62 protein-coding genes and 2 pseudogenes (1 of these 64 cut by a window edge) are annotated in these 55906 nt (G+C 65.5%); 42 read left to right on the top strand and 22 right to left on the bottom strand.

Going from position 1 to position 55906, the window contains the following annotated elements; genetic code table 11:
• On the top strand, positions 1-149 hold the end of the coding sequence (locus A5753_RS18225) for an arsinothricin resistance N-acetyltransferase ArsN1 family B (protein ID WP_067131150.1). Its footprint begins 415 nt before the window's first position; only the last 149 of its 564 coding nucleotides appear in the window; its start codon lies beyond the left edge, outside the window; the stop codon is at positions 147-149.
• Between the two features lie 53 nt (positions 150-202).
• Here the strand turns inward: A5753_RS18225 and A5753_RS18220 are convergent, their stop codons facing one another.
• Both A5753_RS18220 and A5753_RS18215 read right to left on the bottom strand, forming a co-directional pair.
• Positions 203-958: an Mce protein gene (locus tag A5753_RS18220; RefSeq protein WP_067131148.1), complete on the bottom strand. Its 756-nt coding sequence runs from the start codon at positions 956-958 to the stop codon at positions 203-205.
• Positions 949-1557, bottom strand: coding sequence for a hypothetical protein (locus A5753_RS18215; RefSeq protein ID WP_067131146.1), 609 nt, complete (start codon positions 1555-1557; stop codon positions 949-951). The genes A5753_RS18220 and A5753_RS18215 overlap by 10 nt, the downstream gene beginning before the upstream one ends.
• Before the next feature lie 305 nt (positions 1558-1862).
• Between A5753_RS18215 and A5753_RS18210 the strand changes: the two genes are divergently transcribed.
• The 13 genes from A5753_RS18210 (at position 1863) to A5753_RS18150 (ending at position 14576) form a co-directional block, all read left to right on the top strand.
• Positions 1863-2732 (top strand): ABC transporter permease, encoded by an 870-nt coding sequence (locus A5753_RS18210; protein ID WP_067131144.1) that lies wholly within the window; start codon positions 1863-1865, stop codon positions 2730-2732.
• A 1-nt stretch (position 2733) separates the two neighbouring features.
• Positions 2734-3591, top strand: a complete 858-nt coding sequence (locus A5753_RS18205) for an ABC transporter permease (RefSeq protein ID WP_067131142.1) — start codon at positions 2734-2736, stop codon at positions 3589-3591.
• Positions 3592-5157 carry an MlaD family protein gene (locus A5753_RS18200; RefSeq protein WP_067131140.1) on the top strand — a complete coding sequence of 522 codons (1566 nt, stop codon included), beginning with the start codon at positions 3592-3594 and terminating at the stop codon, positions 5155-5157.
• Positions 5154-6233, top strand: coding sequence for an MlaD family protein (locus A5753_RS18195; RefSeq protein ID WP_067131138.1), 1080 nt, complete (start codon positions 5154-5156; stop codon positions 6231-6233). Before A5753_RS18200 ends, A5753_RS18195 begins: the two co-directional genes overlap by 4 nt.
• Positions 6226-7272 carry an MCE family protein gene (locus tag A5753_RS18190; protein WP_067131135.1) on the top strand — a complete coding sequence of 349 codons (1047 nt, stop codon included), beginning with the start codon at positions 6226-6228 and terminating at the stop codon, positions 7270-7272. Before A5753_RS18195 ends, A5753_RS18190 begins: the two co-directional genes overlap by 8 nt.
• A complete protein-coding gene (locus A5753_RS18185) occupies positions 7269-8384 on the top strand; it encodes an MCE family protein (RefSeq protein WP_067131132.1) in 1116 nt (371 codons plus the stop codon). Before A5753_RS18190 ends, A5753_RS18185 begins: the two co-directional genes overlap by 4 nt.
• 2 nt (positions 8385-8386) lie before the next feature.
• Positions 8387-9619, top strand: coding sequence for an MlaD family protein (locus tag A5753_RS18180; protein WP_067131129.1), 1233 nt, complete (start codon positions 8387-8389; stop codon positions 9617-9619).
• Positions 9616-10866: an MlaD family protein gene (locus A5753_RS18175; protein ID WP_067131370.1), complete on the top strand. Its 1251-nt coding sequence runs from the start codon at positions 9616-9618 to the stop codon at positions 10864-10866. The genes A5753_RS18180 and A5753_RS18175 overlap by 4 nt, the downstream gene beginning before the upstream one ends.
• 35 nt (positions 10867-10901) lie before the next feature.
• Positions 10902-11489 (top strand): Mce protein, encoded by a 588-nt coding sequence (locus A5753_RS18170; protein ID WP_067131124.1) that lies wholly within the window; start codon positions 10902-10904, stop codon positions 11487-11489.
• 12 nt (positions 11490-11501) lie between these two features.
• A complete protein-coding gene (locus A5753_RS18165; RefSeq protein WP_067131121.1) occupies positions 11502-12287 on the top strand; it encodes a mannan-binding lectin in 786 nt (261 codons plus the stop codon).
• Positions 12288-12415: 128 nt separating this feature from the next.
• Positions 12416-13675: a TetR/AcrR family transcriptional regulator gene (locus A5753_RS18160; protein WP_067131118.1), complete on the top strand. Its 1260-nt coding sequence runs from the start codon at positions 12416-12418 to the stop codon at positions 13673-13675.
• Positions 13676-13958: 283 nt separating this feature from the next.
• A complete protein-coding gene (locus A5753_RS18155; protein ID WP_067097397.1) occupies positions 13959-14183 on the top strand; it encodes a hypothetical protein in 225 nt (74 codons plus the stop codon).
• A gap of 9 nt (positions 14184-14192) precedes the next feature.
• The gene (locus A5753_RS18150; protein ID WP_231990105.1) at positions 14193-14576 is read left to right on the top strand and encodes a hypothetical protein; all 384 of its coding nucleotides are present in this window, start codon (positions 14193-14195) and stop codon (positions 14574-14576) included.
• Positions 14577-14615: 39 nt separating this feature from the next.
• Here A5753_RS18150 and A5753_RS24615 read toward each other — a convergent pair whose 3' ends face one another.
• From A5753_RS24615 to A5753_RS18140, 3 genes are all read right to left on the bottom strand, one after another.
• Positions 14616-14783: a hypothetical protein gene (locus tag A5753_RS24615; RefSeq protein ID WP_197694738.1), complete on the bottom strand. Its 168-nt coding sequence runs from the start codon at positions 14781-14783 to the stop codon at positions 14616-14618.
• A gap of 113 nt (positions 14784-14896) precedes the next feature.
• Positions 14897-15685: a hypothetical protein gene (locus A5753_RS18145; RefSeq protein ID WP_067131116.1), complete on the bottom strand. Its 789-nt coding sequence runs from the start codon at positions 15683-15685 to the stop codon at positions 14897-14899.
• Positions 15682-16080, bottom strand: a complete 399-nt coding sequence (locus tag A5753_RS18140; protein WP_197694742.1) for a hypothetical protein — start codon at positions 16078-16080, stop codon at positions 15682-15684. Before A5753_RS18140 ends, A5753_RS18145 begins: the two co-directional genes overlap by 4 nt.
• 98 nt (positions 16081-16178) lie before the next feature.
• Here A5753_RS18140 and A5753_RS18135 point away from each other — a divergent pair, with 98 nt between their 5' ends.
• From A5753_RS18135 to A5753_RS18125, 3 genes are read left to right on the top strand one after another with little or no spacing between them, the layout of a single operon-like run.
• On the top strand, positions 16179-16760 hold the full coding sequence (locus A5753_RS18135; RefSeq protein ID WP_067131110.1) for a hypothetical protein: 582 nt from the start codon (positions 16179-16181) through the stop codon (positions 16758-16760).
• Positions 16757-17062 carry a PE domain-containing protein gene (locus A5753_RS18130; protein ID WP_067131107.1) on the top strand — a complete coding sequence of 102 codons (306 nt, stop codon included), beginning with the start codon at positions 16757-16759 and terminating at the stop codon, positions 17060-17062. Before A5753_RS18135 ends, A5753_RS18130 begins: the two co-directional genes overlap by 4 nt.
• Before the next feature lie 3 nt (positions 17063-17065).
• Positions 17066-18703, top strand: a complete 1638-nt coding sequence (locus tag A5753_RS18125; protein ID WP_197694737.1) for a PPE family protein — start codon at positions 17066-17068, stop codon at positions 18701-18703.
• A gap of 20 nt (positions 18704-18723) precedes the next feature.
• On the opposite strand, the gene A5753_RS18120 is transcribed toward A5753_RS18125, so the two are convergent.
• Complete coding sequence (locus tag A5753_RS18120; RefSeq protein ID WP_067131104.1) at positions 18724-19413, bottom strand: class I SAM-dependent methyltransferase; 690 nt, start codon at positions 19411-19413, stop codon at positions 18724-18726.
• Positions 19414-19461: 48 nt separating this feature from the next.
• Positions 19462-20364, bottom strand: coding sequence for a class I SAM-dependent methyltransferase (locus A5753_RS18115; protein ID WP_067131102.1), 903 nt, complete (start codon positions 20362-20364; stop codon positions 19462-19464).
• A gap of 157 nt (positions 20365-20521) precedes the next feature.
• Here A5753_RS18115 and A5753_RS18110 point away from each other — a divergent pair, with 157 nt between their 5' ends.
• Positions 20522-20944: a nitroreductase family deazaflavin-dependent oxidoreductase gene (locus A5753_RS18110; RefSeq protein ID WP_067131099.1), complete on the top strand. Its 423-nt coding sequence runs from the start codon at positions 20522-20524 to the stop codon at positions 20942-20944.
• 323 nt (positions 20945-21267) lie between these two features.
• On the top strand, positions 21268-22803 hold the full coding sequence (locus A5753_RS18105; protein ID WP_082971368.1) for a SulP family inorganic anion transporter: 1536 nt from the start codon (positions 21268-21270) through the stop codon (positions 22801-22803).
• A 9-nt stretch (positions 22804-22812) separates the two neighbouring features.
• Here A5753_RS18105 and A5753_RS18100 read toward each other — a convergent pair whose 3' ends face one another.
• The gene (locus A5753_RS18100; RefSeq protein ID WP_067131092.1) at positions 22813-23679 is read right to left on the bottom strand and encodes an LLM class F420-dependent oxidoreductase; all 867 of its coding nucleotides are present in this window, start codon (positions 23677-23679) and stop codon (positions 22813-22815) included.
• A 186-nt stretch (positions 23680-23865) separates the two neighbouring features.
• Between A5753_RS18100 and A5753_RS18095 the strand changes: the two genes are divergently transcribed.
• On the top strand, positions 23866-24789 hold the full coding sequence (locus A5753_RS18095) for a 2-hydroxyacid dehydrogenase (protein ID WP_369829337.1): 924 nt from the start codon (positions 23866-23868) through the stop codon (positions 24787-24789).
• Positions 24790-24940: 151 nt separating this feature from the next.
• Positions 24941-25366 (top strand): ATP-binding protein, encoded by a 426-nt coding sequence (locus A5753_RS18090; RefSeq protein WP_197694736.1) that lies wholly within the window; start codon positions 24941-24943, stop codon positions 25364-25366.
• 19 nt (positions 25367-25385) lie between these two features.
• Here the strand turns inward: A5753_RS18090 and A5753_RS18085 are convergent, their stop codons facing one another.
• The 5 genes from A5753_RS18085 to A5753_RS18065 form a co-directional block, all read right to left on the bottom strand.
• Complete coding sequence (locus tag A5753_RS18085; protein ID WP_067131087.1) at positions 25386-26603, bottom strand: cytochrome P450; 1218 nt, start codon at positions 26601-26603, stop codon at positions 25386-25388.
• A 153-nt stretch (positions 26604-26756) separates the two neighbouring features.
• A complete protein-coding gene (locus tag A5753_RS18080) occupies positions 26757-28115 on the bottom strand; it encodes a wax ester/triacylglycerol synthase family O-acyltransferase (RefSeq protein WP_067131085.1) in 1359 nt (452 codons plus the stop codon).
• Between the two features lie 183 nt (positions 28116-28298).
• Positions 28299-28934 carry a phosphate signaling complex protein PhoU gene (phoU, locus tag A5753_RS18075; protein ID WP_067131361.1) on the bottom strand — a complete coding sequence of 212 codons (636 nt, stop codon included), beginning with the start codon at positions 28932-28934 and terminating at the stop codon, positions 28299-28301.
• A 71-nt stretch (positions 28935-29005) separates the two neighbouring features.
• On the bottom strand, positions 29006-30337 hold the full coding sequence (locus A5753_RS18070) for an MFS transporter (protein WP_067131082.1): 1332 nt from the start codon (positions 30335-30337) through the stop codon (positions 29006-29008).
• A 301-nt stretch (positions 30338-30638) separates the two neighbouring features.
• Complete coding sequence (locus A5753_RS18065; RefSeq protein WP_067131079.1) at positions 30639-31214, bottom strand: hemerythrin domain-containing protein; 576 nt, start codon at positions 31212-31214, stop codon at positions 30639-30641.
• Positions 31215-31558: 344 nt separating this feature from the next.
• Between A5753_RS18065 and A5753_RS18060 the strand changes: the two genes are divergently transcribed.
• Positions 31559-32443, top strand: coding sequence for a cyclopropane mycolic acid synthase family methyltransferase (locus A5753_RS18060; RefSeq protein ID WP_067131076.1), 885 nt, complete (start codon positions 31559-31561; stop codon positions 32441-32443).
• Between the two features lie 140 nt (positions 32444-32583).
• Positions 32584-33099 (top strand): hypothetical protein, encoded by a 516-nt coding sequence (locus tag A5753_RS18055; RefSeq protein ID WP_067131359.1) that lies wholly within the window; start codon positions 32584-32586, stop codon positions 33097-33099.
• Between the two features lie 83 nt (positions 33100-33182).
• Here A5753_RS18055 and A5753_RS18050 read toward each other — a convergent pair whose 3' ends face one another.
• Together A5753_RS18050 and A5753_RS18045 are read right to left on the bottom strand one after the other, a co-directional pair.
• Complete coding sequence (locus A5753_RS18050) at positions 33183-33449, bottom strand: YdeI/OmpD-associated family protein (RefSeq protein ID WP_067131073.1); 267 nt, start codon at positions 33447-33449, stop codon at positions 33183-33185.
• Positions 33446-34342, bottom strand: a complete 897-nt coding sequence (locus tag A5753_RS18045) for a hypothetical protein (protein ID WP_067131070.1) — start codon at positions 34340-34342, stop codon at positions 33446-33448. The genes A5753_RS18050 and A5753_RS18045 overlap by 4 nt, the downstream gene beginning before the upstream one ends.
• An 80-nt stretch (positions 34343-34422) precedes the next feature.
• Here A5753_RS18045 and A5753_RS18040 point away from each other — a divergent pair, with 80 nt between their 5' ends.
• Positions 34423-35142: a CoA pyrophosphatase gene (locus A5753_RS18040; RefSeq protein ID WP_067131068.1), complete on the top strand. Its 720-nt coding sequence runs from the start codon at positions 34423-34425 to the stop codon at positions 35140-35142.
• Between the two features lie 52 nt (positions 35143-35194).
• Here the strand turns inward: A5753_RS18040 and A5753_RS18035 are convergent, their stop codons facing one another.
• The gene (locus A5753_RS18035; protein ID WP_067131065.1) at positions 35195-35950 is read right to left on the bottom strand and encodes a haloacid dehalogenase type II; all 756 of its coding nucleotides are present in this window, start codon (positions 35948-35950) and stop codon (positions 35195-35197) included.
• Between the two features lie 83 nt (positions 35951-36033).
• Positions 36034-36633 carry a PadR family transcriptional regulator gene (locus tag A5753_RS18030; protein ID WP_067131062.1) on the bottom strand — a complete coding sequence of 200 codons (600 nt, stop codon included), beginning with the start codon at positions 36631-36633 and terminating at the stop codon, positions 36034-36036.
• Positions 36634-36752: 119 nt separating this feature from the next.
• Here A5753_RS18030 and A5753_RS18025 point away from each other — a divergent pair, with 119 nt between their 5' ends.
• The gene (locus A5753_RS18025) at positions 36753-37175 is read left to right on the top strand and encodes a nuclear transport factor 2 family protein (protein WP_067131059.1); all 423 of its coding nucleotides are present in this window, start codon (positions 36753-36755) and stop codon (positions 37173-37175) included.
• An 11-nt stretch (positions 37176-37186) separates the two neighbouring features.
• Positions 37187-38224: an LLM class F420-dependent oxidoreductase gene (locus tag A5753_RS18020; protein ID WP_067131356.1), complete on the top strand. Its 1038-nt coding sequence runs from the start codon at positions 37187-37189 to the stop codon at positions 38222-38224.
• Between the two features lie 16 nt (positions 38225-38240).
• Here A5753_RS18020 and A5753_RS18015 read toward each other — a convergent pair whose 3' ends face one another.
• The gene (locus tag A5753_RS18015) at positions 38241-39467 is read right to left on the bottom strand and encodes an MFS transporter (protein ID WP_067131057.1); all 1227 of its coding nucleotides are present in this window, start codon (positions 39465-39467) and stop codon (positions 38241-38243) included.
• 232 nt (positions 39468-39699) lie between these two features.
• Here A5753_RS18015 and A5753_RS18010 point away from each other — a divergent pair, with 232 nt between their 5' ends.
• Entirely contained in the window at positions 39700-39981 is a 282-nt protein-coding gene (locus tag A5753_RS18010) for a hypothetical protein (RefSeq protein WP_067131054.1), read from the top strand.
• A 228-nt stretch (positions 39982-40209) separates the two neighbouring features.
• Positions 40210-40964, top strand: a pseudogene (locus A5753_RS18005) (ATP-binding cassette domain-containing protein).
• Here the strand turns inward: A5753_RS18005 and A5753_RS24605 are convergent.
• Positions 40909-41577, bottom strand: coding sequence for a DUF998 domain-containing protein (locus A5753_RS24605; RefSeq protein ID WP_067131052.1), 669 nt, complete (start codon positions 41575-41577; stop codon positions 40909-40911). The pseudogene A5753_RS18005 and the gene A5753_RS24605 overlap by 56 nt on opposite strands.
• Positions 41578-41679: 102 nt before the next feature.
• Here A5753_RS24605 and A5753_RS17995 point away from each other — a divergent pair, with 102 nt between their 5' ends.
• Positions 41680-42663 (top strand): alpha/beta fold hydrolase, encoded by a 984-nt coding sequence (locus A5753_RS17995; protein WP_082971366.1) that lies wholly within the window; start codon positions 41680-41682, stop codon positions 42661-42663.
• A 27-nt stretch (positions 42664-42690) separates the two neighbouring features.
• Here A5753_RS17995 and A5753_RS17990 read toward each other — a convergent pair whose 3' ends face one another.
• Genes A5753_RS17990 through A5753_RS17980 form a run of 3 tightly spaced genes read right to left on the bottom strand, consistent with a single transcriptional unit; the run spans position 42691 to position 45801 of the window.
• Positions 42691-43908, bottom strand: coding sequence for a GNAT family N-acetyltransferase (locus A5753_RS17990; protein WP_067131047.1), 1218 nt, complete (start codon positions 43906-43908; stop codon positions 42691-42693).
• A gap of 51 nt (positions 43909-43959) precedes the next feature.
• The gene (locus A5753_RS17985; protein WP_067131044.1) at positions 43960-45171 is read right to left on the bottom strand and encodes an acyl-CoA dehydrogenase family protein; all 1212 of its coding nucleotides are present in this window, start codon (positions 45169-45171) and stop codon (positions 43960-43962) included.
• 27 nt (positions 45172-45198) lie between these two features.
• Positions 45199-45801 (bottom strand): TetR/AcrR family transcriptional regulator, encoded by a 603-nt coding sequence (locus tag A5753_RS17980; RefSeq protein ID WP_067131041.1) that lies wholly within the window; start codon positions 45799-45801, stop codon positions 45199-45201.
• 224 nt (positions 45802-46025) lie between these two features.
• Here A5753_RS17980 and A5753_RS17975 point away from each other — a divergent pair, with 224 nt between their 5' ends.
• The 13 genes and pseudogenes from A5753_RS17975 to A5753_RS17915 form a co-directional block, all read left to right on the top strand.
• Complete coding sequence (locus tag A5753_RS17975; RefSeq protein ID WP_067131038.1) at positions 46026-47354, top strand: HAMP domain-containing sensor histidine kinase; 1329 nt, start codon at positions 46026-46028, stop codon at positions 47352-47354.
• Between the two features lie 96 nt (positions 47355-47450).
• The gene (locus tag A5753_RS17970) at positions 47451-47882 is read left to right on the top strand and encodes an enoyl-CoA hydratase/isomerase family protein (RefSeq protein ID WP_369829336.1); all 432 of its coding nucleotides are present in this window, start codon (positions 47451-47453) and stop codon (positions 47880-47882) included.
• The gene (locus tag A5753_RS17965) at positions 47879-48475 is read left to right on the top strand and encodes a TetR/AcrR family transcriptional regulator (protein ID WP_067131035.1); all 597 of its coding nucleotides are present in this window, start codon (positions 47879-47881) and stop codon (positions 48473-48475) included. Before A5753_RS17970 ends, A5753_RS17965 begins: the two co-directional genes overlap by 4 nt.
• The gene (locus tag A5753_RS17960; RefSeq protein WP_067131032.1) at positions 48472-48804 is read left to right on the top strand and encodes a hypothetical protein; all 333 of its coding nucleotides are present in this window, start codon (positions 48472-48474) and stop codon (positions 48802-48804) included. Before A5753_RS17965 ends, A5753_RS17960 begins: the two co-directional genes overlap by 4 nt.
• A 4-nt stretch (positions 48805-48808) precedes the next feature.
• Positions 48809-49207, top strand: coding sequence for a VOC family protein (locus A5753_RS17955; protein WP_067131029.1), 399 nt, complete (start codon positions 48809-48811; stop codon positions 49205-49207).
• Positions 49208-49456: 249 nt separating this feature from the next.
• Positions 49457-49768, top strand: coding sequence for a PE domain-containing protein (locus tag A5753_RS17950; protein ID WP_067131352.1), 312 nt, complete (start codon positions 49457-49459; stop codon positions 49766-49768).
• Positions 49769-49801: 33 nt separating this feature from the next.
• The gene (locus A5753_RS17945) at positions 49802-50983 is read left to right on the top strand and encodes a PPE family protein (protein WP_067131026.1); all 1182 of its coding nucleotides are present in this window, start codon (positions 49802-49804) and stop codon (positions 50981-50983) included.
• Positions 50984-51078: 95 nt separating this feature from the next.
• A complete protein-coding gene (locus A5753_RS17940; RefSeq protein WP_040630553.1) occupies positions 51079-51393 on the top strand; it encodes a WXG100 family type VII secretion target in 315 nt (104 codons plus the stop codon).
• 52 nt (positions 51394-51445) lie between these two features.
• Positions 51446-51733, top strand: coding sequence for a WXG100 family type VII secretion target (locus A5753_RS17935; RefSeq protein ID WP_007771836.1), 288 nt, complete (start codon positions 51446-51448; stop codon positions 51731-51733).
• Between the two features lie 106 nt (positions 51734-51839).
• The gene (locus A5753_RS17930; RefSeq protein WP_067131023.1) at positions 51840-52670 is read left to right on the top strand and encodes an ESX secretion-associated protein EspG; all 831 of its coding nucleotides are present in this window, start codon (positions 51840-51842) and stop codon (positions 52668-52670) included.
• A gap of 161 nt (positions 52671-52831) precedes the next feature.
• Positions 52832-53857, top strand: coding sequence for a MinD/ParA family protein (locus A5753_RS17925; RefSeq protein ID WP_156656155.1), 1026 nt, complete (start codon positions 52832-52834; stop codon positions 53855-53857).
• The gene (gene eccD / locus A5753_RS17920; RefSeq protein ID WP_082971365.1) at positions 53854-55383 is read left to right on the top strand and encodes a type VII secretion integral membrane protein EccD; all 1530 of its coding nucleotides are present in this window, start codon (positions 53854-53856) and stop codon (positions 55381-55383) included. The genes A5753_RS17925 and eccD overlap by 4 nt, the downstream gene beginning before the upstream one ends.
• A gap of 41 nt (positions 55384-55424) precedes the next feature.
• Positions 55425-55906 (top strand): annotated as a pseudogene (locus A5753_RS17915) (type VII secretion-associated serine protease); the annotation flags it as partial.

Genomic DNA, 55906 nt, shown 5'->3' with positions numbered 1-55906 from the left:
GCGTGGGCTTCAAGCACGACACATGGTGGGATGTCGGCTGGTGGCATCGCCGGCTGGTCGACCCACCCCCCGCCCCGCCCGAGCCGCTGCCGTGGTCCCAGCTGTCCGATCAGGCCCTCGACGCCGCACTCGCGGTATGCACCTTATAGCGGACCAGGGAAGGACCCAGCTCTCCTGATCGCACCGCCTGCGCAACAACGGTTTACGGTAGGTCAACCTTGCTGGCCAGCCAGCGGCCGTCCACCTTCTCCATGGTCATCTTGACTCGGCTGCGGTCCAGCTGCGGTGCCGGCACCGCCCCATTGCTCACCGACTGATCGACGAACAGCACGACGTCCACCTTGTCCTCGGAGGCGGACTGAACCGCGGCGTCGACGACATTCCCATGCGCCGCCGCCTTGTTGTCGATGAGCGTCTGTCGCAGCTGGGCGCTGGATTTGGTGTACATGTCTTTGAATTCACCGGTTGATCCGTCGAGAACATCGCTGAAGTTCTTGTCAATCGCATTGGTGTCCACACTGGTCAACGTCACGATATACCTCTTGGCCGCATCGAGTGCCGCTGCGGCGGCAACGTCTTTCTGGTGGTGCTGAAACACTAGCCAACCCTCGTAGCCCGCCCCCGCCAGGACGATGGCCAGCACGCCGGCAGCAGCCCGGCGAACGACGTTGACGAGGCGGTCTTTTCGGCGAGCCGGGTCCGCACCGTCAGCGGCATCCTCGTCGTGGCCGGGCGCATCGTCGGGCTCGGCGGTATCCGCGTCGCCGCTGTCGGTATCGGGCGAGGCGTCGGCCGGCGTCGTATCGTCGCCGGCCTCATCGGTTTCGGGCGCTGCGCTGGCGGCCGGATGCGTTTCTTCATTGCCGATCCCCTCCGCGGCGACGCGGAAGCGACTCACCAACCAGGTTCCCGGGTTGGCGATTGTTCGTAACGTTGGGCGATGGTTCATCAGTCGCATGCGCCAGAGTCGCGCAGCGCGTTCGCCCAGCCGGTGGCCGCGACGATGTTCGCGTGTGTGACTCCTGACGGATCCTTTCTCTTGATGCTGTCGCTGATCCGCGATAGTTGAAATGCCAAGTGGGTCATCGATTCGCCGCCATACACCGGCGAATACGGCCCGAAATTATCGGGCTGGTTGGTGATGATCAGCGGCTTGACGCGTGGTGCCAGAAAAGCCGTCGACTTGTCGATATTGGCGACCACGGTGTGAGCGTTCCCCTGCACACTACCGACCGAGTAGTCGTCATGCTGATCGCCGAGGTACCGGTTGAAGTCGTTGATCTGGCCCATCAGCGGATCGAATTGCGCCTTGAACCATTGGCACGAGTCTGACATTCCGCCGATCATCTCCGGTGTCACCCGCGCCGTGAACGTGTTGTACGGCCAGATGGTGAAGTTCGGTGACCAATCGCTGGGTGCCGGGGTGAACACCGGCAACGGCGGCGGAGGCTGGCCCGGATCGGCGGCGGCCTGGCCGCAGAGCGCGATGGCGGCCGCGAGTGCCGACCCGGCGCACGCTAGGTCGCTGCGTGCCAGTCGCAACCTCGTCAGATCCATCCGCTCTTCCCCAAGCAATACGATATCCCGCGGTCGCCGAATACCGAACTGCAATTTTTTAGGCCAAATGCCGATTAACTTCGGCCCGTTGGTAGGGAATCTTCGCGCGAAGTCGGCAAGGCGTCAAGGGGCTGCTATCAGGCCCACACCGCGAATGACCACAGGTCATTACGTGCATTCCGGCGTATTCTGAACCATAAGACCGGCCCAACGCTCAAAGTCAAACCTTCCGTATTAGCTGAGTAGCCGTTAACATAGCCGCCCGTGGGGGCACACCGCGCATACACCTCGGGGCACATCCGGCAATGACGGCCCAGGACGACCGCTCGCTCACCGTCGACCGAGCGCCCGACAGCGTGGCCACCATCCAAGAGTGGTCCGCGGGTTACGTGGTACGGCACCCCCTGGCCTCGCTCAACACCCTCGGCGAGCAGTACATCCTCGCGATACGCACCATCGAGTACTGCATCGTCGACCTGTTCACCGGTCGCTTCCAATGGGCCGAATTCATCCGCCAAGGCGCATTCATGGCTGCCACGGCGGTGCTGCCGACGGTGTTGGTCGCGTTGCCGATCGGGGTGACCCTTTCCATCCAGTTCGCCCTGCTGGCCAACCAAGTCGGCGCGACCTCGCTCGCCGGAGCGGCCAGCGGGCTTGCGGTGATCCGCCAGGCCGCGTCACTGGTGGCCGCGGTACTCATGGCATCCGCCGTCGGGTCCGCCATCACCGCCGATCTCGGCTCGCGCACTATGCGCGAGGAAACCGACGCCATGGAGGTCATGGGCGTCTCGGCAATTCGCCGCTTGGTCGTTCCCCGCTTCGCCGCGGCCATCATGGTCGGGGTCGCGCTGACTGGAATCACCTGCTTCGTAGGGTTTTTGGCCAGCTACCTGTTCAATGTCTATTTTCAGCACGGCGCGCCAGGAAGTTTCGTGGCGACATTTTCGTCCTTCGCCACCACGGAGGACATGGTCGTCGCGTTGCTCAAAGCCGTTATCTACGGCGCGATTGTGGCGGTAATCGCCTGTCAAAAAGGGTTATTCACCAAAGGCGGGCCGGCTGGCGTCGCGAACTCGGTGAACGCGGCGGTGGTGGAATCGATTCTGGTGCTGATGCTCGTCAACGTCGGGATCAGTGAGCTCTACAACGCGCTGTTCCCCAGGACGGGACTGTGACATGACGGCCTCCCCCTACGTCCCCACCCTGGCCCGGCCGATTGTGGGTGCCTATCGGGCGGCGGCAGCCCCCACCATGCGGTTGGGGCACATGCTGCTGTTCTTCGTAAGGGCTGTCCTTGCGGTGCCATCCGTATTGCGTCAATACCGCACGGAGTTCCTGCGACTGTTGTCGAATATCGCCTGGGGCAACGGCTCGATCGTCGTCGGAGGCGGCACCGCGGGCGTCGCGGTGGTACTCGGTTTCACCGCGGGCGCCCTGGTGGCCGTGGAGGGTTACAACTTCCTCAATCTTCTGGGCTTGGGCCCAGCGACAGGCATCATCTCATCGCTGGTCAACACCCGCGAATTGGCACCGATCATGGCCTCGCTGGCGTTCGCGATGCAGGCCGGCTGCCGGTTCACCGCCCAATTGGGCGCCATGCGCATCGCCGAAGAGATCGATGCCCTGGAATCGCTGGCCATCCGCCCCATTCCGTTCCTGGTCACGACGCGGCTGATGGCCTCCGTCATCGCGGTGATCCCGCTCTACATCGCCTGCCTGGCGGTGACCTACCTGACGTGCCAAGTGGTCGCCGAGGTGATCAGCGGTGGATCCGTCGGCCCGTACCTGCACTACTTCACGATGATGCTGAGCGCCAAGGATATCGCCTATTCGGTGCTCAAGTGTGTTGTCTTCGTCTGGCTTTCGTCCACTGTGCAGTGCTACTACGGATTCTATGCCGCCGGTGGCCCCGAGGGCGTGGGCGTAGCCGCCGGACATGCCATGCGGGCGAGCATCACCGTCGTGATCATGGTCAACATGCTGCTCACGATGGCGTTATGGAGCATCGACGCCGGCGCGAGATTCGGTGGCTGAATGCCCAATTCACTGGATTTTGACGGGCGGGGCCCTTCCGACCAACAACTGCTCGGCATGGGTGTCGCCGTGCTGCTGATAGCCGGACTGATCACGGGCAGCCTGCTGATGAAATCCACCGGGCGGCTCAACGACTACATCCGGGTGGTCGCCGAGCTGACGAACGTGGGCGACGGATTACCCGCCCGCTCGGATGTGAAGTATCACGGGCTGCTCGTCGGCGCCGTCGACAATGTCGTCCCGGCGACCTACGGCAAACCGAACTACGTGCACATCAACCTCAAACCCGAATACGGCAAGGACATCCCAGGCGCGGTGACCGCGCGGGTGGTGCCGAGCAATGTGTTCGCGGTGTCGTCGGTACAACTCGTCGACGGCGGTCCGAGCTCGAGCATCCGCAGCGGTGCACGCATCCCCGAAGACCTTCAGCTTTCGACCGTGATCTTCCAGACCACGATCAGCAAGCTGCGCGACATCCTCGCCGCGACCGGCAGGGGCCGCGAAGACCACAGTGTGGGCATTCTGGCCGCCGTCGCGGCCGCTACCAACAACCGGCGCGGCGCGCTGCTCACCGCGGGCGCGCAAATGACTCGCGTGCTCGATGAGCTCAACGGCATTGTCACCACCGACCCCGGACCATCCACAGTGTCCGCGCTGCTGGATGCCACTCGGGGCCTGCAGTCGACAGCGCCCGACCTCGTCGACGTCTTGCACGATGCGGTCAAACCGATGCAGACCTTGGCCGAAAAGCGTGAGCAGTTCCGGTCTTTGGTCACCGGTTCGCACCACACGTTCGGGGTCGGCCGACAAGCTTTCGACAACCACACCGATCAGCTCATCGACATGACCCAAAACCTCACACCCGCCCTGGGTGTGTTGGCACTGCACAGCGACAAGTTCGTGCCGATCTTCACCAGGTTGAACCGGTTGTCCGACAAGTTCTTTCAAGAGGTATGGGATCCTGAACTCGACACGGGAAACATGCGGGTCAATCTCGCGCTGACACCCAGCTACACCTACACCCGGGCCGATTGTCCGCGCTACGGCCAGCTACTCGGACCGAGCTGCTATACCGCCCCGACGATCGCGGTCCGCCCCGACCTGCCCGAGGTGCTGTTGCCGCAGAACTACCACCCGCCCGCGGATCTGGCGCCGCCCCCGGGCACCCAAATCGGGCCCGACGGCAACCTCGTCGCGGTCGGTCCACCGCTGTACAACCCCAATCCGAACCTGCAGGACCCCAATCCACCCTTGCCGTGGTGGCCCTGGCCTGTCGGCCCCGCTCCCCGCGTCCCGGGCACTGCCGACCCCGACGACGCCCCGCCGCCACCGCCGGCACCAAGCCCCGGTCCGTCCGGCGCGGTAGCACCATCGGGGTACGGCGGCAACGTCGGTCCCGTTGGCAGCCAACACGAGCGCGACCAGCTGGGGTTGATCACCGGCCAGGGAAGGCCGGCGTCGGTGGCGACCCAGTTGTTGCTCGGTCCGGTAGCCCGCGGTACGGCGGTCTCGCTCAAGCCCCGGCCGGAGCCGCAGCCACAGCGGCCGGCGGGTGGACCGAAATGAAAGTGCGTGGCCCGCTGATCGGTCTGTCGATGTTCATGGCGCTCGCGATCGCCGTGACGTGGATGGTGTACGCGACCCTTCGGCGCGACGTGGCCGGGCCGACCACCCCGTACGCGGCGATGTTCACCGACGTTTACGGGTTGCGGATCGGCGACGACGTCCGGATGGCCGGCGTGCGGGTCGGGCGCGTCGAAAACGTCGAACTCGCCGGCAAACTTGCGAAGGTCTCGTTCATCGTCGAAAACGATCAGCATTTGTATGGCAACACCGTCGCATCGGTGACCTATCAGAACATCATCGGTCAGCGATATCTGGGGTTGTCGCTGGGCGAAATCGGCAACCGCGGGCTACTGCCCGCTAAAAGCGTGATACCCGTGCAGCAGACGGACCCTTCCTTCGATGTCGGGAGGTTGCTCAACGGTTTCGAGCCGCTGTTCACCTTGCTCAATGCCAAGGACGCCGACGATCTGACCAAGGGGGTGTTGCAGTCGTTGCAGGGCGATCAGGCGTCCATCCCGTTACTGGTGGAGCAGACGTCGACGATCACCCGAACCTTGTCCGCACGCGATCAATCGCTGGGCGACCTCATCAGCAGCCTCACGAAGGTCACAGACACCGTTGCCCGGCAAGACGACGACCTCGATCACGCACTCGACCAAACGCGTGATGCCGTAGCCAATTTCGATGACCGCCGCGCATCGTTGCAGGACTCGGTGGGATCAATCGCCAAGGTAACCCGGCGGCTCTCGGCGATCGCCGACGACGTGGATCCATCGCTGAACGAGCTCATCACACGAGAGCCGGGATTCAGCAAGCACATGGCCGGCATCGAACCGCAACTGGCCTTCACCGGGGACAACCTGCCGCTGCTGCTCAAGGGTTTCGCACGAGCCGTCAGCGAGGGCTCCTACGGCAACGCCTACGCGTGCGACCTGAACGCCACCGGCTTCTTCCCCGGCCTCAACGACATCACCACCTTCATCGTCAACGCGGCCACACCGGGCAACGCCTATCCGATCACCACCAAGAACATGGGGTGGCACACCCCGCGATGCAGGAACATGGCCAATGGCTGAATCACTGAAGGCCCGATGGGCGCGGCGCCGCCCGCTCGAGTCGTACAACAGGACCTGGCTCGGGCTGGCCGGACTGGTAGTGGTCGCCGTTCTCGTCGCGGCGGCACTGGGTATCAAGCTGTTCGGTGTGGGTTACACCCACTACACCGCCGAATTCCTGCAAGCCGCCACGCTGCGACCCGGAAACCCCGTCACCATCGCCGGCATCGAAGTCGGACAAGTCACCAGCATGAAGCTCGACGGCGATCACGTCGAAGCCGGATTGAGCGTGCGTGACAACGTCGCGCTGGGCAAGGACACCCGCGCGGTGATCAAGGTGATGACGATCCTCGGTTCGCGCTATCTCGAGCTGGTGCCCGACGGCCCAGGATCGTTGCCGGGCAAGACGATCGGCCTCACCCACACGGAGGTGCCCTACGACCTGCAGTCGCTGCTCGAGGACGCGACCACCACCTTCGAGCAGGTCGATTCCGACCAGTTCGCCCAGTCGCTCGGGGTGCTCGGCAAGCAGCTCGGCGGCGTGCCGCCGTTGATTCCGCAGGCCGTCGCGAATCTACAGACGCTGTCGACGATCACCGCCGACCGGCGGGGCCAGCTCGGCACGCTGCTGAAAAGCACTGAGCGAGTGGTCAATACCCTACGGCGTCAGCAGACCAATATCGGACACCTGATGGATCAGGGACAGGACCTGCTCGGACACCTGGTCGCGCGCGAGGCCACCTTCCACGCCATGTTCGCGGGCCTGACGGACCTTGTCGACCAGCTCGACAAGATCGTGGTCAACAACCGGCCGATGCTCGACGAGCTGTTCGCCAACTTGCACCAGCTGACGAACATGGTTGGCCAGCACGTCGACTTGCTGCGCAATCTTTTGCAGGCCGCGCCGGTGGCGCTGCGCGGCCTGACCAACGCCACCGGCTACGGCCCGGTCGTCGAGTTCAACCTGCCCAACGGGCTCGCGATCGATTCATGGATGTGTGCCATCAGCGGTAGGGCCAAGGAATTCAAGATGATCCAGTACTTCAAGGACTGCAAATGATCTCCGGCAGGCGCAAACTCATCGCCGTGGGCGCCGCGGTTGCGGCGGTGGCCGTCGTCGCCATCGGGGTGGCCGGCCACTACGTCAAGTCACGGCTGAACACCATGACGGTGACCGCGCAATTCGACAGCGCCGCCGGCCTTTACGAAGGCAACGTCGTCGCGGTCCTCGGCATGCCGGTCGGCAAGGTCAGCAAGGTCACGTCCAAGGGCAGCTACGTCGAGGCCGAGCTGACCATGGACAAGAAGGTGAAGATCCCGGCCGCCGCCCGCGCGGTCACCATCACTACCTCCATCCTCACCGACCGGCAGGTCGAACTGACCCCGCCCTACCGGAGCGGCCCAGTGCTGAAGAACCATGACACGATCGGACTCACCCGAACCAAGACGCCCGTGGCCTTCGACCGCGTACTCGACATGCTCGACAAGGTGTCCAAATCGCTCAAGGGCGACGGAAAGGGCGGCGGACCCATCGCCGACCTGACCGACTCCGCGGTCGCCATCACCGACAGTAACGGAAAGAAGATCCTGTCCGCCCTCGACGAGCTCTCCAACGCCCTGCGGCTCAGCTCCGAGCGGGGCGGGACCACCCGCGAGCAGTTGACCACGATCATCACCGATCTCAGTTCGATAACCGAGGCCGCCGCCCGCAACGACACCAAGGTCCGTCAATTCGGTTCGACGACACGCCAACTCAGCCAGATGCTCGCCGACGAGAAGTTCGGCGCCGGTACCACGGGACGCACCATCAACAGAATCCTCGAAGAAGTCACCACTCTGCTCGAGCAAAACCGGGACAACCTCAAACAGGCGGTGCGCAACGGCGACACCGCCGCCAAGACGATCGTCGAGGATCAGCGGGGGGTATCCGAAATGCTCGACGTGCTCCCGATGACGTTGGAGAACCTGTACAACACCGTCGACCAGAACAACGGCGCGATACGGGTGCACGGACTGCTCGACAAGGCCCTGACCGACAGCCAGTCGGCCAAGGAGCTCTGCAATCTCATGCACCTGCGCCAACTCGGCTGCAGCACAGGCACTCTGCAGGACTATGGTCCCGATTTCGGCCTGACCTACATCCTCGACGGTCTCTCGGCGATGGGGCAGTGATGATGAATGCGGCTAAGCTCAAGGCGTTGGCGGTTGCGCTCAGCGCGGTCATGGTCAGCTCCGGTTGCGCCACCAACGGGCTGTCCAGCCTGCCGCTGCCGGCACCGGGCATCGGCAACGGCGGATACCTGCTCACCGCCGTCTTCTCCAACGCGCTGAACCTGCCGGCGCACGCGAAGGTCAAACTCGCCGGCGCCGATGTCGGACAGCTCGAATCGATGGTCGCGCGCAATTACACCGCGGTCACCACCCTGCGAATCATGGACGGTGTCCGCATCCCCGCCGGCAGCACCGCCGAGTTGCGGTCGGCGACACCGCTTGGCGACGTGTTCGTCGCGATCAAGCCCCCGGCCCCGATGGACCCTGTCGCGCCGCTGCTGAAGAGCGGCGACACCATAGGGCTGCCGGCCACCCGCGCCGCCGCGACGGTGGAGAGCGTGTTGAGCTCCGCGGCGCTGCTCGTCAACGGCGGGTCGGTCCGCAACTTCACCACTATCGTCAACGGTGCCGGCAAGGCGACCGGCGACCAGGGACGGGCGTTCGGCGACCTGATCAACCGCACCAATCTACTTCTGGGCAAACTCAATTCCCGCTCGGATCAGATCGACGCGGCGGTGACCGAAACGGCGGGGCTCGCCGACCGACTTGGCCAGAAGAACCAGGCGATCACTGAGGTTCTGCGGGCCATCGGTCCGGCGACGAAGGTGTTGTCCAGCAACGCCGACGAAATAGCCGACGTGGTCGGCGAGCTCGGCGCCACGACGCATCAGCTGTCCAGATTCCCGTCGATCGCCGGCACCGACAAGACGGGTCGCAGCGTCATCAAGGACGCCAACACCATCGCCGCCGCCTGGAACGACGTGGTGCTGAGTCCCGATACCAGCCTCGCCGGCCTCAATCGCCTGATCCCGCCGTTCGTGAAAGCCACTCCGAGCGACGCGATTTCGGTGCGCGGCAGCTTTGATCGGCTGGTCATGGGATCGCGGCCGGGTACCGGGGCCGAAACCGGGGGGTTCAAGGGGGATCCGGCGTTCCACGGGCCCATGCGCCGCGACTGGAACTACATGATCGGCTCGATCAAATACGTTCTGTGGCGTCTGCAAGAACGGGTCGTGGGCCGCGGTCCGCAAACGCCGATGGGCCAAAGCCCTTGGACGCCGGTCGGTCCGCCGCTTCCGCCCGCGCCCGCCGGGGAGGCGCCGCCGGATCCAATGATCCCGGAGCCGCCGCGATGATCGAGACCATCGGCGGATTCGTCGTCGGCATGGTCAGAGCCGGCCACCGTCGCCGCGCCTGGCTATCCGGCCTCGCGCTGGTACTCACCCTGGTGATCGGCGTGACCTACCTGGCGATCGGGGCGTTACGAATCAGTCCGCTGGACTCGACGTACCAGGTCACGATCCGGCTGCCCGAATCCGGTGGGCTGCTGGCCAACCAGGACGTATCAGTCCGCGGGATCCGGGTCGGGCGGATCAAGTCGTTGCGGCCCACACCCGCCGGTGTCGAGGTGATCGCGAAGATCAATGCCAATATTAAGATCCCCGCCGCCAGCCCGGTACGAGTGTCCGGGCTGTCTCCGGCCGGCGAGCAGTACATCGATTTCGAGCCCGCGTCCAACACCGGCCCGTTCCTGTCGAACGGCAGCGTGATCGGCCCACAGCACACCACCACACCCATCCCCCTGTCACAGGTGCTCGCCGACGCCGACGGGCTGCTGGCCCAAACCGACCCGAAGAAGCTCGAAATCGTCAAGCGCGAACTGAGTTTGAGCAAGGAGGGCCCGCAGAAGCTCACCGACATCATCGACGGCTCCACGTTCCTGCTGTCGACGATCGACCCGGTGCTGCCGCAGACGGCGAGCATGCTCAAGACCAGCCGGGTGGTGCTGACCACCCTGTCCGACAAGAACGCCGGACTCGGTGCGGCGTCTCGCAATGTCGGTGACTTCATGACCGGCGTGAACAAGATGGATCGCGGATACCGCAGATTCGTTGATCAGACGCCACACTCCCTGTCCTCGGTCGACAACCTGTTCCGCGACAATTCCGACACGATGGTGGGCCTGCTGGCCAACCTGGTGACCACCGCACGGATCATCTACCTCCGTGTGCCGGCGTTGAATGCGGTCTTCCCCGACTATCGCGGCTCCACACTCGAGGCCCTGATGACGACCATGCACGAGCATGGACTGTGGGCGACCGCCGACATCTACCCGCGCTACACCTGCGACTACGGCACCCCGCGGCGGCCGTCGTCGTCGGCGGACTACCCCGAACCCTTCCTGTACACCTACTGCCGAGACGATGACCCCCAGGTATTGATCCGCGGCGCCAAGAATGCGCCCCGACCGGGCGGCGACGACACGGCGGGGCCACCTCCGGGCGCCAACCTCGGGCAAACCACCGATCCAACGCCCAAGGGGCGCTTCACTATTCCCACGCCGTACGGCGGTCCGGTGCTGCCGATAGAGCCGCCCCACTGAGCCCACGGGCATTAAAACCGCAAGGAGGCACCACCGTGACGATCACCGCCGATCAGGATTGCAGCACAAGCGAAGACATCGAGAGGCCGCCTGACGACGAGGCGGCCGGCGCCGGCGAGCAGGACGCGCAACGCGGCGCCCGACCGTGGAAGCGCTACGCCCGCATCACGCTCGTCGCCACCGTCTACGCCGGCGCTTTCGGCCTCACCGGCGGGCTGGGCTGGAAGCTGTGGGACGAGCACGCGGTGGACCAGGCCGGGCAGGCAGCGCAGCGGACCGCGGTCGACTATGCCCAGGTGCTGACGAGCATCGATTCCAACCAGGTCGACCAGAATTTTTCTGCCGTACTTGGCGGCGCAACAGGGGAATTCAAGGACACCTACACCAAAGCCAGTGCGCAGCTTAGGCAATTGCTGATCGACAACAAGGCCGCGGCACATGGCACCGTGGTGGACTCCGCGATCCAATCACAAACGAAGAACAAGGTGGTCGTGTTGTTGATGGTCGACCAGACCGTCAGTAACGCGGTGCGTCCCGACGGGCGGGTTGACCGAAGCCGCATGAAGATCACGATGGAAAACGTGGGTGGCCGCTGGCTGGCCGGCAAAGTCGAATTACCTTAGGACGCTTCGATGATGCGGATGATCCGGCCCTCGGTCACTGTGACAGTGGTGACGGTCGCGGCGCTCAGCGCACCCGCGGCATCGGCGTCGGCGCAGTCGTTTTGCGGCGATCTCGGCGGCGATTGGGACGGGCAATATTGCCGTACCTCGGTGGTATCCGAGCGAAAGGCCGTCCGCGACATCAAGATGGCGCTACCCGGGGACCTTGTCGAGAACACCACCAGCGGGCCGCCCGTCCGCGAATACCTGCGCAACCTGATGAACAATTGGCGCACCAAAGGCGCCTCAATGGTCCAAGACAGCTGGGGCGAGGAGAACTTTCAGGTGTTCACCCATGGGCGCGCGCTCAGTGTGGCCTTCCACGAGGATTATCACGCCGACGGTCCGGCGTTCAACAACGCCTATCGCACGTTCACTTTCGATATGGCGGACGGCAAGCGGTTGCAGCTGGTCGACATCACCAAACCGGGTGTCGACCCGTTGACAGCCATCCCGCCGTTGGCCGAACCCTTCATCCAAGGTGCTCTCGACCGTGCCGCATGGCAGCACAATCCGGGGACGTATCCCTTCACCGTCGATCGGTGGACACCGGACAAGGTCTTCTCCGGCGGCTACAAGGCATGGGCGCTCACGGCCGATGAGCTGATCTTGTACATGCCGGACTATCCGGTCGGCCATGATTCTCCCGTCCAGTACGGGCAGGCGGAGCAATGGTCGATGGACGGAGGCGCCGTCGAGCCCCACATTCCGCTCAGCGCACTCAGCTCAGTCTTGCGTCCGGAATTCGGCGGAGCGTAACGGGGCACGGCGTCTGATGACCTCGGGTACAACCCTGGGCCCGACCGTGCTTGTCAGCTCGCCGGTTCGGCAATCACGGTGGTCTACTGATCGCCCGGACGGGCGCCGCTGCGGCTACGGTGATCTGTATGCCGTCGGCTAGCCGCTCGTCCGCAGATGAGGTGAAGCGGCGCCCGAAGGACCGCAAGATCCAGATCGCGCGCGCCGCTACCGATGCATTCAGCGAGTTGGGCTATCACGCGGTCAGCATGGAAAACATCGCGGCGCGGGTGGGCATCTCCGCTGCCGCGTTGTACCGCCACTCGCAGGGCAAATACGACCTGTTCCGTGAGGTCTTCCTGGCGCTGGGACAGCAACTGGTCGACGCCACGGCATTTGCGGATACTTTATCCGCCGACGGCGATCCCGAGGAGCAACTCAGCGCGCTCATCGATGCGCTGATCGACACCACGATCGTCAACAGGACCGCCGGCGGACTGTATCGGTGGGAGGGCCGCTACCTGCGTGGCGACGATCAGCGCGCTCTGGCCGAACAGATCAAACTGATCAACCGTCGCCTGCAGCGTCCGCTGATGAGGTTGCGGCCGAAACTGACATCGCGGCAACGCTGGATCCTGTCGGCGGCCACACTGAGCGTGATTGGCAGCATCACCGACCATCGGTCCCGGTTGGGCAATGCCGAGATCCGCACGGCGCTCACCGATATCGCGACCGCGGTGTTGCGGGCCGAGTTGCCGAGCTCGCGTGGTCGCGGATCCGACCAGCCGCGCCCCGCCACCCTGACCAGCGCCGCCGGAAGTTACGAACTTCTCTTGCACGAATCGATCCGGCTGTTCAACGAGCGCGGCTATCGCGAAACCGGGATGGAAGACATCGCCGCAGCGGTCGGCATACCGGTTGCCACTATCTACCAATACTTTCCGGGGAAGGCCGCCATCTTGGCGGTCTACTACCGGCGCGCCGCCGACCAACTTTCGGGTGACCTGTCCAGCATCCTGGCCACCAATGCCGACCCGGAACGGGCGCTCACGCAACTCATCGAGGCCTACGTCACCCGGTCGTTCGCCAACCCCGAACTGGCGTGCGTGTACTACACCGAGCGTCACAACCTGCCCGACACCGACGCGGTGCTGCTCTACAACATTCAGCGCTCCACCGTCGAATCCTGGGCCAGCCTCGCCGTCGCGGCCAGCCCGGAACTCACCCTGGGCCGCGCCCGATACGCCGTCCATGCCGCTTTCGCGCTTGCGGTGGACGTCGGGCACCTGGTCTTTCCCGATGCCGGTGCGGCCGCCAGCCTCACCGTGCGTCGCCTGATGGAGGTCACGGTGCTGGGACGACCCGCCTCCCCCCACAGTGCGCCGCACGGCAGCCGACAACGTCGTTGACAGGTCTTTGCAGATGCCCGTATCCGAAGAATCACTACCCACTTGCTAGTCGGTGATTTACCGCGCCGGTGCATCCGGGCGAGCTGAACGCCCGCTTCCGGCAGCGTATCTCCTGTTTTCGTTGGCCGGGCCTGAGCGCCGTGAACGGACCCATCGGGCTATCAAATCGTCCGAATCCGCATTAACATAGACGGATCTAGTCCGCATGCCGGGTGCGCCGCAGTTCCCATCGTGTTGGTGGGCCACCGTCAAGCTCGGCAGCGCTCGCGCGAAAGGCATGCCCATGCTGAGCAGGATTCGCACACTCCTGGAGTATCAACTGACCATCGCTGAACTGCTGGGCCTGGCGATCCTGCTGGGGACGCCGTACCTGATCGTTGGCGTGATCTGGTCGAGCACCCATACCCAGCATCTGCACGACATGCACGGCGCCGACTTGGTGGTGTCATTCCTCGGCTCGATCGTGTCGTGGCCAGTGCTGCTTTTCGCCAACGTGTGCATGACCTAGGAGGCTCGCATGACCAACCGCGTGCCGTTGATCGTCTTCACCGCCGTGGTGCTCCTGGCCGGGGGGCTCTTGGCGCTGTACTTCCCGGTATTCATCGACGCCTTCGATCAGTTCGGCTGGCAAGTCAAGTGCGGCAACGGGTTTGCGAGTGAACTGACCCAGGCCGCAACGGCGGCCGGCAAAGCGCGCAACTATGTCGACCAATGCAACAGCGCGCTGATGGTCCGGCGGTTATGGGCAATCCCGACGGCGGCCCTGGGCGGCGTGACGCTGACATGGCAGGCTGTGGCGGCGGTCGTCCACGACCACCGGCGGCCAACGCCGCCGGCGCGCGGGACGCAATCACCACGGTGGGGCAACACGGCATCTCGCCAAGACGAAATAGCGTGCTGAGAGCCAACATTCGCCGACCGGAAGACCGCCGGACCGGGGCTATCGTGTGCTCTCGTCTGGGAGGTCGTGCCGAGACTGGTGCAATCCCGGACCCTCCGGATCCTCGTCCTGGTGCTCGAGCTGTTCCTGCAACTTGCGTTGCTCCTCGGTCGCCTTGCGGGCGTCCTCGGGCGCCGCTGGCGGGTCGAAGTTGACTTGCTGGTCCACCGAGATCTCCTCTGAACGTCTGCACTGCCTCTAGTCAGGGTCTCCCGAATGACCGGCGTCGAAACCCGGCCCAATCCGTCGGTGCCGATTGCGCTGCTCACGGCGCCGCGCGATCAATACCGCTTGACCACCGCACGCGGCGCCGTTCGCCAGATTCTGCTTCCGTCGTCCTGCTGGCAAGCTGGCTCGAGAAGCAACACGGCCAGCCCGTCGAGCAACACCGGACGGACCCAGTCGCCCAGCTCGATCACCTCGCCGGGTCTGGGCTGGCGGTGCATGCCGTCGCGAACCAGGTCGATGGGTGCCAGGGCGAAAACCGCCTCGATGCTGGCCTGGACGGGCAGCTTGCGGATTCCAGGCAGAGTGATGAACAGCCCGTCGTTACCGGACAGGTGCAGGCCAACTGCCGCGAGAGCGCCGGTCGTCCCTTCCCGGGTACCGCCGTGTCCGGACAGATGCATGCCGAGCGCGGCGGCGAGCTCGTGAGCCTCGCTGGGGTGCAACACTTCTCGCTTGGCGCGATGGCCGAACGCGATCAGTCGTGGCGCCGCGCCGGCGAGCTGGCCCGGGACGACGACGGCGAGCCCGGGGTCGGCATCGGGTGGGCATACCCGTTCCAAGAATTGTCCGGCGACTTCGATGATCTCGGTTAGCACCGCCTGCGGATCGTCGTCGGGACTCCGCCAGGCCAGGCATGCGCTTGAGTTATGGGAGGTATAAGGGATCCGGTCGTCGACGAGCAGCTGATGACGAGTGGCGCCCGCGGGAGAGCCGAGGCCCGCCGCTTGTAGTTCGTGAAGCAGGGCGCGGGCTCGCCGGCCCGTGCCGAGCGTATACGGATTGTCGGTGTCATCGATGCCGATGAGCAAGTCCACACCGGCCAGCGCGGTACGGCCGGTCATGGATTGACCACCAAATCGGTGACATCACGAACCCATTGATTGCGGGTGAGCTTGGCGCCAGTGAGCTTGAGTGTGTCGCGTTTGGTGAAGCCGAGGATCAGCTGGTCGTCGAGCTCGGCGGCCGTCAGGGTCTGAGCCGGGTCGCGGCCTTCCACGCGCACCTTGACGACGTCGGTCGCGCCCGCGGCGTCGAGGATCGAGCGCACGCTGGGTCCCTTCTGGACCTGCGCGCCGTGTGATTGCGGCGTCGCGACCTCGACCTGAGGGAGCCGCTGGAGCTGCGAAACGGTGAAGCGGTCGAGCACCCGATGGTTCTCCTGCACGATGAGTTGGAGGTCGGGCTGCGAAGCGCCGCACGCGACGAGCGCGGCACTCATGGCGAGAACCGCAACCACACGGCTCAGACCGCCATTGCTGCGCATTTACGGATTCCCTCCTGTGAATTCGCCGTAAATGAGGATTAGTGTAGGTCCTTGCGATTTATGATCCACGCATGACGGTGATGCAGCGACCGACGACGGGACTCCTGGCCGTCCGGGAGGTGGCGTTCCCCCTGCTTGCGGTCGCGATCATTGTCGCCTCGACCGATATCCGCATTCCTTTGGGCCTACCAGGACACCGCGGATTGATCTGGTTGACCATGCTGGTGGCGGTTGCGCTGGTGACCGCGCGGCGTGCGGCGGTGCTAGCGGTCGGGGCGGTGTCATCGATCGCGACGTTGCCGATGCATGGGATGAGCGATCCGCTGTGGAGCAGCCGTTATGTGGCCGCGGCGGTGTTGCTGTATGCCGTCGGCTCCCTTTCGGCGGTTCGCGCGCGCCGATGGCTGCTCGCCGTCGCCGCTGCGCCCATTCACCTGGTCGCGCTTGCCAGTCCGGTCTTCTCGTGGCACACAGCAGCTGCTGTCTCGGCGTGGGCATCGAACGGGATGCTCGCCCGGGCCGGTTGGCATCTAATTTTTGGCTTCGTAGCCGGTCTGCTCGCCTCGGTGGTGGCACTTTGTCTGGGTCACCCCCCGACGGGGGAAGCCGGCGCACTCATTGACGGAAGGCGATACAAGGAGGGGCCGCTATGACACTGCGAGTTATTCCCGAGGGCCTGGCGGCGACCAGCGCGGCGGTCGATGCGATCACCGCTCAACTGGCGGCAGCGCACGCGGCGGCGGCACCGGTGGTCTCGGTGGTGGCTCCACCGGCGGCCGATCCCGTATCGCTGGCGGCCGCCGCCGTGTTCAGCGAGCGCGGCAGCCAACATTCGGCCGCGGCGGCCAAGGGCGTCGAGGTGTTGGGCCGTGCCGGGTTGGGGGTCAGTCTGGCGGGCGTCGGTTACGCCGCCGGCGATGCGGCGGGTGCGTCGACCTACCTGGCCGCGGGCTGACGAATGACCGCGCCGGTGTGGATGGCCCTTCCGCCAGAAGTGCACTCGACGCTGCTGAGCAGCGGTCCCGGGCCGGGCCCGTTGCTGGCGGCCGCAGCGACCTGGACCGCCCTGAGCGCCCAATACGATTCGGCGGCTACCGAATTGACGGTCGCCTTGAGCGGATCCGCCCCGGTCTGGGATGGCCCGACCGCCGACAGGTACGTCGCCGCGCACATGCCGTATCTGGCGTGGCTGCAGCTGGCCGGTGCGCTGAGCGCCGAGGCGGCCGCCCAACATCAGGGGGTGGCCACCGCCTACACGGCCGCCCTGGCCGCGATGCCGACCCTGCCGGAATTGGCCGCCAACCATGCGACGCACGCGGCATTGGTGGCGACGAATTTCTTTGGAATCAACACGATTCCGATTGCGGTGAACGAGGCCGACTACGCGCGGATGTGGACCCAGGCGGCGACGACCATGACCACCTACCAGGCGACGACCGAAGCCGTGCAAATGACCAGCGGAGCGGGCACGGGAACTGGGAGCGGCGCTGGCGCGGGGACTGGAACTGGGGCGGGCACTGGTACCGGAGCGGGCACTGGGACGGGAGCAGGAAGCGGCACCGGCGGTGGGACCGGTGCGGGCGGAGGAGGAGGTACGGGTTCCTTCCAGCTGCCCACCCCCGACGAGATCTGGGAAATGCTCTTCGGGCCCGACGGCGAGCAGATCCCCGGTCAGGGCCAGCCCAACTGGAGCCCGTCGCAGTACCTGCAGAATCTAGGAAACTTCTTCGACGGCAACGCTCAGGCGGTGGCCTGGCTCCAGCAGAACCTTTCAGGTCTGCTCAACCCGTCCCAGTTCCCGGCGCTAATGCAGTATTTCATTGCATGGCAGACCTACCGGATCGTCAACTGGACGCTCCGGACGCTGCGCTTCATCCTCCAAGAGTTGCCGCTGCTGCTGCAGGTCGGTCTGAGCCTGTCAATCGCCAACCTGGGCAGCCTGGCAGGCCTGGCGGGTTTGTCGGGGGTGGCCGCGGTGGGCGCCCCGGCAGGCGCTCCCGCTCCCGCTGCAATGCCAGAGCCCGCTGTGGTCGGCAACCAACCACCGGTGGTCTCGGCCGCTCCCGCGATGGCTCCGATGGCCCCGACCAGCCCGGTGGCACCAGCGACGTCGGTGGTGTCGACTCCTGCGCCCGTAACCTCCGCGGTCACGCCGCCGGCGCCACCGCCGGTACCCCCGGCACCCGTGACCGGAGCCGAGGGCTTCGGCTACATGGTGGGCAGCGTCGGGCTCGGCATGGGATCGAAGGCGCAGACCCAGGCGAGAAGTGCGCGACCAGCCGGGCACACCGCGGCATCGGCGGCGGGCGTAGCGCAGGCAGAGCAGGATCAGGGACGCTGCGGCAAGCGTCCGCGGTCGATCGTCGACCCGGGATACCGCTACGAATTCATCGAGACCGACGAGGATGCCGCCGCGCTCGCGTCGACGTCGCCCGACCGCTATCGGGCCACGGACTCCGGAGGGACGATAAAGGGCTTCACCGGAACGCTGCCCAAGCCTGACGTGCGCGCGGCAGGCCTGAGCACGTTGGGGGGCAACGAAACCGGTGATGGCGCCCGCATGCCGATGCTGCCGGAGAGCTGGGACGTCCCGTAGGCCGCCCGCCCCGGGTGCCGTCAGCCGAGGTGCGCGGACAGTAGCCAGGCGCCCACGGACTTGCGACCGTTGTCCTCGTCGCGAATGTCGGCGCCTGCGAATGCCTCAAAGCCCGCGAGGAAGTGCTCGGGCACGTTGGCGTGGATGCGGGCGGGCCGGATCTCGTCGATCACCCAGTACTTCGAGACGACATCGCGCAGCTCGGTTTCGGTGACCGCGTTGACGGGGCCATCGGCAGGCATCGCGGCGCGGTCGAAGACGAGCACGAAGTACGAGGCTCCCGGTGCGGCGGCCCGCACGATCGACTGCTGATAGCCCTCGCGCAGTTCCACGGGCATCGAGTGGAAAAGGGTGCTGTCGACGATGGTCCCGAAGCGGCCGTCGTAGCCGGTGAAGGCGCTGATGTCCGCGACATCGAAGGTGGCGCTCGTCAGGCCTCGTCGGGCGGCTTTCTCGGTTGCCAACGCGATCGCGGTGGGCGACTGGTCCAGGCCTACCGTGGTGAAGCCGCGTTCGGCGAGGTACAGCGACACCGCCGCCTCGCCGCAACCAGCGTCGAGCACGTCGCCGTGGAACTTGCCGTTGTCGATCAGGGCCGCGATCTCGGGCTGCGGCTCACCGATGCTCCACGGCGGCCGACTGCCCTCGCCCATCTCGGGAGCCTCGCCCCGATAAGCGGATTCGAACATCTCTTGGGTCGGTTGCGTCATGCCACCTTTATATCAAGAAAGCTGATATATGTCAACGAAGCTGATACTCTACTTCGCAAGCGTTGCCGTCAAATAACCGGATGCGTCGCCGAACGAGGCCAGCTCGTCGTTCGGTACCGCGAAGCCGTGTGCGCCAAAAGCCTGCTCGGTGGTCCGTATCTCGATCCGCCAACCACGCGCGGCCAGGTATTCGGCGGCAGTGTTGCGCTCACCGGTGTAGAACAGCTCGGCCAGATTGATGTTGGAGCCAATCCGCTGAGACCGCTCAGTCAACTTCTTCGCCCAGTCCGAGGGGATGTCGCGCAGATCCATGTGTTCGGTGGCGATCCGGCTGCCCGGCACCGAAGCGGCGGCGATGTTGTCGAACAAACGGTCTTGCGCCTCAGGCGGAAGGTAGACGAGTAGCCCTTCGGCGCTCCACGCGGTCGGCTTGTGAGCGTCGAACCCGGCCGCCACGAGCGCCGACGGCCAGTCGTCGCGCAGGTCGATCGACACGGTGCGGCGCTCGGCACTGGGGGTGGCGCCAAGTTCGGCCAGAGTTCGCGTCTTGAATTCGATCACCTCGGGCTGGTCGATCTCGTAGACGACCGTGCCTGCCGGCCAGGGCAGCCGGTAAGCCCTGGTGTCCAAGCCGGACGCCAGAATGACCGCTTGCTGGATGCCCGATTCGGTCGCTTGCACGAAGAAGTCGTCGAAGAATCGGGTGCGCACCGTGATCTGCTCCCGCACGGCCTGGCGGTTCAGCAGCGGGTCATCGCTGCGGTCGAGCTGGTTGCCGAGAAGCTTGATGAAGACGTCGATGCCCACCGCTCGGACGAGCGGATCGGCCCAAGGGTCGTTCAGCAGAGCGTCCGGGCCCTGGGACGCGATCGCCCGCTGTGCGGCGACCGCCGTCGCGGTGGCTCCGACGCTGGACGCCAAATCCCATGTGTCGTTCTCGGTGCGGCTCACGCCCGACTCCTCTCTGCGGCCTGCGTGAAATTAGCTAGCCTATCTAATCGACAACTCAACTGTACGCCTGCGCGCCGGGACCTCCGGTTCGAGCGGCAACGGCGGCGCGGCCGAGGCCCGGGAATCCGGCAGCGGTGGCCGGGTGTTCGCTGTAGGTATGGCTGACCCAATCGAACTGAGCCCCAGGGGCTGGGTGCGCGACCAGACCGAACAGATCTTGAGTCAAGGCACGACCGACGGAGTCGAGGTCTTCGACCGGCCCATCGTTCTGCTGACCGTCACCGGAGCCAAGTCGGGCAAACAGCGCTACGTACCGTTGATGCGGGTCGAGAAGGATGGCCGCTACGTAATTGTCGCATCGCATGGCGGCGCCCCGGAACATCCGGTCTGGTACTTCAACCTGAAGGCGAATCCGAGGGTGACGCTGCAGGATGGTGACACGATTGTCACGTTGACGGCTCGCGAGCTCGACGGTGCCGAGCGCGAACAGTGGTGGCAGCGGGCCGTTGAGGCTTTTCCGCCCTATGCGGAATACAAGGCGAAGACGGCACGTCAGATCCCGGTTTTCGTTCTGGAGTAACCGCTTTCCATCCTGTGGTCTAGTTGCCGCCGATGGGAATCGAAAAATTTGCATTCGATATGCGCTCGGCCCGTCCGGTTGACCCTTCCTGCCCGCCCCACATACCTTCGAACGCATAGGCCAGGCATGTCCGCCGAACAATGACGTTCATGGTAGCTCTAACCGCCTGCGCTGCACGGCTTTACATATTTCCTACCTGCCGTGACCGGGTGGATATCGAAACGCTCACCGCTAGTGACCAATTCGGGGGAAGGTCGGTGCAACACGTGGAACAGCCAGTTCGCCAGGGCGTGGAGAAGGCAGCCCCCTCCCGACTCGACCGGATGCGCGAGACGCTTCCGTATGACTTTCCGGCCTCGTTGGTGGTCTTCCTGGTGGCGCTTCCGTTGTCGCTCGGCATCGCGATCGCTTCGGACGCACCGGTTCTCGCCGGTTTGATCGCGGCGATCGTCGGCGGAGTGGTTGCCGGATGGATCGGGGGCTCACCGCTGCAGGTGAGCGGACCCGCCGCGGGACTGACCGTCGTTGTCGCCGACGTGATCTCTCAGTTTGGCTGGGCGATAACATGTTTCATCACAGTTATCGCGGGGATGCTTCAGGTCCTGTTGGGGTTCAGCCGGATTGCGCGTGCGGCTTTGGCAATCGCGCCCGTTGTGGTGCACGCCATGCTGGCCGGCATTGGAATCACGATCGCCCTGCAGCAGGTGCACGTATTGCTGGGTGGCGCTTCGAAGAGCTCGGCCTGGAGCAATGTCACCGGCCTGCCCGCCCAGATTCTCGGTGCCCATCGGCCGGGGCTTGTCCTGGGCCTGCTGGTGATAGCCATTCTCGTTGCCTGGCGCTGGGTGCCGGCCCGGGTGGCCAAGGTTCCGGGCCCACTCGTCGCGATCGTCGTGGTCACCGCTGTTTCGGTGGTCTTTCCGTTCAATGTTTCCCGGATAGTTCTGAACGGCTCTGTCCTCGAGGCGCTGCGCCTGCCGTCGCTGCCGCACGGGAACTGGGGAGCCGTCGTCGTCGCCGTCATCACCGTCACGCTGATCACGAGCGTCCAGAGTCTACTGACCGCGGTCTCGATCGACCGGATGCACACGGGCCCGCGAACCGACTTCAACCGTGAGCTGATCGGGCAAGGTGCGGCGAATATCGCATCGGGCGCAGTCGGTGGGCTACCCATCGCGGGTGTCATCGTGCGCAGCGCGGCCAACGTGAATGCCGGCGCAAAAACGCGCGCCTCAACGATCATGCATGGCGTCTGGATCCTGCTCTTCGCCGTGCCGTTCGCGGGACTCGTCGAAAAGATCCCCACCGCGGCACTTGCCGGGCTTCTCATCGTGATCGGCATCGAGCTGCTGAAGCCCGCACACATCGAAACCGCCTTGCGCAACGGTGATCTCGTCGTCTACCTGGTGACCGTACTCAGCGTCGTCTTCCTCAATCTGCTGCACGGCGTGATGATCGGGCTCGCCTTGGCCGTCGCTATGACCGGATGGCGGGTGGTGAGGGCCAGGATCGAGGCCAAGCCCGTTGGTGACGGATGGCACGTCGTGGTCGAGGGCGCGTGTACTTTCCTCGCACTGCCTCGCCTGACCGGCGTCCTGGCGTCCGTGCCCGAACGCACTTCGGTCACCATCCACCTGCTGACGAACTATCTCGATCACGCAGCGCACCAGGCGATCAGCGACTGGCAACGACGGCACTGCGCTACCGGCGGGCAGGTCCACGTTCGTGACACGGCCGACACCCTGGCGGCGAGTGGGCTGATGGAATCCATTGGCAACGGCGACAAGTCATCGAAGGCCTCCCGCCGCAATGTGCACCTGAGCCTGGTCGAGGAGTTGTCCGCGTCCGCCTCCAAGTGAGGCAGACGATCACGCCGGTGCCACTAGGTCGGTGGCGACCTGCTCCAAGGCTGCGAGGTGCTCGTCGAGATTCGCGAAGCCGGCCTTCATGGTGTTCACCGACAGATGGCTGGCGCCGGCGGCTTTCCATGCGCCGATGGTAGCGGCGAGCTTGTCACGGTCTTCGGTCCAGCTGACCCGGCCTTCCATCCCGAGGCTCTTCGGGTCACGACCCGCCGACTGGGCGCCGCGGTTCACCTGTTCGAGCGCACGGTCGAGTTTGGGGCCGGGCTCCACCATCGGAAACCAGCCGTCGCCGAGCCGGCCGGCGCGTTCGTATGCGCGATCGGAGGCCGCACCGAACCACACCGGAATGGGTCGCTGGGTGGGCAACGGGGCCAAGCCGGCCGCGGTCACTGTGTGGTACCTGCCGGTGTAGGTCACCGACCGTTCGGTCCAGAGCTTGCGCATGACCTCGACCTGTTCCTCGGAGCGTCTCCCGCGGTTGGTGAACGACTCTCCGAGCGCCTCGTATTCAACGGCGTTCCAGCCCAATCCGATCCCGAGCCGAAAGCGGCCCTCGGTGAGCACATCGACCTCGGCGGCCTGTTTGGCCACCAACACCGATTGGCGTTGCGGCAAGATGATGACCCCGGTGACCAATTCCAGTGACGTGACCGCGGCCAGGTAGCCGAACATGACAAACGGCTCATGAAACGTGGAGTCGATGTCGTAGGGGCCCTTGAATCCGTGATGCACCGTCGGGTCGGCGCCGACGACGTGGTCATAGGCGAGGATGTGGGTAAACCCGAGCTCCTCGACACGCTGACCGTAGGCGCGAAGGACGGCCGGGTCCGAGCCGAGCTCGGTTTGTGGGAAGACGACTCCGATGCGCATTCGCTATCCAACCACGCCGCACCAGGTTTCCTTCCCGCGCCCGAAAGACGCGGCGCACCAGCAAGAATTGGGGCGGTGCCGATGGCCGGCGGGATATTCCACTGCCCGGCAGTGGCGGGATACGGCTTCAAGCATGATGTAAACGTGACGGCAAAGAAGGTTATTGGGGTGCTAAGGGTCGGCGAGATGGAGTCGACTTTCGAACACGAGTTGGCCGCGCGCTACGCGATTCCGCAGCTTCCCGACGGAACAGCGCGGACTGAGTTTCTCGCCGAGCACGGCGCGGATGTCCGCGTGCTGGTGACCTCAGGATCGCCCGGCGCCGATGCCGCCATCATCGCGGCGCTGCCCAACCTTGAGGTGATCGTCAACAACGGGGCCGGGGTGGACCTGATCGATTTGGGCGCGGCGAAGCGCCGCGGCATCGGCGTGAGCAACACTCCCGACGTGTTGTCGGACACAGTCGCCGATACGGCAGTGGGCCTGATCTTGATGACGCTGCGCCGTTTCGGTGCCGCCGATCGCTACGTGCGGGCCGGCCGGTGGGTTCGCGAAGGCGCTTTTCCCTATGCCAGAGATGTCAGCGGCCTACAGGTCGGCATATTGGGCCTAGGTCGGATCGGTTCGGCAATCGCGGCCAGGCTCATCGGATTCGACTGCGCCATCGCCTATCACAACCGCCACCGCATCGCGGAATCGCCATTTCGCTACGCCAAGTCTCCCGTGGAACTCGCAGAATCGGTCGACGTGCTGGTCGTCGCCACGACGGGCGACCCCAACACCCGCAAGCTGGTCGACCGTGCCGTGCTGCAAGCCTTGGGCCACGAGGGTTATCTGATCAACGTCGCGCGGGGCAGCGTCGTCGACGAGGACGCATTGGTGGAACTGCTGACCGCCGGGCAACTGGCGGGCGCGGGGCTGGACGTCTTCGCCGACGAGCCGCGGGTACCGGCGGAGTTGTTTGACCTGGACAACGTGGTCCTGCTTCCGCATATCGGCAGCGCCACCGCGCGGACTCGGCGGGCCATGGCACTGCTGGCGATCCGAAACCTCGACAGCTACCTCAAAACCGGCGAATTGGTCACACCTGTCCTATCGCCGCGCCGTTAGAACCCGCGACAACGCGTCCATAGCCACGACCTGCTGATTCTGGATGGCTATTCGGCTGTGGCCGAAGCGATACTCGCAGAAGGTTATTGGTCCAACCGCATGTGGGTATGCGGCTTTCATGAGTCCACTACAGCCGGAGACTGCCACGCCGGTGCGGCTGACGCTGGCCGGCCCAGCCCGCCCCGATACGGCGGCTGAGTGGCGTCGTGCGCTGCAACGGTGGCTGCAGCATGAGGTGCACGTGCCGGAGAAGATCCGTGAGGACGTCGTTTTGGGCGTGAATGAGGCGCTGGCGAATTGTGTTGAGCACGCGTATCGCTCGCATCACCACGTGGGCGCTATGAAACTGCAGGCCAGCTACGACCCCGAAGCCGCGTCGATCAGGGTCTGCGTCAGTGACCGTGGAATCTGGCGCAAGCCCTCGTCCAGGCACCCCAACGACCCTCGCGCGTCGCGCGGCATCATGCTGATGCACGGCCTCGCCGATCACTGCACCATCCATGCTCGCCCCAATGGCACCAGCGTGTATTTGGATTACGCGACCGATGCGGACCTTGCCGCTCACCAAAACCGTTGAATCTCCGGTCCGGCCGAGATCAGGCGCCCGACCTTCCCGACGGCGTGAACTTGACCGGCATCTTCTCCAGACCGCTGACGAAGTTCGCCGGGCGCAGCGGCAGCGGCTCATCGGACGCCAGCCGCATATCGGGAAGACGCTTCAACAGCCGCTCAAGCATTATCGACAGCTCCAGGCGGGCCAGCTGATTGCCCAAACAAAAGTGGGTGCCGAACCCGAACGCCAAGTGGTTGTTGGGATAGCGGTCGATGCGGAAGTTTTGCGGATCGCCGAACACCGTCTCGTCGAAGTTCGCCGATTCAAAGAGCAGGATGATCTTCTCGCCCCGCTTGAGCTGGGCGCCGTGAAATTCCAGGTCGGTGGTCATGGTGCGGGCCATGTTCTTGACCGGGGCGGTCCAGCGCAGCATTTCCTCGATCGCATTGGGAAGCAGCGCCACGTCGTCGACCAGCCGTTGGTGCTGTTGCGGGTGCCGCAGAATCTGCGCGGTACCACCGGAAAGTGTGTGCCGGGTGGTCTCGTCGCCGCCGATCAATAGCAACAACACCTCGGTGACGATCTCGTGGTCGGCCAGCTTCTCGCCGTCCACCTCCGCGTGTACCAGCACGCTGACCAGGTCATCGGTCGGCTCCGCCTTGCGCGCCGCGATCATGCCCGTCATGTACTCGGTGTAGGCGGCAAACGCGTCCACCGAGACCTGAAAATCCTCTTGCGCGGTCGTGCTGCTGAGCAGGGTGACCATGTCGTCGGACCAGCGGAGAAACATCTGACGTTCCTCCGGAAGCACCCCGAGCATGTCGCCAATCACCGCCATCGGAAGCGGAGCCGCGAGGTCCCAGACGAAGTCACACTCGCCCCGTTCGCAGACGTTGTCGATCAGCGCATCGCAGAGCTCGCCGATCGAGTGCTCCCTGTCCTTGACACGTTTGCGGGTAAAGCCCGCGTTGACGAGCTTGCGCCGCAGCAGATGCGCAGGGTCATCCATCGCGATCATCATCGGTGGCGCGTCCTGGTCCGGCCGGATACCGCCGGCGTTGGAGAACAACTCGGGCGCCCGCTCGGCGTCGATCACCGCCTGGTAGGTCGCCGCGGCCGCCAGCCCGTTGCGGTCCCGGAAGACCGCTTGGTTCTCGCGCATCCACTGATAGACCGGCCGGGAGTCGCCTGCATAGAAGGCGCCGTCGGTCAGATCCACGTCGGGGCGTAGCTGGTTGCGCGTATCGGTAGTGCCTGGCACGGTCCACCCTTCCCGCCTGCGATCGATTACCGTGGACCTTACAGTAGGAACTGTGGTATTCCCCACAACGGGTTTCAACCCGTCGCAGCAAGCGCGCGCCGCGTGCCTGGCGGCCCTCACAAACCCCTGGCACGGCAAGCGATGCAACGCATCTCAGATGCCTGCGCTGAGTTCCAAATCCTTCAGCGCCGCCTCGAGGTGGCCGAGCATCCGCTGTAGGTGTGGGACGCTGCGCCGGCATCCGACCAGACCGAAGTCGAGGTTGTCTGCGTTGTTGGTGACGGTGATGTTCACCGCCTGGCCGTCGAGTGGGATCGACAAAGGATAGTTGCCGTCCAATCGCGCTCCACGCCAATACAATTGGTCGCGGTTACCGGTCGATACGTTCGAAATGACGATGTTGAACGGCGGCGATGCCGCGGACAGGTAGCCGGGGATCAGTCCGAAAAACAGCCCCCCGATGTTGAAGGCGGACAGCGCCAGCTGCTGAACCGGCGGTAGCTGCCAGAAGACTTCTTTGGTCTCGCGGATGGACGCGCTGATCGTCTCGAGCCGCTTGGCCGGGTCGTCGACGTCGGTCGCGAGATTGCACAGGAACGTCCCGACGTTGTTGCCACCGCGGTCGTCGTCGTCCTTGCGCAGATTGACGGGGACCATGGCGGTCAGCGGCGCGTCTGGGAGGGCGTTCTGATCGATGAGGTAGGCGCGCAGGGCCCCAGCGGACATCGCGAGCACAACGTCGTTGATCGTCGCACCGGTAGCCGACTTGACCGCCTTAATGCGCTCCAGTGAGTAGGACTGGGCCGCCACTCGCCGGGCCCCGCCGATCCGCACGTTGAACATCGAGCGCGGCGCCCGAAACGGCAGGGTCAGTTGTTGTTCGAGCAGCGCCGCGCGCGCGAGCTTGAGCGTGGACGGCGCCATGGCGAGCGCCGACCCCGCGGTACGGCCGACCCGGTCAAGGACGGACGGTTGGTGTCGCCGCCCGCTGCGCTTGCGCGGACCGAGACTCCACGGCACGCGCACCTCGTCGTCGTGCGGATCCGACGTGAAGGCGCGCTGCATCAGGCGTAGCGCCGAAACGCCATCCATGAGGGAGTGGTGGTACTTCGTGTAGACCGCATAGCGCCCGTCGTGCAGTCCTTCGACGAGATGTGCCTCCCACATCGGACGGTGGCGGTCGAGCAGGCTGCCGTGGAGACGGGACGCCAGCTCGAGCAAGTCCCGGACTCGCCCGGGTTCGGGCAGAGCGGACCGGCGCAGGTGGTAGTCGAGCTCCACGTCCTTGTCGAAGGCCCACGCGACATTCGTGATGCCGCCGAAGAAGGCGGGATGCTTACGAAAGGACGGCTGTACATCGGTGCATTCGAGCATCGCCTGGTACGCCTCGCGCACGAAATGGGGGCCGGCATCCTCCGGGGGCTCGAAGAGCTGCAACGAGCCGACGTGCATCGGATGTTCGCGTGACTCGCCGATGAGGAACAACGCGTCCATCGGTGATATCGGTTCCATAGTGGTTCCCATTCCCTCAGCTGTGCCGCGCGCCCAGCGCACGCCCCTGTCGTATTAGCCGCAGGAAGCACTTGCTAATCCCCATCAGCGTTCGGAGCCGCGACGGGTAAGAGGGCTTGCGGGGGCATTCGTTTGGGTATTGACGCTCAAGAGGGTGACGATGCCGGCGCCGGAGAGCCCGGGCTAGCGTCCCGTGGCCTGGAAGATCACCCGCCGCGCGATCCCGACCGCATGGTCGGCGAAGCGTTCGTAGAAGCGGCCCAACAGGGTGGCGTCCACGGCGGCGGCGACTCCTTGGGTCCAGGCCGGATCCACCAGCACCGCCAGCAGCTGGTGGTGTAGCTCGTCCATCGCGTCGTCGTCGTGGCGAATCTGGGCGGCGCCGCGCGGGTCTTGCGACACCAGCACTTGCCGTGCCCCAAGGGCCAGTGCCTCGGCCGCATCGCCCATGGCGGCGACGTAGGGCCGCACCTCGACCGAAACGGCCGGATAGGGGTGACGGCGGCGGGCGATCTCGGCGATGTGCACGGCCAGCTCGACCATCCGCCGCGCGTCCGCGGCGATCCGCATGGCGCTGACGACCGCGCGCAGGTCCGTGGCCACCGGCGCCTGCAACGCCAACAACGCGAATGCGGTTTCCTCGACGTGAGCGTCGCGAGCGACGATGTCCCGGTGGCCGGCGATGACGCGTTCGGCCGTCGTCAGGTCGGTTTCCAGCAGCGCTTGGCTCGCCTGCCCGATCGCGTCGGCGGCCATCGCGCACATATCGGCGAGCTGGTCGGTCAGCATGTCCAGCTGCTGGTGGAAAGCGGTCCTCACCTTCAAGGGATTAGCCCGTCAGCGCCAGATAAACCCCGCGCGCAACGGCCGAGTCGGGCCCGGGTTGCCCGCTAGCCGATGCCCTCGGCAAGCGCGCGGGCCTCTCGCTCGGTTTCGACGGCAGGCCCGGAGCCCGGCAACGGCTTACGGGCGACTTCCGGGGTGAACAACAGCGTGATGGCTCCCACCACACCAGCGAAGATCAGCATGTATGCCGGCACCATCACGTTGCCGGTGGCGGATACCAGCGCTTGGGCGATCAGCGGGGTGATGCCGCCGACGAGCGAGATCGAGATGTTGTACGAAATCGCCAGCGCCCCGTAGCGCACGTTGGTGGGAAACAACGCCGGCAACATGGCCGGCCCGGTGCTGTCGAAGCACAGTTCCATCAGGCCGATCAACAGCACGCCGATGAAGATCACCGGATACCAGCCACCGAAGCGGATGAGCAGGAATGCCGGGACCGAGGCCGCGATCAGCAGCCCGCAACCCGTCCACATGATGGGTTTGACGCCGATGCGGTCGGACAAGCCGGCGACGAGCACCACGGTGACCATCAGGATCGCCAGCGTCGACACGATCATGACAAGTCCTGCGGTGTGCCCGACACGGACGAAGAGCCTGAGGTAGGTCGGCAGGTATCCGGTGAGCATGAAGTCGGCGACCTGGGAGGTCAGTACCAGCGCCGCGCAGATCAGCATCGGACGCCACTGGGCCGAGACCGTGCGCAAAATCTGCTGCCCGCCTTGGCCGCCGGTCGCGGGCGTGGCGTCGTTCGCGCTCTGGTAGGCGGAGGACTCCTTGAGCCGAAGCCGCAAGTACAGGGCGACCAGACCGAACGGAAAGCCCAACAACAAAGGGATCCGCCAGCCGTACGTCAGCATGGCGTCATCAGGCAGCCAGGTCTGCAATCCGGTCACCAGCAATCCGGCAAGGACAAATCCGACCAGGTTGCCCATCGGCAAGAACCCGACCATCATGCCGCGTTTGTGGTCCGGGGCCTGCTCGACGAGATAGGTCATCGCGCCGACGTACTCGCCACCGGTGGATAGGCCCTGAAAGATTCGTGCGACGACGAGCAGGATCGGCGCCCAGATGCCGATGGTGCTGTAGGTGGGCAGCAGGCCGGTCATCGTGGTGCTCACCGTCATCATGAGGATGGTGACCACCAGCACTCGGTGCCGTCCGATCCGGTCGCCCAGCGGGCCGAAAATGAATCCGCCGAGCGGGCGCACTACGAACGCCGCCGCCAGCGTGCCGAAGGTCGCGATGAGGTGAACGCCGCTGACGCTCTTGCCGGGGTAAAACACCTGGGCGATCGTGGTGGCGATATAGCCGTAGACCCCGAAGTCGTACCACTCCATGAAGTTGCCGATCGCGGTGCCCATGATGGTTTGGCGCATAGCCGGATCGGCGACCCTGATGTCTTTACGTGCCCATTTCCTCCGGCGGCGGCGTGGAGTACCCATCGAATGATGGCTTACCCGAAACATTCCCGGGACGAACCGGCGGGGTCGGGTGATCACCCGCTTCGACGGGTCACCCGCAGGCCGCCGCGATGATGGGTCGAGCCCGTGGGCGGATGCCGTTGCATCGGGAAAATGCCAGCTAAGCGCGCCTCGGCGGCGACGCCGTCGGCGGCATCACTGGCCAGCCCGAGCCAAGATTGGTTATTCGCGTCACGTCAGCTCTGCCGGGCGTGGCTCATTGGCCTTTCAGGCTCCCGATGCGCAGCGAGAAATCGGCGGGTTTGGCACGCGTCGGCTCCTCGAAGTGTTCGACGTAGCGCTGTGGGTCACGATCCGTGATCGAGAGCCCCTCGGTGGTGGGATGCTCGGCCATGAACTCGCTGTATTGACGCCCGAGGGCTTCGCGAAGCCCGATAGGCGCGTTGCGTCGAAAATCCGACAGCCCCTCTCGTTCCTCCTCACCCATGTGATCGTCGTTGGCCACCCGGGTCCGCCCGACGGCTGCCCACCACTCGTCACTGCCGAGTGCGGCGGCGTCGGCGTCGCGGACGCCGTCGCGGATGTCGTTGTGATCGCCGATCGCGTCGAGGGTCTCGCCTTCGGCGTCGTCACCCCCGCGCTTGAGCAGCTGGGGGTAGAAGATTTTTTCTTCGATGTAGGCGTGCACGTCCAGCTTGTCGGCGAGCGGGCGCCACACTTGTCTGAGGGCGGCCTGGTCGCCGGGGCGGTGGGCCTGCACCTCGTCCAGTCGTGCGAACTGTTCCCGAAACCACTCGTGGTCGGCAAGGATCAGCCTCGTGATGTCTGCCATCGGGGAGTCCCGTCTCTCTTAACGCCGGTCGGCCGGGCTTGCCCGGTTTATCAGCTGAGGTAACAACTCGAAGCGGGTTCCGTCAACCGCGTGCGCCACTGATTTCCGATCCTTGCTCGAATCGTTGTGCACCGCAGACGATTTACCCGCTTGACGCTGGCGTAAGTCGTCTGGTGGCCGTGCGCTGCGCACACTGCCGCCGATGCCGCTTTCGGTGGCGCTGCGGCCCTGAACCGGAACTCGCCGGGAGGGCGCGGTTATCCGGGCGGATACACTGGTGCGTCAGTCAGGCGATCAGCTTTGATCGCACCCGAATCAAATAAGAATCAGTCAGAGGTTGTGCCTTGTCCGAAAAACCCGGCGATGCCGTCAGCTTGCAACCGCATTTCGAGGACGTACAAGCGCACTATGACCTGTCCGACGAGTTCTTCGCGCTCTTTCTAGACCCGACGCGGACCTATAGCTGCGCCTATTTCGAGCGCGACGATATGACCCTGGAAGAGGCGCAGTACGCCAAGGTCGACCTCTCCCTGGGCAAGCTAGGGCTGCAACCGGGCATGACATTGCTCGACATCGGGTGCGGGTGGGGCACCACCATCGTCCGCGGCCTCGAGAACTACGACGTCAACGTGATCGGCCTCACGCTCAGCCGCAATCAGCAAACACACGTGCAGCGCCGTCTTGACAGCCATCCGTCGCAGCGGTCCAAGCGGGTGCTGCTGCAGGGCTGGGAGCAGTTCGACGAGAAGGTCGACCGGATCGTGTCGATCGGCGCCTTCGAGCACTTCGGCCGCGACCGCTACAACGAATTCTTCAAGAAGGCCTATGAGGCGCTACCGGCCGACGGCGTCATGATGCTGCACACCATTATCAAGCCGAGCGACGAGGAGTTCGCCGAGCGCGGGCTGCCCATTACCATGACCAAGCTGCGCTTCATGAAGTTCATCATGGACGAGATCTTCCCGGGTGGAGACCTCCCACAGGCCAAGGGCGTCGTGGAGCACGCGGAACGCGCGGGCTTCGGTGTGAAGTTGATCCAGCCGCTGCGCCTGCACTACGCCCGCACCCTCGACACCTGGTCGGCCGCGCTCGAGGCGCACCGGGACGAGGCCATCGCCATTCAGTCCGAAGAGGTTTACGACCGGTACATGAAGTACCTGACGGGATGCGCCGACCTATTCCGTGAGGGCTATACCGACGTCGCGCAGTTCACCCTGACCAAGGGCTGACGGCAGAAACCCGGCCCATCGGGCTCCCCGGTTGGCCGGAGTGCGGTTTACCGGTCCAATTCTGCGGGTAATTTCACGGCAACGATCTGATTCGGTGCGCGCCGGTGTACTTCGGTGTAACGCCGCTGGAAGGACTGACCGTGAGCGCCAAACACCGCATGCCGGATTCACCGGAACACACGCCGACGACGCCCCACCGTGGTCGTCGGCGCGGGCTGTCCGGCGCCGCCTCGGTATGCGAAATCGTCTCCGCTTCGCTGTTGGGGGCCGCCTGCGTGATGGCGCTGGTGTTCAATGGAGCCCCGCCCGAGAAGCGCGCTGTCGCCGCCGATCTCGAACCGCCGGCCACTTCCCAGCCCGTGAGTCAGGAAGGTACCGTGGTGGCGGTGTCCGCGGACTCGGTGACCATGCGCGGCGCGGACGGGCATGTCCAGACCTATCGGTTCACCCCTGACACCACCGTCGTCACCCGTGGTGCGCGTCAATCCATCACCGCCGCACCGCATTTCACGGTCAATGACAAGGTCGTTGTGGTTGGGACGATCGAGGGTGGAACAGCGCTGGCGACCGCGGTGGCCTACCGGGGCGCAGGGCATGGCGAGGCTCCGCCGATGGATTACGTTGACGGCCAAGCGGTTCCAACCGGCGCCGCCTGAGCTACAACTCGGAAAATCGCGGTCGGCTACGGCCACTCGTGTGGACACTGGCGGATAGGTTATTCGAAAGAGCCGCTGCGGGTTTACTTTCCGGTCCGCTCACGGTGTTTGCAGCCCGGCCAGCAGCAAGGCCGTCGCTTGCCCTCCTCCAACTCCTCTTGGGTCCGACGGATGCGGCGCTCCCGGGTCGCCGGCTGCTTGGCATCCTCGACCCAACAGATGAATTCGTTTCGTGCCAGTGGCGTGATGTCCTTCCAGGCGGCCAGCGCGGTGGCGTTGCCGATGAGCGACTCGCGCAGATCCGCCGGCAACTTGTGCACGACGCCGTCGGGAACCCGCTGGCCGCTCATCGCGCCGCCAGATGCGCGCTGTCGTCGTGTAATTCGTCGCGGCGCAGAGTCATTGGGGTGAGCGCCGGAACGTCGCCGCCCGCGACGACGGCGCGGGTGATCGGGGTGAGCGCCCGGAACAGCGTCTCCACCTCGTCGTCGCTGAGCCCGACGAGTGCGGACAGGGCCAGCGTGTCGGTCATCGACTCGATGTGGTCCTTCAATTGCCGTCCGGCTGCGGTCAGTGTTCCGTCGTCGTCGAGCAACCCTCGCTCGGCGAGCGCGTGTTCGTGTTGACGCCAAGACGTCTCGTCGTAATCGCGGGTGCGGGCGATGTAGTCGCGAGCGACGTTGCCCGCCGCGGCATGTAAGACGTTGGACTCTCGGCCGGAGACGCCGGCCGCGGCCAGCACCGCTACATGCGCGTCTCCGCGTTGTTCGCGCAGCAGCGTGGTGGCGTGCCACAGGGCGGACAGCGGATCGTCTGGCCATGGCAGCGCCACATTCGCGGCGAACAGCGGCCGCGCATCGAGGGGCGCGTCGCGGGCCGCCCGGCCGGCCAGTTCGGCTGCAACGCGGACGTTTTCGTCGTCTGATCCCAGGCCATAGCGGCGTAGCGCCGCCACCGCGGACTCATGCCGAGCCCGCAACGCCTCCTGCGGACCCGCGACCTCCCAGGCCGCCGGCAGCGCCTTGGCGACCCGTTCGGGTGCGAAGTTGTAGAAGACCGCGGTGACCACCTCCCGGGGCACCGCACCCAGCGGCGCCGACCGCGCCGCGAAATAGCCCATCCAGAAGCCTCGGTAACCCAGTGCGTCCAGCGCGGCCCGCGCCTCCGGTGCGAAGTAGGTCACCGCATGCACCGGTTCGTAGCGATCGAAAAGACGTCGGGCCAGCACCGGTTGTCGTCGCATGCTCGCAGTTAACCACCGGCGCTGACCGTGACCAAGTACGGACCTGCTTGGAGGAAAAGCGCTCAGCTTAGGCTCGAGTAGTGACCATCCCCTATGACCAGCCGCTGCGGGAGCGGATTCGAAACCATCTGGCCGACCACCACCGCCGCGTGGTCACCGATCCGACGAAGCGGCACGCGGCCGTCGCGGTGGTGCTGGTCGCTTCGGAGCTGGGGGAGGACCGGGTCGATCCGGTCTCGGTGGACGAGTGGAATGTCGGACGTCCGATCCCCGCAGCCCATTTGGACGGCCGCATGGTCGACGTGTCCGGCGGCGCCGCTTTCTTGCTGTGCCGCAGGGCGTCTCGCCTGAGTTCGCATGCGGCGCAGTGGGCCTTGCCCGGCGGCCGCCTCGATCCGGGCGAGACAGCGGTCGACGCGGCGCTGCGGGAACTGCGTGAGGAGCTCGGCGTCGAGCTGTCCGATTCGACCGTGCTGGGTTTGCTCGACGACTACCCCACCCGATCCGGGTACGTGATCACCCCCGTAGTGCTGTGGGGAGGAGGGCGGCTGGACCTTCACCCCGCTCCCGACGAGGTCGTGGCCGTTTACCGGGTCGGGCTGCACCAACTGCAGCGGGGCGACTCGCCACGGTTCATCACCATCCCGGAGAGCCCGCGCCCGGTCGTGCAGATCCCGCTGGGCAACGACCTCATCCACGCACCGACCGGCGCGGTGCTGCTACAGCTGCGTTGGCTGTGTCTGGAAGGGCGAGCCGATCCGGTCGACCAGTTGGAACAGCCGGTTTTTGCGTGGAAGTAGCTGTCGCACAACGTCTCCCGCTGGGGAAGGCGGTCAGGTTTCATCGCTGAGCTCAGTGTCGACCCTGCGCACCGAACAGCAAGGTGGCCAATTCGACCAGCGATGTGCCCGAGACGTCGAACACGCCCGCGGGTTCGGGGTATGGATCGTGACCGGGCCCGTATTCCTGCGGCCGCGAGACGAACCCCGTGGCCAGGCCGCTACTCCTGGCCGCCTCGAGGTCGGTGGGGTGCGCCGCCACCAGCATCACTTCCCCGGGTTCCAGACCGAGCAGGCGTGCGGGCGTTTGATACGCACGCGCGTCGGGCTTATAGGTTTTGCCGACGTCGGAACCGAGCACCACATCCCACGGCAGGCCGGCGTACTTCGCCATATCGACCAGCAGTCCGGTGTTGCCGTTGGACAGCGGCCCGACGATGACGTGTCGCTTCATGGCGGCGATGCCGTCGACGCTATCCGGCCACGGCGGCAGCCAGCGCCACGCCCGGGCCAGCGCTTCGACCTCGTCGCCGGGCAACGCTTCGGCCGCGACGCCGAACTTCTCGAACGCAGCAAGTAGGTTTTCTCTGTGAAGAACGTCCAGCGACACGAACTCGCGATGACCCGTTAGAACCTCGGACATCGACGGCAGGTACCGGCTGCGCCATTCCAGCGCGAACTCCCCGGGTTCGACGCTGAGGTGGTGGCGCTGCGCGAAATCGCTGACTGAGGCGGCGATCCCGGAACGCCAGTCGACGACCGTTCCGAAGGTATCGAACAAGACGGCACGTATTGCGCGGCCGGTCGAGGGCGATCGGTATTCGGTCATTCCTCAGGCTAACTTCGCGCTCGGCGGCGCATGCACGCCAGATTCTTCACCGCGGCTTGCGAACGTTGGATCTTTTCCATAACTTACCGCCGGACAGCGACCCGGCGCGGTGACCGCCGTGCAACGCCGGCCGACAGGCGACGTTCGACGATGTTCAGCGCGCGTCCGGCCCATCGAATGTTCTCCTCTTCGAACGAGATTCCGCGCATCAACGTCAGGTAGGGGCCGACTCGTTCGGACTCGGCCAGGTACTCGTCCTCGCTGCGCCCGTCCAGCATCCGTGCCCGCATCCGTTCGTAGCGTTGCATTTTGGCGACCGACCATTCCAGCCGTTCACGAATGAATCCACGAACGGCCTCGAGGTCTCCGGCGTCGGAGGCCTGCACCTTGACCAGTAATTCATCGCGGATGACCGACGGCTTCGGCGCCTTGGCCGTGAACTGCCGGATCGCGGCACGCCCTGCCTCGGTCAGCGAGAACACGCGCTTGTTAGGCCGGCGTTCTTGCTGCACGATCCGGGCCTGGATGAGGCCTTGCTCGGCCAGCCGGTCGAGCTCGCGATACAGCTGCTGCGGCGTGGCCGGCCAGAAGTTGGCGACCGAGGCGTCGAAGTCTTTGGCCAGGTCGTATCCGGACGATTCGCCCTCGAGGAGGGCGGCCAACACCGCGTCACGCAGCGACATCGGCCGATACTACAACATGCGATTATTCAATAAAGTGATCAATCCCACTCTGGACATCAGAGTGCGCGCGACCTAGCGTCTAACCCACCTACTCAACTAGTTGACTATGTGAGGACGCGATGCACCCGTTCCGCAAAGCCGTCGAAGACCGCGACGAGGAGGGCATCCAAGCGATGTTGGCCGACGGCGTGGTCTTCACCAGCCCGGTGGCGTTCAAGCCGTATGTCGGCAAGCCGATCACCGCCGCGATCCTGCGCGGTGTGTTGCGAATCTTCGAAGACTTCCGCTACATCCGCGAGATCCACGACCCCGGCGGTCGCGATCACGCCTTCGTGTTCGAGACCGGGATCGCCGGGGCGCCGGGGGTGAAGATCACCGGTTGTGACTTCCTGCACTTCGACGACGACGGTCTCATCGATGACTTCATGGTTATGGTGCGGCCGTTGTCGGGCGCGACGGCACTGTCCGAGGCGATGGGCGCGCAATTCGAGCGCATCCAGCAGGAGGCGCTCGAATTGGCCAATCAATCCGGTACCGCGTAGAAGTAATGACCATGCGGATTGGACTGAGCGTCAACTATGCGGGCGGTTTCAAGGACGTGGCCGCCGAAGTCGCCGACCTGGAAAGCGCCGGATTGGACATTGTCTTTGTCCCCGAGGCGTATTCGTTCGACGCGGTGAGCGCGCTGGGCTACCTGGCCGCGAGCACCGAACGGGTCGGGCTGGCCTCGGGCATTCTGCAGCTCTACACCCGCACCCCCACCCTGACCGCGATGACCGCCGCCGGCCTGGACTACGTCTCCGACGGCCGGTTCACCCTAGGCTTGGGCGCTTCCGGCCCACAGGTCATCGAGGGCTTTCACGGTGTTCCGTACGACGCCCCGATCGGGCGGACCCGCGAGGTCATCGACATCTGCCGCCAGGTGTGGCGGCGCGAGACCGTGCAACACCAGGGCAAGCACTACACGATTCCGCTGCCTGCCGACCAGGGAACCGGGCTCGGCAAGCCGCTCAAGCTGATCAATCAGCCTGTCCGCGAGCGCATTCCGATACTGGTTGCCGCGCTGGGACCCAAGAACGTCGAACTGGCGGCCGAGATCGCCGAGGGTTGGCAACCCATCTTCTACCTGCCCGAGAAGGCGCACGAGGTGTGGGGGGATGCCCTGGCCGCCGGCCGGGCCAAACGCGATCCCGACCTGGGTGACCTCGACATCTACGCCGGACCCGTCCTGGCCATCGGCGAAAACGTCGAGCCGCTAAGGGAATTCGTCAAGCCGCACCTGGCGCTCTACATCGGCGGAATGGGCGCCAAGGGTAAGAACTTCTACCACGCCCTGGCCACCAAATACGGCTACGGTCCCCAGGCCGACCGGATTCAAGAGCTCTACCTGGCCGGTGACAAAGACGGCGCCGCCAAGGTCGTGCCCGATGATCTGGTGCGAGACGTCAACCTGATCGGTACCCGCGAGTTCGTCAGGGAACGATTGGCGGCGTTCCGTGAGGCAGGCGTGACCACCCTCAACGTGGCGCCCATCGCATCCACGACGGGTGAGCGGGTCAAGCTGATCGAGACGCTGCGCGAACTCGTTTGATCGGGAAGACACCAATTCAGTGTTGCCGGTGACCATCCCGCCGTAGCCGCACGGCTCTGCTGACCGCCACCGCCGAGGCAAGCACCGCCATCACGGAAAGGATCACCACTGAAGTCGCGGACCCGACGGTCGCCAGGACCAGCGGAAGCGCGAAGCCGACGTAGGTGGCGACATAGAACACCCCGGTCAGGGCGCCGCGCAGGTGTGGCGGGGCGGCGGCCTCCAGGTCGATCAATCCTTCACGCAGGCACAGACCGGAGGCGCAGCCCAGGACAAGCAAGAGCGGGAAGCCCAACGCCGGGCTCAGGGCGGGCGGCGCCAGCGCGGCCAGCGCGTAGCCGAGCGCGGCCAGGGCCGCGCCCGCGGTCCCGGCCCGCGGACCCCAACTGAACACGCGGGCAAGTACCTGAACCACGCCGCTGACACCGTTGACGATCAGGGTGGCCGTGCCCGCTGCCATCGCAGCCGCGAGTGCGGTGTGTAGCCGGGTGGGGATGGTGACGAATCCCAATGTCGCCGAGGCGTATACCCACGGTGCAAGTGGCATGGCCCAGCTCAAGGCCCGGCTGAATGCCGGCGCCGCCACTGCGGCCGGTGCGTCCTGTCCCGAGTCGTAGTCCGCAGCATGCCCGGTCACTTCGGTGCGTCGGGCCGCGCCGACGACGGCGAACGTCGCGAGCACGACAATGGCGGCGGCGACACCGAAGGAGACCCGGATACCGGATCCTCCGGCCAGCACGATGAACCCCCCGGCGAATGGGCCAAGGGCGAAACCGGCCGTCAGCACCGCTCCGGCGGTCGCGGCACCCGCGGGGCCTCTCAAATCTGATGCCCACGCGGTGCCCGAGCTGATGGCAAGGCCCACGCCGATCCCGACGATGAGCCGACCCAGCAACAAAGCCCCCGTATGCTGGGACGCCAGCATCACCGCCGTCCCGGCCAGCGCGGCGGCCGAACCCGTCAGCGCCACCGACCGACGCCCGAGCGCGTCCGACACGCGTCCGCCGACGAGTAACCCGGGCAGCAGCCCGACCGCGTAGATGCCGAAGATCCCGTCGAGCGTGGCAGTGCTGAGGTGTTCGCTGTCACTGATCACCGGCATCAACCCGACGAAGTGATTGGCGACCCATCCCGTGGCCAGCAGCAGCGCCAAGACGCTGACAAACAGCGCCTGGGTTCCCGCCGGCTCGCGCCGCGACCACTTCGTGTCATCGTCGTCGGTGCGCACATTCGATGAGGTCACGGAGATCCTCCCCTCCCAAATCCACGGTGCGCGTGTCCGACCGACGATGGTAGAACGCGATGCCACCCGGACGGTTATTCCCGCCCGGGGGAATCGCGCCGCCGCGTCGGTGTCACCTCACCGGTTCGGTGCCCACCTGCAAACACCGCGATCACCGGCTAGAAGCACCCTCCGTGGTTTGAAATCAGGCGATTTGGTGAACTGATACCACTACTCGCACCCAGGAAGGCAAATGATGAAGTACATTGCGGCAGCCACGATCGCGATCTCCGTCTTGCTGTCCAGCGCGTGTTCGGCCTCACAGGTCCTCAACACCGGCGGCGACACCAAGTGCAAAGATTTCACCACGCAAGACGAGAAGAAGCAGAACGACGAAGTCAGCAAGATGCTCAAGGACAAGAACGGATCCGACCCGAGCAATGTGGAGATCTCCGCAACGCGGCTCTCGGCGATGACGTACTGCCAGACACTCGGCAAGCCTGACACCAAGATCTCCGAGGCGCCGCACGGCTGACGCGGCTGCGCGCAGCCGGTCTCGAAAGGGACCGGTTGCACGCAATCACGAAGTGCTTGGCGGGATTTCGGGACCACCGGCGTGATGGTGGCCACTGCGAGCGTGAATCGGCAGCTGGCCCGAGGTCAGTGGGCCGGCTTTCGAATCATGGTCACGTGAAACCTTCCGGACCCGGCAGGAGCTTCCTAGGCTGCGCGGGTGACGTCGACCAACCCTGCGCCGGCACGTGTGTCCCTGCGTGGTGTCACCCGCACATTCGGCACGCATACCGTGCTACGCGATGTCGGCATCGAAATCGAGCCGGGCGAGGTCGTCGCGCTGCTGGGGTCGTCGGGTAGCGGCAAGTCGACGCTGCTTCGCCTGATCGCCGGTCTGGACCGCCCCACCGGCGGCCGCGTCGAGATCGACGGTGAGGCCGTCCGGGGGATCGACCCGCGCTGCGCCGTGGTGTTTCAGGAACCTCGCCTGCTGCCCTGGCGGTCGTTGTCGGCCAACGTCGAATTCGGCCTGACCCCGGGCACCGGACGGACGAAAGGCTCGGCGGCAGTGCGGCATTGGCTGAACGTCGTCGGATTGACCAACTTCGGCGATCACTACCCGCGGCAGGTGTCCGGTGGTATGGCGCAACGCGCGGGTCTGGCCCGTGCCCTGGCCCGGCGCCCCAGCGTTCTGCTGCTCGACGAGCCGCTGGCCGCCCTCGACGCGCTGACCCGGCTGCAGATGCAGGGCTGCTCGACGCGGTGCAGCAAGAGGCGGGCACCACCGCCGTATTGGTCACGCACGACGTGGACGCCTGGCTTTTCGTGGTCGCTGCCGAGCTGATCGCCTCCTCGAAGGGGCTTGGCTTCCTGCTCCTCGACAGTCAGAACACCGGTCGCACCGACGTGATGCTGGTGGCCATCGTGCTGTTGGCCGGTTTGGGCAAGCTCAGCGACGGGGCCCTGGGCGCCGTGGAGAACCGGATCGGACGTCGGCGCGGGTAGGCCGCGTCAGCAGGCAAGCGGCGGTGAGCAATTGCCACGCGATGATCGAGTACACGCTTCCGCGCTCCCATGCGCCGTCGGGCAGCAGGACCGTCTTCGCCGTCGCCGAATTGGCCATCAGCATAGCGATCGAGGAAAAGCCCAGGGCCGCAAGCACTTTGGAAGCTAAGCGATAACAACGCCACTCGGCGAGTTCCCCGATCGCGTCGGGCCCGGTCAAGATCGCGGCGTTGCCTCCGACGATCGCCAGGACGGCGCCGTCGACGTGCACCGTGCCGCTGTGCACTGTTCCGATCACGACGTTGCCGACCGCATTCCCGGCGACGGCACCCAAAAACACCCTGGCCCTTCGGTTGTCGGGCAGACCCACGATCAGTGACGCCCCGAGCAGGAACAGAATGCCCTGCAAATAGAACGCCGCATGGATCAAACACCCCCGCGGTGAGTGGACCGTCCGGCCGCGAACCAGCCTGCCGCTGGGCAGGCCGATATCGCTGATGTAGTCGCGGGCATAGCTGTAGGCGGGCTCGAAGCCCGCCGCGGCGACCGCCTCGAGGACCAGGTAACCAACGGCCGCCACGGCCCACAGGGCCGCTCCGCGCCTGCCGGCCAAGTTAGGTCGCTCCTTTCTGGCGGGGCCGGACGAAGTACCGCCCGTGCCCCCGTCTTGCCGCCATGCTTTCACGTGGGGCAGGGTTGCCCGCACAATAACGCGATGCGTGCAGTGCGGGAGACCTTGAGAATCGCGGCCCATCCGTCGCGCGTCGCTGCGGGTGTCCGTCGATGTCTGTCGACTGTCGCGCTGTTGGTCGCGCTCGTGGCATGCGGCGGACCGGCGCACAACCGGGGCACACCGGCGGCGGGCGGCGAGTTCGCGGGCCCGATCGACATCGGCAGCGGCCGGCACCTGTACCTCGAGTGCCACGGAAAGGGCAGTCCCACAATAATTTTGGAGTCCGGATATCACAACTCTTCGGATCCGTGGGGTCAGTCCGACGCCGCTGCGCCGGCGACGGGTCCGGCGGTGCTGCCGTCCCTCGCCGCGGACCATCGCGTCTGCGCCTACGACCGGCCCGGCACCCTGCGCTATCCCGATCCGCCCAGCATCACCGACCGCAGTTCGCCGGTGGCCATGCCACGCAGCGCTCAAGACGTCGTTCAGGATCTGCATGCGCTACTCGCCGCCGCCCGTCTTCCGGGCCCGTACGTCCTGGTCGGGCACTCGCTGGGCGGGCTGTTCATTCGGCTGTACGCCCAGACCTATCCCGACCAGGTGCGGGCCCTGGCGTTCGTCGACGCCTTTCCGGTCGAGATACCGGACCTGATGGGACCGGACTGGCCGACCTATCGCCAGGCGTTGGACCGGCCGTTGCCCCAGTTCGCGAATGTGCCGTCGTTTGAGGAGATCGACATCGACAAGAGCGTCGCCCAGGTCGGCGCTGCCCCTGCCTTCCCGCCCGTCCCCACAGTTGTGCTGACCAGGACCGAACCGTTTGCGGTTCCGGGCACCGTCACGCCCGAGCAGAGCGGGAAACTGGAGCAGGCGTGGCGAGAGGCCTCGGCGGATCTGATTGCGCTGCGGCCGCAGACGCCGCACATGATCGCGACCGGCAGCGACCACTTCATCCAGATCCACCAGCCCGACTTGGTGGTGGCCGGTGTACGTCTGGTGATGCAAAGGTCGGAACCGACGCGGTGATCCGACGAGCCGTGGGCACGCTCCGGTTCAGAAAAACGTTCCGGCGTGCGGTGCTTCGGGCACCGCGAACAGTTCGTCGGCCACGTCCAGTGCCACCGGATCGTCAGCACGGGCCAGCCCGGCCGCGGCAAGGCTGCGCCAGCTCGTCCCGCCGAGCAGCGCGGCACCAAGCCCCTCGATGCCGACGCGGACGTCGGCGCGGCGGGTTGTCGATTCGGCGCCGGCGCCGGCGATCGTGAAGCTCGCCGAATTCCCCGACAGCAGAGGGTCACTCACCGCAATTGTGACGGTCCCGCCGCCACGGTAGGACCGCGCGGTCAGGGCACGCTGGGCGTCGATGACACGCAGCCAGGTTTCGTCGTACACCGCGGTGACCTTCGCCGCCCGGCGATCGACAAACAGCCAGGGTAGCGCGTCGTCGATGGGCAGCATCCAAAACAGCACTCGGTCAACAAGATCCAGGCTGAGCAGAAAACGCAGCAACCCGAAATAGGCGTCGGCGGTCGGTGCGAAGAAATCCTCGACCACGACGGAGCGCTGGTCGCTGACGAACCAATTCTCTATGCCGATCGGCCGGTAGCGGGCGAAACCCGTCTCGGTGCCCGGTTCGCCATGCGCGGCTACATACCAAGGCCCCGACGAGGATTCGGCGCGGCGGCGCGCGCTCTCCCACCACGACCCGGGGCGGTCGATGGTTCCGGGACGGGACGGGCGATTGGCGTTATAGACACGGGGCAAAACGTCCCAGACTTCGGCCGCGCCGAGTAATCGCACCGGTCCGCCCGAGCCCACCTCGGGGCGAAACGCCGCCCGCGCGGTCGTAACCTCCACGCTCTGGAAGCAACTCGCCACCCCGTAGCCGTACCGCTCATAGATGGTGGCCTCCGACGCCCGCAGCGACGCGACGACCTCACCACGCGCCGCGACGTCGCGGAGCTGGTGATGGATCAATTCGGTGGCGACGCCCCGTCGGGTGAACGATGGCAACACTCCGATGTGGGTCACGGCGGCGTGGCCCACGGTGGCTCCGCCGGGAAGTGTAAGGGCGCTCGTCACGGCATCCGCGGTGCCGACGAGTTGTCCGTCGATGAATGCGCCGACGGTGCGGCCGGGCTCGAACAGCTTGGTGATCTGGCCGGGTGGGAGGTTCTGCACGGGCGGCAGGCCCACCATCGCGGTGCGGAACAGTTGAGCTGCGGCGACAAGGTCGTCGTCGGTGTCCAGGGCCCGGATCTCGGTGGTCATTCGGCCATCATGTCGTGCCCTGCGCGTGGGGTCACCCGAATTGCGCGCCCGCTAACGGATCGGCAGCCCGGTCACCGCCCGCGAAATCACCAACCGCTGGATCTCGCTGGTGCCCTCGAAGATGGTGAAGATCTTCGCGTCGCGGTGCATGCGCTCCACGGGGTAATCGCGGGTGTAGCCGTTGCCGCCGAGGATCTGGATGGCCTCGTCGGTGACGTAGACCGCGGCCTCGCTCGCGACGAGCTTGGCCATCGAGCCCTCCGCCGAGTCGAAGTTCTGGTTGTTGCGCGCCATCCAGCCGGCTCGCCACACCAGCAGGCGGGCCGCGTCGACGCGGCTCTTCATGTCCGCCAGCTTGAACGCCACCGCTTGAAATTCACCGATCTTGCGGCCGAATTGCTCACGCTGGCAGGCATAGTCGAGCGCGTACTCATAGGCGGCCCGCGCCACGCCGACGGCCATCGCCCCGACCGTGGGCCGGGTGCGCTCGAACGTCTTCATGGCCGCTTGGCCACCCGTGGAGGCACCCGACTTGACCCGGGCGATCCGCGCCTCGAACTTCTCCCGGCCGCCGAGGATGGCGTCCTCGGGCAGGCGGACGTTGTCGAGCACCACCTCGGCGGTGTGCGACGCCCGGATGCCGTGCTTTTTGAACTTCTGGCCCTGCGCAAGACCTTTGGTGTCCGGCCCGATGACGAAGCTGGCCTGCCCGCGGGTGCCGAGTTCGGGATGGACCGAGGCCACCACGATGTGCACGTTGGCGATGCCGCCGTTGGTGGCCCAGGTCTTGGTGCCGTTGAGCACCCACTCATTGGTCGCCTCGTCGAAGCGAGCCCGGGTGCGGATGCCGCCGACGTCAGAACCCGCATCGGGCTCCGACGAGCAGAAGGCGCCGAGCTTGGGCTCGTCGGACGTGCCGAACATTTCGGGCAGCCAACGCCCCAGTTGTTCGGGAGTTCCGTTGCCCGCCAAGGCCGCCGCGGCCAGACCGGTGCCCATGATGGACAGCGCGATGCCGGCGTCACCCCAGAACATCTCCTCGAACGCGGTCAGCATGCCGAGGCCGGTGGGCTCGGCCGCCTGCTGCGCGAAGAAGTCGGGGGAATACAGGCCGACCTTTGCGGCTTCCTGGATCACCGGCCACGGAGTTTCCTCCCGTTCGTCCCATTCGGCCGCGGCCGGACGGATGATGTCGGCCGCGAACTTGTGCACCCAATCGCGCACCTCGATCACGTCGTCGCTGAGTTGCAGTGAAAATGTCACGGTTGTGCTCCTGAAATAGGTTGTCTATCAACGGTTTCTGTATTGGTTGAGGACGCTGACCGTTTGCTTGACCCACGCCTCGAAGTACCGTTCTTCGTCGGTGTTGCCGGGCAGGCGACCGGTCAGCGCCTGCAGAGTCGCGGCATAGGACAGCGACCCGATCGCGACGGCCGCGGCCGCCTCGGGATCGGGAATGCTGGTGCGGCCCGACCGGTTCGACGCCGAGAGTTCGTCGGCGAAGCGTTGGTAGGCGTTATCGGTGATCACCTGCCACGTCTTTTCGTCGAGATCACCGAGCTCGTCCGGTTCACGCAGCATGACCTTGAGCAGATCCTCGCTCTGTTTGAGATTGCTCCAGATCAGTTGGCCGGCGATGCGTACCGCCCGCTCAACACTGCCCGGTTGCCCAGCGTCGTATTCCTCTCGCGCGGCAACAATGCTGTCGATCCGGTGCGCCACCGCCGCTTCGAGCAGCTCGCGCTTGGAGCCGAAGTGCTTGTAGAGCGCGCCCGAGCCGGGCGCCAGGCCCGATTCCCGCTGGATGTCGGCCACCGACGTCGCCGCGTAGCCCTTGGCGGCAAAGAGCCGCAGCGCTGCCGACAGCAGCCGATCACGTCCCGACGCGAGCATGGTGAGAGAGTACTCACTCACCCTGGTAGGACCAAATCGGTCCGGCTGCGGCACGTGACGGAGGAGGCGGCGACGCGGCTAGCGTTAAATTCTTACGAAACGCCACCGCGTTTGATCGCGCCGGACCGGTACTGCTGTGAGGGTTGTACTCAGGCTGGTCGACAAAGGATCAGCACCCACTGAAGGAGCCCGACATTCGCGTCCTACCGCGCGTACAGCTGCCCATGCGGGTGCTGTCGCTGCGCACCATCGTCATCGTCGCCGCCATCTCGGTGATGACCCTGGTTGTCCTGCTCGGTACCTGGGTATGGGTGGGCGTGACCAACGATCAGTACAGCCAGCTCGACCGGCGGCTCGATTCGGTCAGCAGCCTGGGCGATATCAGCAGCCTGCTCAACAACGCCGAGCACACCAGCCCGGACCGCCCCGCGCCGGACGGCAACCTGGTGCGCACCGCTCGCATCGGCGGGGTGACCGTGTCGGTGCCCAACAGCATCGTGTTGCCGAGGCTTCCCGACGGCTACGCCAGCACCACCATCAACGGCGTGCAGTACCGCGTTCGCACCTTCACGGCGGGCCCCGCCTCCATCGCGCTGGCCGCGCCGCTGGCCGAAGCTCAGCATCGGATCAACGAATTGCACCTGCGGGTGCTGCTGATCTGCGCCAGCGTGATCGGCGGCACCGTCGTCGTGGGCTGGGTGATCTCGTTGATCATGGTCAATCCGTTCCTACTGCTGGCCCAACAGGCCCGGGCGATCAACGCCCAGTCGAGCCCCGACGAGGTACAGGTTCGCGGCGTGCGCGAGGCCGTGGAGATCGCGGAAGCGGTCGAGGGAATGCTGGCCCGCATCGGCAAGGAGCAGCAGCGCACCAAGGCCGCGCTCGAGTCGGCGCGCGACTTCGCCGCGGTCGCCTCGCACGAGCTGCGCACGCCGCTGACGGCGATGCGCACCAACCTGGAGGTGCTGTCCACCCTGGACCTGCCGCTCGATCAGCGTCACGAGGTCATCGGCGACGTCATTCGCACCCAGAGCCGCATCGAGGCGACACTGACGGCGCTCGAGCGGCTGGCCCAGGGCGAGCTGACGACCGTCGACGATTTCGTCCCGTTCGACATCACCGAGTTATTGGACCGAGCCGCGCACGACGCGCTGCGGATCTACCCGGATGTGGACGTGTCGCTGGTGCCCTCGCCGACCGTGCTGATGATCGGACTGCCCACCGGGCTGCGGCTGGTGATCGACAACGCGATCGCCAACGCCGTCAAGCACGGCAACGCCCGCAAAATCCTGCTGGCCGTTGGCAGCTCCAGCGAGGGCGTAGAGATCACAATCGACGACGATGGCACCGGGGTCCCGGAATCCGAACGCGCCACCGTCTTCGAACGTTTCACCCGAGGCTCGACGGCTTCACGGTCGGGTTCGGGGCTGGGCTTGGCGCTGGTCGCCCAACAGGCCGAATTGCATGGCGGCACAGCGGCATTGCATACCAGTCCGCTCGGTGGCATCCGGTTGCTGTTGCGGCTGGCCGGCGATGGGCGTGGCCCGGCGTAGCGGCGGGCCGCTTTGTTATGTCGCGTTGAGGAGGTCAAGGTCCAGGCCTTGTCTTAGTAGAGCGATCTATATAATCTGTGAGGGTCCGCGCTCAATATCCGCATCGCCTCCGACCGGGCGATGTTCGGTGCGCCCTTGGTGGGCTTGGGGTTTCATCACGGTGACGGCGGAATTTCTCGGCTTGTCGATGCCTGCGGTCCGGCGGTGGCTCTGGATCTGGAGCTCAGTGGTGAACCGATCGACGCACAACGTGCGCTGCAGGTAAATCTCGTCACCCGCGTCGTCCCGCACGACGATTTGATGAGTGCCGCCTATGCCCTTGCCGGTCGCATTGCCGGGCACGAACAATCCGCAGTTCGATCGGCCAAAGAGACGGTGCTGGACGTCCTCGGGCGTCCACTGGACGATCAACTCGAGCGTGAGGCGCTGAGCGCCTACTCCATGGATCACCAACGTGCCCAGCGAATCTTGGACCGCCTCCCGCTGGGCTCCGCGGCCGGCGGTACGGCCAACGCGCGGTCCTTATGACCACGCCCACCCGTGATCGCTTCTTGACCGCCGCGATCGGCCTGTTTCGCCGCCAGGGGTATTCGGGCACCGGCCTCAAGCAGATCGTCGCCGAGAGCCGGGCCCCCCTGGGTTCGCTGTATCACTTCTTCCCCGGCGGCAAGCAAGACCTGGCCGTGCAGGCGATCTCCCAGACCGCCGCGCGTTACCAACAACTGCTTGACAGGGTGTTCTCCGAGTCCGTCGACGTCGGTCAGGCCGCTGTCACATGGTTCGACTGGGCTGCGCGTGCCCTGGAAGACACCGACTTCGCTGACGGGTGCCCGATCGGCACCGTGGCTTGTGAGATCGCCAGCAGCAACGAAGCCTTGCGCGAAGCGAGCCAGGCCGTCTTCGACTCCTGGCAAGCACGGGTGGCCGCCGAGCTGATCGGCGCCGGCGTCTCGGCCGCCCAATCCCGCCGACTGGCGACGTTCGCGGTAGCCAGCCTGGAGGGAGCGATCATGCTCGCGCGGGTGCAACGGTGCACCCGTCCGCTTCAAGACACGGGCCGTGTGGTCGCCGAAACCCTGTGTGCGGCAACGAAATCCACTGATAGCCAAGCGATCTCATGAACCGCCCGGCGTTGACGGACCTATGCTTACGGCGGCGAGCCGATGACACCGTCTATCGCTTCGTTCCGGCCGGGCCGGCCTACGGCTACCCCGCCTATCGGCGCAGCGATGACATCGCGCTGTGGTGTCGTCGTCTGCCCGATTTCGGGTGGGCGATCTGTACCGAAGCCGACTATGTGCTCGCGCGACCGTTTTCTGACCCCGGGTGGGGTGAGCTGCCTCCGGAGGGCATGTGGGTCAGCGCCAAGGGCGACCGGGCTTACGTTTACGACCTGATCGTCTCGGGGGACGACACCGGCGCACGTCGCGCGCGCTTTGGCGAAAGCTGATGCCATGCTCGGCCACCTAGGGATCAACGTCCCCGATTTGTCAGCCGCAAAACGGTATTACGACGCGCTGATGCCCCTTGTCGACTTCGAGCCGTTCTTTCATACCGACGACGAGTTTTCCTATCGGCCCGCCGAAAACAAGCCGGGCACCTACTTGTTCTTCTATCCGGCGGTTGAGCCGCATGAGTACGCGTCGCAGCAAGCAGGGCTGCAGCATCTGGCATTCATCGTGCGGCGGAGGTCGTCGGTGCGTGCGGTTCACGATCAAGTCGTCCGGGCCGGAGGCACCGTCATCCACCCGCCGCGCCATTTCCCGCAATATCCCGGCCATTATTACGCCACCTTTTGGTACGACCCGTTCGGCATCAAACTCGAGGCCGTGTGCCATCACGACCGGGACTAGATAATCGGCCTTAATGGAATGCGCACCAGGTAACCAAGGTGTTTTTGTGACAGCCGAGTCCTGAGAGGCGGCTGAGGTTATCGCCGACTCCCTTTGGTAATCCAGTACTTTCACGCTTGGACCGGCGTTATTTAACCAAATTCCGGGGCTCAGGGCCGTCCCGACCGGAGTGAATAACACGATCGGCAAAATCCCACTACACTATGGCCCCAAGCACCTGGATTCGGATTGAGCGTTCGGAGGGAAATGATGGGTCCTATCACGTCGGTGCAGTCAGAGGCGGTGCTGGCGTCGGCCGGCGCCGAGTCGGCGATCAGCGCGGAGACTGAGGCGGCGGCTTCTGCGGCCGCGCCCGTTCTGCTTGGTGTGCTGCCGATGGGCGGCGATCCGGATTCGGCCATGTTCGCTGCGGCGCTCAACGCCTGCGGCGGTAGCTACCTGGGCGTAGTGTCTGAGCACGCAACCCAGCGTGGCCTGTTCGCCGGCGCGCAGAGCATCGCTTCGAACACCTACGTCGTCACGGAGCTCATGCGCAGCTTGACGATGGCTATCGGGGCTTAGATCCCAGCGACGTAGCAAAGGGGGGAAGTACGCATGGCCGATCCGGGATGGGCTGCGCGTACGCCTGAGGAAAACGACATGCTGCTCAAGGCGGGGGCCGGCGTCATCACTCACCTGGCGAACCAGGCCGCCTGGACCGCCTTGGCGGCCACCCATCACGGCTCCAGCATTGCGTCAACGATCAACACCGTCGCAACGTCGGCGAGTTGGACGGGCTCGGGTTCGTTGGCCTCGGCGGCAAACGCGACCGCGCTGAACGCGTCGCTGCACGGGCTCGCCGGCTGGGTCGACGTCAAGCCGGCGGTGGTGTCGACTGCGGTCTCGGCGTATCAGATGGCCTACGGCTCGATGCGCCCCGCTCCCGAATGCATCGGCAACCGCACCGAGACCGCCGCTGACTACGGCATCAACCCGTTGGTCCTCGGCGCATTGACCCCGCGCATCACGTCGCTGGAGCTCGAGTACTTCGGGTCGATGTGGCCGAACAACTCCGCGGTCGGGGCCAGCTACGGAACGATCCTGACGGCCTTGTCCCAAAGTCTCACCATCCCTCCGCCGATCGCATCCATGGGTGCGTCGCCGGCCGCACCCGCGCAGGCGGCAGCGGCGGTGGGCGAATCGGCGGCGGAGCAAGGGGCCGGCGACGGCATGCGCGCCGCGATGCAGGGCGCACAGACGGGGGTGCAGGGCACCGGTCAGGCCGCCTCGGGCGGGCAGGACTTCATGAATCAGGCGAGCACCCTGATGCAGCCGGCGCAGCAGTTGATGGGAGCGATCCCGCAGGTGATGCAGGCGCCGATGCAGATGATGCAGGCTCCGATGCAGATGATGCAGCCGCTGATGGGCATGTTCGCCAATCCCGGAGCCATGGGCATGGGCGGAGCGACACCGGCCGTCTCGGCAGTGTCGGCCACGACCGGACTCTCCGCGGCGGAGGTCGGGGCCGGTGGCGGCGCGTCGCTGGGTGGCGCGGGCATGCCCGCGACCAGTTTCACCCGTCCGGTCAGCGCCTTCGAGCCGGCCACCAGTGGCCGGCCGGTAGGGCTGCGGCCGGCCGGGGCATTGGGTGCCGAGGCCATGCGGCCGCAGACCACGACGATGGGTGGCGCCCCGATGGGCGGTATGCCCGTCGGTCACGGGGCGGGAGGCGAGCGCGGCTCCCGTGACAAAGCCGACCAGCCCGCGACCGTACGGGTTGTCGACGCCCGAGTGTGAACCCAGGCGAAAGGTGAATCGACAGGTCCAATCAGCCGCCATACACTTCGCTTCATGCCCACACGGGGGGCGGCCCACCGGAGAAGGAGAATTCCGTGACAATCAAAGTAACACCGCAAATGCTTCGCGATGCTTCCAACGCCATTCAGGCGAACATGGAGCACGCGATCGGGATTGGCCAGGGATACGTCGCGAATCAGGAAAACGTGATGAACCCGTCCACCTGGTCTGGTTCGGCGGTGACGGCGTCGCACGCGACGGCCATCGAAGTTCAAAACGACTTAAATAAGGTCCTGACCGGCGGCACCCGTCTGGCGGAAGGGCTCACGAAGGCGGCGGCCTTGATGGAAGGCCACGAGGCGGATTCCTCGCACGCTTTCAGCGCGCTATTCGGCGGCCACGGCTCCTAAGCACCCACTAAATTCTCAATTCCATTAATGGTCTTTTGAAAGGAACTTCACAATGTCCGACCCGATCACCTATAACCCCGGAGCCGTCGCGGACTTCGCCACCGACGTCGCTTCCCGCGCCGGGCAGTTGCAGTCGATTTTTGACGACACCTCCAACCGCACCCACGCCCTGCAGGAATTTTTTGCCGGCCACGGCGCATCGGGTTTCTTCGAGGCCCAAGCGCAGATGCTGTCCGGCCTGCAGGGTCTCATCGACACCATTCGCCAGCACGGCGTGACTACATCCCACGTGCTGGACAATGCGCTCAGCACCGACCAGCACATCGCCGGCCTGTTCTGAGTTCGCGCGACCAAGCGAAGGTGGGGCAGATGCGCCGGGCGTGTGTGCCCCACCTTCGGTCTACCGTCCACCGGTCGGCGGACTCGCTTGGTGAGGGCGAGGCGACATGCTGACAACGACGGTCGACGGCCTATGGGTGTTGCAGGCGGTCACCGGGGTGGAGCAAACCTGCCCTGAATTGGGGCTGCGGCCGATGCTGCCGCGCCTGGACACCCCGGAGCGCGCGAAGAATCACCCCGCGGCCGCCGAGTTGCTGGCCGCGGGCGCGCTCGATGAGGCCGGCAACGTCGACCCGATGATCCGTGAGTGGCTGACGGTGCTGCTTCGACGCGATCTCGGGCTGCTGGTGATGATCGGGGTCCCGGGCCGCGAGCCGACGCGTGCATCCATTTGCCGCTTCGCGACGTGGTGGGTGGTCTTGGAACGCCACGGCGACGTGGTGCGGTTGTATCCCGCGGGCACGGCCGGCAATGAAGCGTCGGCCAGCGACCTGCTGGTCGGTCAGATCGAGAGGCTGTGCGGCGTGGCCGAAGCGGCACCGCTGAAGCCGGTCACGCTGGACACCGAGCAGTTACTGAACTCGGTGCGCGACACCGCAAGCCTGCGAAAATTCCTGCTCGAACAGCGCCTCGACGCCGATCAGCTGCAGATGGTCCTGACGGCCGCCGATCCCGCGCGGTCCGCGCACGCGAACATCGTCGGGCTGCAGGCCGGCGTCGGGCCGGACGAGTTGGCACGAATAGCCGTCGGCGACTCGACGGTGTCCATCGTCGACACCCCCGCGGGGCGGATCTGCATCGAAAGCGTCACCTCGGGGCAGCGTCAGTACCAGATTCTCTCGCCCGGCTCGCGCACGGACATCGGCGGAGCGATTCAACGGCTCATCCGCCGATTGCCCGCCGGCGACGAGTGGCACTCGTATCGGCGAGTTGTGTGACGCTGCGCTTTGCTACGAGAAGCAAAACGTAAGGGGCGCGGCGGAAGCGAACTGACGAAAGTCACTGCGATAACCAAAGTCTTGGAATAGCAACGTCTGTCGCATTGGACAGCTTCTGAACGGGGTAAACGCGGTATCGGCAACCGTGTTAGCATCGCGTCGTGACGAGCCCTTGGAATGACCCGAATATGTCGGACGAAGGAGCGCTCAGACGGGGGGATCCGTCAGGGGCCAGCAACTTCCCGGATTCGGTATCCGACACAATGCGTATTACCGATCTGGCCGCGCCGCGGAAAATTCCACCAGGTTCGGGCTGGCGGAAATTCATTTACTCCATATCTTTTCATAAAATAAATCCCGGTGAGTCCCCGCGCGAACGGCACTACCGCGATTTGCAGAATCGCATCCGGCGGCATATTCGACGGCAATACGTCATCACGGTCGTCTCCGGCAAGGGTGGCGTGGGCGTCACGACGCTCGCCGCCTGCCTCGGGGGTGTGTTCCGGGAGTGCCGCCCGCAGAACGTGATTGCGATCGACGCGGTCCCGGGTTTCGGGACACTGGCCGACCGCATCGACGAGTCCCCGCCCGGCGATTACACCGCGATCATCAACGACACCGATGTCCAGGGATACGCGGATATTCGAGAACATCTGGGACAGAACGTCATTGGTCTTGACGTCCTGGCTGGAAACCGGACTTCCGACCAGCCCAGGCCGTTGGTGCCCGCGATGTTCTCCGGCGTGCTTTCGCGCCTGCGGCGCACGCATACGGTGATGATCGTCGACACCTCACCAGACCTCGAACACGAGGTGATGAAGCCGGTATTGGAAAATACAGACACCCTCGTGTTCGTCTCCGGCATCACCGCGGACAGGTCACGCCCGGTGCTGCGCGCGGTGGATTACCTGCGTTCGCAGGGTTACCACGAGTTGGTGTCGCGCAGCACCGTGATTGTGAACCACACCGACCAGATCACCGATAAGGACGCGCTGGCTTACTTGACCGAGCGGTTCACCAAGGTCGGGGCGACCGTCGAAGTGCTGCCGTTTGATCCCCACCTCGCTAAAGGCGGCATCATCGACACGGTTCACGAACTGGAAAAGAAGTCGCGACTGCGCCTCTTCGAAATCACCGCCGGGCTGGCGGACAAATACATTCCTGACGCCGAGCGGTCGGTGCCGTGACAGCGCCGCATAAGGTCGCTTTCCCGGCGCGTTGTGCGGTCAACATTTCTTACGAGAAGCATCTGTGCTCGCAGGTATTTCCGGCCGGAATCCCGATGGAGGGATTCTTCGAGGGAATGGTCGAGCTGTTCGATGCCGACCTGAAGCGCAAAGGCTTCGACGGCATCGCATTGCCCGCGGGCAGCTACGAGCTCCACAAGATCAACGGCGTCCGGCTCGATATAAATAAAAGCCTGGATGAACTGGGTGTCCAGGATGGCGACACCCTGGTGCTGGTGCCGCGGGTCGACGGTGAGTCGTTCGAACCGCAATACGAGTCGCTGTCAACGGGGTTGGCGGCGATGGGCAAATGGCTGGGCCGCGACGGTGGCGATCGGATGTTCGCGCCGGTGACGCCGCTGACGGCCGCGCACACCGCGGTCGCCGTCATCGCGATGGCCGTCGGGGTCGCCGTGGCCCTGACGTTGCGGGCACGGACGTTCACCGACGGCCCCATCCCGGCCGCGGTGTGCGCGGCGGTCGGCGCCTTGCTGGTGGTTGCCACGTTGGTGGTGCGAAGGGGGTGGCGGGGACGACGGGACCTGTTCAGTGGTTTCGCGTGGCTGGCGGTCTTGTCACTTGCTGCCGCCGGCGCGTGCGCGCCCCCGGGTGTGCTCGGCGCCGCCCATGGGCTGATCGGCGCCGTCGTGGTGATCCTGGGCGCCGTCGCCATCGGGGTGACCGCCCGAAACCGTTGGCAGACAGCGGTGGTCACCGCAGTGGTGACAGTCTGCGGAATCCTGGCTGCCGTCGCTGCCGTCCGGATGTTCCGGCCGGCTTCGGCTCAGGTGCTGGCGGTCTGCGTGTTGGTCGGATTGCTGGTCCTGGTCCGGATGGCTCCACTGATCGCACTGTGGGTGGCGCGGGTCAGACCGCCGCATTTCGGATCGATCACCGGCCGGGACCTGTTCGCGCGGCGCGAGGGGATGCCCGTCGATACGGTGGCTCCGGTCAGTGAGGACGAATCCGAAGATGAAGACAACGAACTGACCGACATCACCGCGCGCGGCGCCGCGATCGCCGCCTCGGCGCGGTTGGTCAATGCCGTCCAGGTGGGCCTGTGTGCAGGGGTGTCGATTGTGTTGCCCGTCGCGGTGTGGGGCGTGTTGGCGCCGGGACGCCAGTGGGCGTGGTTGGCGCTGGTGGTCGCCGGGCTGGTGGTGGGCATCTTCGTCACCCAGGGGCGCGGATTCGCCGCCAAATATCAGGCCGTCGCGCTCGTGTGCGGGGCATCAGCCGCGGTGTGCGCGGGTGTGGTCAAGTACGCCGTCGCCGCGCCGAAAGACGCCGTGACCGGGCTGATGTGGCCGGTGGTGATTGTGACGATCTTCGCCGGGTTGGGTTTGGCCGCAGCACTTTTGGTGCCGGCCATGCGGTTTCGGCCATTCATCCGGTTGACGGTGGAATGGGTGGAAGTGCTCGCATTCATTGTCTTGCTACCAGCAGCGGCGGCCTTGGGAGGGCTCTTCACGTGGATTCGCCACTGAAAAGGGCCGCCGCGGTCGCCGGCGCCGTCGCCCTGGTCGCGATGTCAGCCAATATCCCTGCCGCATTTGCCATTACACCACCCTCGGTGGACCCGGGGATGGTTCCGCCGGACGGGCCACCGAAACCCGACCAGCCGATGCGCCGCGCCAACAGCTGCTCGACCCCCATCACCGTGCGAAACCCCGACGTGGCGCAGATGGCCCCGGGCTTCAACTTGCTGAACATCACGAAGGCGTGGCAATACAGCACCGGCAACGGTGTGTCCGTGGCGGTCATCGACACGGGGGTGTCGCCGAACCCGCGGCTACCGGTGGTTCCCGGTGGCGATTACATCATGGGCGAGGACGGCTTGTCGGACTGCGACGCCCACGGCACGATTGTCAGCTCGATCATCGGCGCTGCGCCGCAAGGGATTTTGCCGATGCCGCGGCCGATGCCCGCCACTCCGGCATTCCCTCCGCCGGCCGGTCCGCCGCCGGCCGCGGGCGCACCGCCCCCACCGGTCGAGGTACCGCCCCCGGT

The organism is Mycobacterium sp. 852002-51971_SCH5477799-a (assembly GCF_001667145.1).
Classification (GTDB): domain Bacteria; phylum Actinomycetota; class Actinomycetes; order Mycobacteriales; family Mycobacteriaceae; genus Mycobacterium.
Note: the sequence above shows the minus strand (reverse complement) of the source record. Positions and strands in the feature narration are given on the sequence as shown.

Coding starts and splice junctions, on each gene's coding strand:
- A5753_RS18205 (WP_067131142.1), top strand. CDS start 2,734: ATGACGGCCTCCCCCTACGTCCCCACCCTGGCCCGGCCGATTGTGGGT.
- A5753_RS18080 (WP_067131085.1), bottom strand. CDS start 28,115: ATGGAACCGATATCACCGATGGACGCGTTGTTCCTCATCGGCGAGTCA.
- A5753_RS17955 (WP_067131029.1), top strand. CDS start 48,809: ATGCTCGGCCACCTAGGGATCAACGTCCCCGATTTGTCAGCCGCAAAA.
- A5753_RS18165 (WP_067131121.1), top strand. CDS start 11,502: ATGCGGATGATCCGGCCCTCGGTCACTGTGACAGTGGTGACGGTCGCG.
- A5753_RS18220 (WP_067131148.1), bottom strand. CDS start 958: ATGCGACTGATGAACCATCGCCCAACGTTACGAACAATCGCCAACCCG.
- A5753_RS18070 (WP_067131082.1), bottom strand. CDS start 30,337: ATGCGCCAAACCATCATGGGCACCGCGATCGGCAACTTCATGGAGTGG.
- A5753_RS17965 (WP_067131035.1), top strand. CDS start 47,879: ATGACCACGCCCACCCGTGATCGCTTCTTGACCGCCGCGATCGGCCTG.
- A5753_RS18155 (WP_067097397.1), top strand. CDS start 13,959: ATGCTGAGCAGGATTCGCACACTCCTGGAGTATCAACTGACCATCGCT.
- A5753_RS18180 (WP_067131129.1), top strand. CDS start 8,387: ATGAATGCGGCTAAGCTCAAGGCGTTGGCGGTTGCGCTCAGCGCGGTC.
- A5753_RS18150 (WP_231990105.1), top strand. CDS start 14,193: ATGACCAACCGCGTGCCGTTGATCGTCTTCACCGCCGTGGTGCTCCTG.
- A5753_RS18025 (WP_067131059.1), top strand. CDS start 36,753: ATGCACCCGTTCCGCAAAGCCGTCGAAGACCGCGACGAGGAGGGCATC.
- A5753_RS17945 (WP_067131026.1), top strand. CDS start 49,802: ATGGCCGATCCGGGATGGGCTGCGCGTACGCCTGAGGAAAACGACATG.
- A5753_RS17975 (WP_067131038.1), top strand. CDS start 46,026: ATGCGGGTGCTGTCGCTGCGCACCATCGTCATCGTCGCCGCCATCTCG.
- A5753_RS18030 (WP_067131062.1), bottom strand. CDS start 36,633: ATGTCGCTGCGTGACGCGGTGTTGGCCGCCCTCCTCGAGGGCGAATCG.
- A5753_RS17990 (WP_067131047.1), bottom strand. CDS start 43,908: ATGACCACCGAGATCCGGGCCCTGGACACCGACGACGACCTTGTCGCC.
- A5753_RS18185 (WP_067131132.1), top strand. CDS start 7,269: ATGATCTCCGGCAGGCGCAAACTCATCGCCGTGGGCGCCGCGGTTGCG.
- A5753_RS18035 (WP_067131065.1), bottom strand. CDS start 35,950: ATGACCGAATACCGATCGCCCTCGACCGGCCGCGCAATACGTGCCGTC.
- A5753_RS18175 (WP_067131370.1), top strand. CDS start 9,616: ATGATCGAGACCATCGGCGGATTCGTCGTCGGCATGGTCAGAGCCGGC.
- A5753_RS18160 (WP_067131118.1), top strand. CDS start 12,416: ATGCCGTCGGCTAGCCGCTCGTCCGCAGATGAGGTGAAGCGGCGCCCG.
- A5753_RS18105 (WP_082971368.1), top strand. CDS start 21,268: ATGCGCGAGACGCTTCCGTATGACTTTCCGGCCTCGTTGGTGGTCTTC.
- A5753_RS18215 (WP_067131146.1), bottom strand. CDS start 1,557: ATGGATCTGACGAGGTTGCGACTGGCACGCAGCGACCTAGCGTGCGCC.
- A5753_RS18120 (WP_067131104.1), bottom strand. CDS start 19,413: ATGACGCAACCGACCCAAGAGATGTTCGAATCCGCTTATCGGGGCGAG.
- A5753_RS17995 (WP_082971366.1), top strand. CDS start 41,680: ATGCGTGCAGTGCGGGAGACCTTGAGAATCGCGGCCCATCCGTCGCGC.
- A5753_RS18135 (WP_067131110.1), top strand. CDS start 16,179: ATGACGGTGATGCAGCGACCGACGACGGGACTCCTGGCCGTCCGGGAG.
- A5753_RS18190 (WP_067131135.1), top strand. CDS start 6,226: ATGGCTGAATCACTGAAGGCCCGATGGGCGCGGCGCCGCCCGCTCGAG.
- A5753_RS18020 (WP_067131356.1), top strand. CDS start 37,187: ATGCGGATTGGACTGAGCGTCAACTATGCGGGCGGTTTCAAGGACGTG.
- A5753_RS17935 (WP_007771836.1), top strand. CDS start 51,446: ATGTCCGACCCGATCACCTATAACCCCGGAGCCGTCGCGGACTTCGCC.
- A5753_RS17960 (WP_067131032.1), top strand. CDS start 48,472: ATGAACCGCCCGGCGTTGACGGACCTATGCTTACGGCGGCGAGCCGAT.
- A5753_RS18095 (WP_369829337.1), top strand. CDS start 23,866: ATGGAGTCGACTTTCGAACACGAGTTGGCCGCGCGCTACGCGATTCCG.
- A5753_RS18125 (WP_197694737.1), top strand. CDS start 17,066: ATGACCGCGCCGGTGTGGATGGCCCTTCCGCCAGAAGTGCACTCGACG.
- A5753_RS18110 (WP_067131099.1), top strand. CDS start 20,522: ATGGCTGACCCAATCGAACTGAGCCCCAGGGGCTGGGTGCGCGACCAG.
- A5753_RS18065 (WP_067131079.1), bottom strand. CDS start 31,214: ATGGCAGACATCACGAGGCTGATCCTTGCCGACCACGAGTGGTTTCGG.
- A5753_RS18210 (WP_067131144.1), top strand. CDS start 1,863: ATGACGGCCCAGGACGACCGCTCGCTCACCGTCGACCGAGCGCCCGAC.
- A5753_RS18200 (WP_067131140.1), top strand. CDS start 3,592: ATGCCCAATTCACTGGATTTTGACGGGCGGGGCCCTTCCGACCAACAA.
- A5753_RS17930 (WP_067131023.1), top strand. CDS start 51,840: ATGCTGACAACGACGGTCGACGGCCTATGGGTGTTGCAGGCGGTCACC.
- A5753_RS18050 (WP_067131073.1), bottom strand. CDS start 33,449: ATGAGCGGCCAGCGGGTTCCCGACGGCGTCGTGCACAAGTTGCCGGCG.
- A5753_RS18010 (WP_067131054.1), top strand. CDS start 39,700: ATGATGAAGTACATTGCGGCAGCCACGATCGCGATCTCCGTCTTGCTG.
- A5753_RS18195 (WP_067131138.1), top strand. CDS start 5,154: ATGAAAGTGCGTGGCCCGCTGATCGGTCTGTCGATGTTCATGGCGCTC.
- A5753_RS18145 (WP_067131116.1), bottom strand. CDS start 15,685: ATGACCGGCCGTACCGCGCTGGCCGGTGTGGACTTGCTCATCGGCATC.
- A5753_RS18130 (WP_067131107.1), top strand. CDS start 16,757: ATGACACTGCGAGTTATTCCCGAGGGCCTGGCGGCGACCAGCGCGGCG.
- A5753_RS17980 (WP_067131041.1), bottom strand. CDS start 45,801: ATGCTCGCGTCGGGACGTGATCGGCTGCTGTCGGCAGCGCTGCGGCTC.
- A5753_RS18100 (WP_067131092.1), bottom strand. CDS start 23,679: ATGCGCATCGGAGTCGTCTTCCCACAAACCGAGCTCGGCTCGGACCCG.
- A5753_RS17950 (WP_067131352.1), top strand. CDS start 49,457: ATGGGTCCTATCACGTCGGTGCAGTCAGAGGCGGTGCTGGCGTCGGCC.
- A5753_RS18045 (WP_067131070.1), bottom strand. CDS start 34,342: ATGCGACGACAACCGGTGCTGGCCCGACGTCTTTTCGATCGCTACGAA.